The sequence below is a fragment of the Nonomuraea sp. NPDC047529 genome, assembly GCF_040642995.1.
In the GTDB taxonomy this organism is placed as follows: Bacteria; Actinomycetota; Actinomycetes; order Streptosporangiales; family Streptosporangiaceae; genus Nonomuraea.
Genome location: NZ_JBEYTJ010000002.1, coordinates 113695 through 169581, shown reverse-complemented (window position 1 = coordinate 169581; position 55887 = coordinate 113695). Strand labels below are relative to the sequence as shown.

The 55887-nt window shown below is 70.7% G+C and carries 56 protein-coding genes and 1 riboswitch (2 of these 57 cut by a window edge); of the genes, 28 read left to right on the top strand and 28 right to left on the bottom strand.

What is annotated here, in order from left to right; translation table 11 throughout:
• Positions 1-124, top strand: partial view of an acyl-CoA dehydrogenase family protein gene (locus ABZ815_RS04390; RefSeq protein WP_357693842.1) — the final stretch only. 1010 nt of this gene lie to the left of the window's left edge; the window shows 124 of its 1134 coding nt (coding positions 1011-1134); its start codon lies off the left edge, out of view; its stop codon occupies positions 122-124.
• Between the two features lie 433 nt (positions 125-557).
• Here the strand turns inward: ABZ815_RS04390 and ABZ815_RS04385 are convergent, their stop codons facing one another.
• The 5 genes from ABZ815_RS04385 to ABZ815_RS04365 form a co-directional block, all read right to left on the bottom strand.
• Positions 558-770, bottom strand: coding sequence for an SseB family protein (locus ABZ815_RS04385; RefSeq protein ID WP_357694641.1), 213 nt, complete (start codon positions 768-770; stop codon positions 558-560).
• A gap of 125 nt (positions 771-895) precedes the next feature.
• Positions 896-1165, bottom strand: coding sequence for a hypothetical protein (locus tag ABZ815_RS04380; protein ID WP_357693840.1), 270 nt, complete (start codon positions 1163-1165; stop codon positions 896-898).
• The gene (locus ABZ815_RS04375; RefSeq protein WP_357693838.1) at positions 1162-2562 is read right to left on the bottom strand and encodes a hypothetical protein; all 1401 of its coding nucleotides are present in this window, start codon (positions 2560-2562) and stop codon (positions 1162-1164) included. Before ABZ815_RS04375 ends, ABZ815_RS04380 begins: the two co-directional genes overlap by 4 nt.
• Positions 2563-2565: 3 nt before the next feature.
• Positions 2566-2805, bottom strand: a complete 240-nt coding sequence (locus ABZ815_RS04370) for a hypothetical protein (protein ID WP_357693836.1) — start codon at positions 2803-2805, stop codon at positions 2566-2568.
• Positions 2806-3600: 795 nt separating this feature from the next.
• Positions 3601-4464, bottom strand: a complete 864-nt coding sequence (locus ABZ815_RS04365) for a hypothetical protein (RefSeq protein WP_357693834.1) — start codon at positions 4462-4464, stop codon at positions 3601-3603.
• A 908-nt stretch (positions 4465-5372) separates the two neighbouring features.
• Here ABZ815_RS04365 and ABZ815_RS04360 point away from each other — a divergent pair.
• Entirely contained in the window at positions 5373-6803 is a 1431-nt protein-coding gene (locus ABZ815_RS04360; protein WP_357693832.1) for a M20/M25/M40 family metallo-hydrolase, read from the top strand.
• A 161-nt stretch (positions 6804-6964) separates the two neighbouring features.
• Here ABZ815_RS04360 and ABZ815_RS04355 read toward each other — a convergent pair whose 3' ends face one another.
• From ABZ815_RS04355 to ABZ815_RS04340, 4 genes are all read right to left on the bottom strand, one after another.
• A complete protein-coding gene (locus ABZ815_RS04355; RefSeq protein ID WP_357693830.1) occupies positions 6965-8014 on the bottom strand; it encodes a LysR family substrate-binding domain-containing protein in 1050 nt (349 codons plus the stop codon).
• Complete coding sequence (locus tag ABZ815_RS04350; protein WP_357693828.1) at positions 8011-8187, bottom strand: LysR family transcriptional regulator; 177 nt, start codon at positions 8185-8187, stop codon at positions 8011-8013. Before ABZ815_RS04350 ends, ABZ815_RS04355 begins: the two co-directional genes overlap by 4 nt.
• Before the next feature lie 80 nt (positions 8188-8267).
• Positions 8268-8411 carry a hypothetical protein gene (locus ABZ815_RS04345; protein ID WP_357693826.1) on the bottom strand — a complete coding sequence of 48 codons (144 nt, stop codon included), beginning with the start codon at positions 8409-8411 and terminating at the stop codon, positions 8268-8270.
• 811 nt (positions 8412-9222) lie between these two features.
• The gene (locus ABZ815_RS04340; RefSeq protein WP_357693824.1) at positions 9223-10131 is read right to left on the bottom strand and encodes a LysR substrate-binding domain-containing protein; all 909 of its coding nucleotides are present in this window, start codon (positions 10129-10131) and stop codon (positions 9223-9225) included.
• Between the two features lie 134 nt (positions 10132-10265).
• Between ABZ815_RS04340 and ABZ815_RS04335 the strand changes: the two genes are divergently transcribed.
• The 3 genes from ABZ815_RS04335 to ABZ815_RS04325 are packed head-to-tail and all read left to right on the top strand — an operon-like array spanning position 10266 to position 12145.
• Positions 10266-10706: a nuclear transport factor 2 family protein gene (locus ABZ815_RS04335; RefSeq protein ID WP_357693822.1), complete on the top strand. Its 441-nt coding sequence runs from the start codon at positions 10266-10268 to the stop codon at positions 10704-10706.
• 28 nt (positions 10707-10734) lie between these two features.
• Positions 10735-11277, top strand: coding sequence for a YceI family protein (locus ABZ815_RS04330; RefSeq protein ID WP_357693820.1), 543 nt, complete (start codon positions 10735-10737; stop codon positions 11275-11277).
• A gap of 34 nt (positions 11278-11311) precedes the next feature.
• Positions 11312-12145 carry an NAD(P)H-binding protein gene (locus ABZ815_RS04325; RefSeq protein WP_357693818.1) on the top strand — a complete coding sequence of 278 codons (834 nt, stop codon included), beginning with the start codon at positions 11312-11314 and terminating at the stop codon, positions 12143-12145.
• Between the two features lie 254 nt (positions 12146-12399).
• Here ABZ815_RS04325 and ABZ815_RS04320 read toward each other — a convergent pair whose 3' ends face one another.
• The 4 genes from ABZ815_RS04320 to ABZ815_RS04305 all read right to left on the bottom strand — a co-directional run bounded on the left by ABZ815_RS04320 (position 12400) and on the right by ABZ815_RS04305 (position 16752).
• Positions 12400-14145 carry a hypothetical protein gene (locus tag ABZ815_RS04320; RefSeq protein WP_357693816.1) on the bottom strand — a complete coding sequence of 582 codons (1746 nt, stop codon included), beginning with the start codon at positions 14143-14145 and terminating at the stop codon, positions 12400-12402.
• A gap of 155 nt (positions 14146-14300) precedes the next feature.
• Positions 14301-14621, bottom strand: coding sequence for a helix-turn-helix domain-containing protein (locus ABZ815_RS04315; protein WP_357693814.1), 321 nt, complete (start codon positions 14619-14621; stop codon positions 14301-14303).
• Positions 14622-14737: 116 nt separating this feature from the next.
• Complete coding sequence (locus ABZ815_RS04310) at positions 14738-15418, bottom strand: TetR/AcrR family transcriptional regulator (protein WP_357693812.1); 681 nt, start codon at positions 15416-15418, stop codon at positions 14738-14740.
• 44 nt (positions 15419-15462) lie between these two features.
• Positions 15463-16752, bottom strand: a complete 1290-nt coding sequence (locus ABZ815_RS04305; protein WP_357693810.1) for a cytochrome P450 — start codon at positions 16750-16752, stop codon at positions 15463-15465.
• A gap of 207 nt (positions 16753-16959) precedes the next feature.
• Here ABZ815_RS04305 and ABZ815_RS04300 point away from each other — a divergent pair, with 207 nt between their 5' ends.
• Positions 16960-17856, top strand: coding sequence for a cation diffusion facilitator family transporter (locus ABZ815_RS04300; protein WP_357693808.1), 897 nt, complete (start codon positions 16960-16962; stop codon positions 17854-17856).
• Here ABZ815_RS04300 and ABZ815_RS04295 read toward each other — a convergent pair.
• Together ABZ815_RS04295 and ABZ815_RS04290 are read right to left on the bottom strand one after the other, a co-directional pair.
• Positions 17841-19097, bottom strand: coding sequence for a DUF3500 domain-containing protein (locus ABZ815_RS04295; RefSeq protein ID WP_357693806.1), 1257 nt, complete (start codon positions 19095-19097; stop codon positions 17841-17843). The genes ABZ815_RS04300 and ABZ815_RS04295 overlap by 16 nt on opposite strands.
• Before the next feature lie 20 nt (positions 19098-19117).
• Positions 19118-19825 (bottom strand): FCD domain-containing protein, encoded by a 708-nt coding sequence (locus ABZ815_RS04290; RefSeq protein WP_357693804.1) that lies wholly within the window; start codon positions 19823-19825, stop codon positions 19118-19120.
• Between the two features lie 66 nt (positions 19826-19891).
• Between ABZ815_RS04290 and ABZ815_RS04285 the strand changes: the two genes are divergently transcribed.
• Together ABZ815_RS04285 and ABZ815_RS04280 are read left to right on the top strand one after the other, a co-directional pair.
• Positions 19892-20779: a fumarylacetoacetate hydrolase family protein gene (locus tag ABZ815_RS04285; protein ID WP_357693802.1), complete on the top strand. Its 888-nt coding sequence runs from the start codon at positions 19892-19894 to the stop codon at positions 20777-20779.
• 29 nt (positions 20780-20808) lie between these two features.
• The gene (locus ABZ815_RS04280) at positions 20809-21639 is read left to right on the top strand and encodes an AraC family transcriptional regulator (protein WP_357693800.1); all 831 of its coding nucleotides are present in this window, start codon (positions 20809-20811) and stop codon (positions 21637-21639) included.
• Here the strand turns inward: ABZ815_RS04280 and ABZ815_RS04275 are convergent.
• Together ABZ815_RS04275 and ABZ815_RS04270 are read right to left on the bottom strand one after the other, a co-directional pair.
• Entirely contained in the window at positions 21597-22514 is a 918-nt protein-coding gene (locus ABZ815_RS04275) for an NAD(P)-dependent oxidoreductase (RefSeq protein ID WP_357693798.1), read from the bottom strand. The two genes, ABZ815_RS04280 and ABZ815_RS04275, sit on opposite strands and share 43 nt — an antisense overlap.
• Positions 22515-22608: 94 nt before the next feature.
• Positions 22609-23334, bottom strand: coding sequence for an MgtC/SapB family protein (locus ABZ815_RS04270; RefSeq protein ID WP_357693796.1), 726 nt, complete (start codon positions 23332-23334; stop codon positions 22609-22611).
• Positions 23335-23448: 114 nt separating this feature from the next.
• On the opposite strand from ABZ815_RS04270, the gene ABZ815_RS04265 reads away from it, so the two are divergent.
• The gene (locus tag ABZ815_RS04265) at positions 23449-24282 is read left to right on the top strand and encodes an NAD(P)H-binding protein (protein WP_357693794.1); all 834 of its coding nucleotides are present in this window, start codon (positions 23449-23451) and stop codon (positions 24280-24282) included.
• 32 nt (positions 24283-24314) lie between these two features.
• Here the strand turns inward: ABZ815_RS04265 and ABZ815_RS04260 are convergent, their stop codons facing one another.
• On the bottom strand, positions 24315-25331 hold the full coding sequence (locus tag ABZ815_RS04260) for a hydroxyacid dehydrogenase (protein WP_357693792.1): 1017 nt from the start codon (positions 25329-25331) through the stop codon (positions 24315-24317).
• 26 nt (positions 25332-25357) lie between these two features.
• Positions 25358-25498, bottom strand: coding sequence for a helix-turn-helix transcriptional regulator (locus tag ABZ815_RS04255; RefSeq protein WP_357693790.1), 141 nt, complete (start codon positions 25496-25498; stop codon positions 25358-25360).
• A gap of 141 nt (positions 25499-25639) precedes the next feature.
• On the opposite strand from ABZ815_RS04255, the gene ABZ815_RS04250 reads away from it, so the two are divergent.
• Positions 25640-27082: a long-chain fatty acid--CoA ligase gene (locus ABZ815_RS04250; protein WP_357693788.1), complete on the top strand. Its 1443-nt coding sequence runs from the start codon at positions 25640-25642 to the stop codon at positions 27080-27082.
• 11 nt (positions 27083-27093) lie between these two features.
• Here ABZ815_RS04250 and ABZ815_RS04245 read toward each other — a convergent pair whose 3' ends face one another.
• The 3 genes from ABZ815_RS04245 to ABZ815_RS04235 all read right to left on the bottom strand — a co-directional run bounded on the left by ABZ815_RS04245 (position 27094) and on the right by ABZ815_RS04235 (position 29760).
• Complete coding sequence (locus ABZ815_RS04245; RefSeq protein ID WP_357693786.1) at positions 27094-28101, bottom strand: endonuclease/exonuclease/phosphatase family protein; 1008 nt, start codon at positions 28099-28101, stop codon at positions 27094-27096.
• A 41-nt stretch (positions 28102-28142) separates the two neighbouring features.
• The gene (locus tag ABZ815_RS04240) at positions 28143-28706 is read right to left on the bottom strand and encodes a hypothetical protein (RefSeq protein WP_357693784.1); all 564 of its coding nucleotides are present in this window, start codon (positions 28704-28706) and stop codon (positions 28143-28145) included.
• A 61-nt stretch (positions 28707-28767) separates the two neighbouring features.
• Complete coding sequence (locus tag ABZ815_RS04235; RefSeq protein ID WP_357693782.1) at positions 28768-29760, bottom strand: hypothetical protein; 993 nt, start codon at positions 29758-29760, stop codon at positions 28768-28770.
• 176 nt (positions 29761-29936) lie between these two features.
• Here ABZ815_RS04235 and ABZ815_RS04230 point away from each other — a divergent pair, with 176 nt between their 5' ends.
• Both ABZ815_RS04230 and ABZ815_RS04225 read left to right on the top strand, forming a co-directional pair.
• Complete coding sequence (locus ABZ815_RS04230; RefSeq protein ID WP_357693780.1) at positions 29937-31712, top strand: hypothetical protein; 1776 nt, start codon at positions 29937-29939, stop codon at positions 31710-31712.
• On the top strand, positions 31709-32071 hold the full coding sequence (locus ABZ815_RS04225) for a hypothetical protein (protein ID WP_357693778.1): 363 nt from the start codon (positions 31709-31711) through the stop codon (positions 32069-32071). Before ABZ815_RS04230 ends, ABZ815_RS04225 begins: the two co-directional genes overlap by 4 nt.
• Positions 32072-32143: 72 nt before the next feature.
• On the opposite strand, the gene ABZ815_RS04220 is transcribed toward ABZ815_RS04225, so the two are convergent.
• From ABZ815_RS04220 to ABZ815_RS04210, 3 genes are all read right to left on the bottom strand, one after another.
• Complete coding sequence (locus tag ABZ815_RS04220) at positions 32144-32782, bottom strand: GPP34 family phosphoprotein (protein WP_357693776.1); 639 nt, start codon at positions 32780-32782, stop codon at positions 32144-32146.
• A complete protein-coding gene (locus ABZ815_RS04215) occupies positions 32779-34182 on the bottom strand; it encodes an APC family permease (protein WP_357693774.1) in 1404 nt (467 codons plus the stop codon). Before ABZ815_RS04215 ends, ABZ815_RS04220 begins: the two co-directional genes overlap by 4 nt.
• A gap of 192 nt (positions 34183-34374) precedes the next feature.
• Positions 34375-36669, bottom strand: a complete 2295-nt coding sequence (locus ABZ815_RS04210; protein ID WP_357693772.1) for a glycosyl hydrolase family 18 protein — start codon at positions 36667-36669, stop codon at positions 34375-34377.
• Between the two features lie 293 nt (positions 36670-36962).
• On the opposite strand from ABZ815_RS04210, the gene ABZ815_RS04205 reads away from it, so the two are divergent.
• From ABZ815_RS04205 to ABZ815_RS04185, 5 genes are read left to right on the top strand one after another with little or no spacing between them, the layout of a single operon-like run.
• A complete protein-coding gene (locus ABZ815_RS04205) occupies positions 36963-37961 on the top strand; it encodes a LacI family DNA-binding transcriptional regulator (RefSeq protein WP_357693770.1) in 999 nt (332 codons plus the stop codon).
• Positions 37962-37975: 14 nt separating this feature from the next.
• Positions 37976-39241 carry a sugar ABC transporter substrate-binding protein gene (locus ABZ815_RS04200; protein WP_357693768.1) on the top strand — a complete coding sequence of 422 codons (1266 nt, stop codon included), beginning with the start codon at positions 37976-37978 and terminating at the stop codon, positions 39239-39241.
• The gene (locus ABZ815_RS04195; RefSeq protein WP_357693766.1) at positions 39238-40116 is read left to right on the top strand and encodes a sugar ABC transporter permease; all 879 of its coding nucleotides are present in this window, start codon (positions 39238-39240) and stop codon (positions 40114-40116) included. The genes ABZ815_RS04200 and ABZ815_RS04195 overlap by 4 nt, the downstream gene beginning before the upstream one ends.
• On the top strand, positions 40116-40922 hold the full coding sequence (locus tag ABZ815_RS04190; protein WP_357693764.1) for a carbohydrate ABC transporter permease: 807 nt from the start codon (positions 40116-40118) through the stop codon (positions 40920-40922). Before ABZ815_RS04195 ends, ABZ815_RS04190 begins: the two co-directional genes overlap by 1 nt.
• A 10-nt stretch (positions 40923-40932) precedes the next feature.
• The gene (locus ABZ815_RS04185) at positions 40933-42294 is read left to right on the top strand and encodes a sulfatase-like hydrolase/transferase (protein WP_357693762.1); all 1362 of its coding nucleotides are present in this window, start codon (positions 40933-40935) and stop codon (positions 42292-42294) included.
• Here ABZ815_RS04185 and ABZ815_RS04180 read toward each other — a convergent pair.
• Positions 42289-43332: a PP2C family protein-serine/threonine phosphatase gene (locus ABZ815_RS04180; protein WP_357693760.1), complete on the bottom strand. Its 1044-nt coding sequence runs from the start codon at positions 43330-43332 to the stop codon at positions 42289-42291. The two genes, ABZ815_RS04185 and ABZ815_RS04180, sit on opposite strands and share 6 nt — an antisense overlap.
• A 160-nt stretch (positions 43333-43492) precedes the next feature.
• Positions 43493-45442, bottom strand: coding sequence for a glycosyl hydrolase family 18 protein (locus tag ABZ815_RS04175; RefSeq protein ID WP_357693759.1), 1950 nt, complete (start codon positions 45440-45442; stop codon positions 43493-43495).
• Positions 45443-45684: 242 nt separating this feature from the next.
• Between ABZ815_RS04175 and ABZ815_RS04170 the strand changes: the two genes are divergently transcribed.
• On the top strand, positions 45685-46032 hold the full coding sequence (locus tag ABZ815_RS04170; protein ID WP_357693757.1) for a luciferase family protein: 348 nt from the start codon (positions 45685-45687) through the stop codon (positions 46030-46032).
• A 263-nt stretch (positions 46033-46295) separates the two neighbouring features.
• Positions 46296-46433: riboswitch (cyclic di-AMP (ydaO/yuaA leader) on the top strand.
• Positions 46434-46446: 13 nt separating this feature from the next.
• Positions 46447-47178, top strand: a complete 732-nt coding sequence (locus tag ABZ815_RS04165; protein WP_357693755.1) for a CHAP domain-containing protein — start codon at positions 46447-46449, stop codon at positions 47176-47178.
• Here the strand turns inward: ABZ815_RS04165 and ABZ815_RS04160 are convergent.
• A complete protein-coding gene (locus tag ABZ815_RS04160; protein WP_357693753.1) occupies positions 47157-47768 on the bottom strand; it encodes a TetR/AcrR family transcriptional regulator in 612 nt (203 codons plus the stop codon). The genes ABZ815_RS04165 and ABZ815_RS04160 overlap by 22 nt on opposite strands.
• A gap of 97 nt (positions 47769-47865) precedes the next feature.
• On the opposite strand from ABZ815_RS04160, the gene ABZ815_RS04155 reads away from it, so the two are divergent.
• The 9 genes from ABZ815_RS04155 to ABZ815_RS04115 form a co-directional block, all read left to right on the top strand.
• Positions 47866-48324 carry a nuclear transport factor 2 family protein gene (locus tag ABZ815_RS04155; protein WP_357693751.1) on the top strand — a complete coding sequence of 153 codons (459 nt, stop codon included), beginning with the start codon at positions 47866-47868 and terminating at the stop codon, positions 48322-48324.
• An 80-nt stretch (positions 48325-48404) separates the two neighbouring features.
• A complete protein-coding gene (locus ABZ815_RS04150) occupies positions 48405-49628 on the top strand; it encodes a Tm-1-like ATP-binding domain-containing protein (protein ID WP_357693750.1) in 1224 nt (407 codons plus the stop codon).
• Positions 49628-50443 (top strand): phosphoenolpyruvate hydrolase family protein, encoded by an 816-nt coding sequence (locus ABZ815_RS04145; RefSeq protein WP_357693748.1) that lies wholly within the window; start codon positions 49628-49630, stop codon positions 50441-50443. Before ABZ815_RS04150 ends, ABZ815_RS04145 begins: the two co-directional genes overlap by 1 nt.
• Positions 50444-50459: 16 nt before the next feature.
• The gene (locus ABZ815_RS04140) at positions 50460-50873 is read left to right on the top strand and encodes a cupin domain-containing protein (protein ID WP_357693746.1); all 414 of its coding nucleotides are present in this window, start codon (positions 50460-50462) and stop codon (positions 50871-50873) included.
• A 316-nt stretch (positions 50874-51189) separates the two neighbouring features.
• Positions 51190-51681, top strand: coding sequence for a hypothetical protein (locus ABZ815_RS04135; protein WP_357693744.1), 492 nt, complete (start codon positions 51190-51192; stop codon positions 51679-51681).
• On the top strand, positions 51681-53129 hold the full coding sequence (locus ABZ815_RS04130) for a hypothetical protein (RefSeq protein ID WP_357693742.1): 1449 nt from the start codon (positions 51681-51683) through the stop codon (positions 53127-53129). The genes ABZ815_RS04135 and ABZ815_RS04130 overlap by 1 nt, the downstream gene beginning before the upstream one ends.
• Complete coding sequence (locus ABZ815_RS04125; RefSeq protein ID WP_357693740.1) at positions 53126-54445, top strand: VWA domain-containing protein; 1320 nt, start codon at positions 53126-53128, stop codon at positions 54443-54445. Before ABZ815_RS04130 ends, ABZ815_RS04125 begins: the two co-directional genes overlap by 4 nt.
• A gap of 14 nt (positions 54446-54459) precedes the next feature.
• Positions 54460-55572 carry an AAA family ATPase gene (locus ABZ815_RS04120; RefSeq protein WP_357693738.1) on the top strand — a complete coding sequence of 371 codons (1113 nt, stop codon included), beginning with the start codon at positions 54460-54462 and terminating at the stop codon, positions 55570-55572.
• Positions 55569-55887 carry the beginning of a DUF5682 family protein gene (locus ABZ815_RS04115; protein ID WP_357693736.1) on the top strand. Its footprint extends 2435 nt past the window's final position, so only the first 319 of its 2754 coding nucleotides appear in the window; the start codon lies at positions 55569-55571; its stop codon lies off the right edge, out of view. Before ABZ815_RS04120 ends, ABZ815_RS04115 begins: the two co-directional genes overlap by 4 nt.

Sequence of the window (55887 nt, the reverse complement as noted above, 5' to 3'; positions counted from 1 at the left end):
CGGCTACGGCTACACCAGGGAATTCCGGGTGGAGCGCTACATGCGCGAAGCCAAAATCATGCAGATCTTCGAGGGCACGAACCAGATCCAGCGCCTGGTCATCAGCCGCTCGTTGGCCAAGTAGCCTCCGACCTGCGACAACCCCTGCCTTCCGGTCCTGGAAGGCAGGGTTCGCTGTCTTGTGTTCGAGGCTCAAATGGTCCCGCTGTAGGTCCGGGAGCTGATGTGGCGGTCATCCGTCCAGCGGAAGAGCAGGTTGTGGGTGCGGGGCTTGCCATCCAGCCTCTCCCAGGGCAGGGAACAGCCCAGCGGACGGTAGACCGAGACGTGCCGCTGGACGGCCTCTGCCGTCCGATCGGGCAGCGGTACGACGCGCTCCCGGTCGTGCGGCCACACCCTGGACGTGGTATGACGTCGAGTTAAGCGACTACTCTCAATTGAGAGGAGGATTTCGCTGCCATCTTCGCGTATAGGAATAAAGCGGGCACTGTCTCCCATGGACCGGATCAGGGCGGTACGGCCGGAGGCATTCCTCTCAGACTCCGTAATCCCAATCCTTATGGGCGTTGAGTCTGTATCGCGACCCGCTGGATGGCATCGGCACGCAGATGGAGGGCGTGGTCAGTGCCTGGGTCGAGTAGAAGGTGGCATCTGCCGGGGAGCTGGGTAAGTAGATCGTCCCCTTTCGTGCGGAACCAGGCCCGATGCTCGGTGAACCCGGCCAGAGCAGCGAGTGAGCTGAAGATCGGGATGATGCTGCGGCCGGTCACTTCTCTGGCAAAGAAGCCGGGTGCGGATGGAGCCTCGCAGAACACTGGTGAGAGGCGGAAGACCTCGTGGAGGGCCACGCTGTCCAGCCTTCCGTCGGCAAATCGCTTCGCTGCTTCCACCAGTGTCAGGGGGCTTTTGGGCCGAACTTCTGCTGGAACGATGCGATCACCTTCTCCGCCTGCGCCTGACTGATTTCCACAAGATCTCCGACCGCATTGCCCACTTCCCAGTGCTTGATCTCGCGTGTTGGATGCCATTGGAGGTCCCGGTGTAGGGCTTCGTCGACCTGGGTGCCGTTCTCCAGCACGCGTCGGCGTGCGAGCCCGCCAGGGCTTTCCGGGCTGTCGGGGCCGTCCAGAAGGACCATCGCGTAGTACTGCACATGTTCGTTCATCTAGGTGGGTTGACCTTCGTGAAGGAGGGGATGTCGCGTGCGCCTGGCGGCACCGGAACCGCGGAGAATACCTCCTCCTGATACCTTTCCCAGCGCGTAATCTCTTCAGGTGGAGTCGTCGGGTCCTCAATCTTCTCATAAGCGTCGTGTGTCGACTGCTTAGCCTGCCAGCTGCTGGGGGTGTGGAATTGCACCTCGAACAGTTGGCCGCTCTTCGGATCCCGCCACCTCGTATTGATACCCTTATAGCTTCCCGGGTTGCTCCAGGAAGGCTTCTGCAGGATCAGCTCGTAACCTTGGTGCTCCAGCAGTTGTCTCGCACGTGTCACCCCAGAGGTGTAGCGGTCATCAGAAAGGCTGAAGGTATACCTGATGCCGTCAGGGATGTTTCCTAACAGCTTGTCCAGCGGCAGATCAGGGCGCTCGGCGACCTGCTTGGCCAGCTTCTCTTTGAAACGATCCTCACTCTTCAGTACGAATTCCGGATAGCCTTCCATCTTCGCGCCCAACTCCCCTGCGTTCATCCGCATGTTGGCCGACACGTCCTGCTCGGCCTGCCGTAATCCGGAGAACACCTCAGTCACTCGACGGTTGACCTCAGGCTCGAGCCGCAGGCCCTTCCATTCCCAACCTCCGTCAGCGGTGATCTTTGCTGCTGCCTTGCCCGCTCCAGCCACTTTGTCCAAAGCGCGGGAGGCTTGGTCGACTGCACGGGCCCCCTTTACAGCACCCGAGGCCGCGCCACTCGAACCCGCCGACGCCGCCGCCATGAGCATGTCCGGCACCAGCCGACCGAAGGCCCTGTCGGGGTTGGTGGCCCACGTGTCCCAGTCCAGCAGCGCCTTACCCAACTCGATCGGGTGTTGGACTCCATGCGCCAGGCCGCTGCCCAGGTCTTCAAGGTCTTGTGCCCAGCCCGCTGGATCCACGACAAGCCGGACGGTGGAATATGTGGAGGCCATGTCCACCAGACCACCTACGGCCTCCACTGCACCCTTGGCCATCTCCGCTGCCGAGAAGCCCGAGTTCTGATTGAGGTCGAGAGCGCTTTGGAACATCTGTCCCAACCTGTCCCCAACATCACCCATGAGCGGCAGCGGCTTACCGGGGGCAAAGGTCTCGGCGTCGACCGTTATGGCCCTTCCCTCTTGGAAGAGGTCCGGCCGTACCTGCTCCATCCGCTCCAACAGCAGCACGCGCTGATTGATCCCGGGGACTTGCTGGCCTGCCCACCCGGCTGCTTGCCGTACAGCATGTGCGGGGGTAACCGACAACCCAGCTTCCAGCAGGAGCCCCCACAACTCCTCCGCTGCTGCCTCCAGCGACGACTCGGCCCGGCGCAGCCTCCCCATCAGAGCCCTGACCCCGTCAGGCACCATGCCCTCTAAGTCGCTCATGGCCTACTGTGGTGCATCGGCCGGAGTGCGGGCCAGGAGCATACGTAGCTCACTGATCGCCGCAGTGAACGCCCCCGTGACGGCCTGACGCTGCCCGGCCAGTTCCTGGCCGAACTGATCCGCAGCTGGTCCCGTCCAGACACTCTGCGACATGAGTGCCACAGCGCCATCGAGATCAGCCCTCGCCTGCTCCGCCAGCGCCTCGGCGCCTCGTAACGCCTGCTCCAGTTGCTCTCGTGTCATACACGACTCCCTCGCAAGCCGGACAACAATTGCACAATTACTCGAAGCATCAGGCAACCGAAGTGTCGGAATTGGTCTATCTAGAACACCCTGCTCAGTCCAGTGATATGGCAGGGCAGCGGACATGGCTCATCCACAGGGCTGGCCTTGCTTGCTGAGCCACGGCCAGCCGCACGGCGAAACCGGCGGGAATGTCTGGCTCCGCAAGAAGCGCGCAAGAAATGAGCCCCCGGTCAAGCCGGGGCCGAAAGCGGGTTGATCAGGACTACCCGTCCAACACGTCGTTGAGCTTGGTATTCATCTGCCCTGTTGACCATCCATGCACTTGGCATAGCCCCGACGCAGAACATCGACGCTGCGGCCGGCCCGCTTGGCGGGCCTTCTCTTGCTCGAACGGCGAGGCTTCTCCTCCGGGGCGTCGGCCATCACGCAGCGCTCCCACGCCGCGCGGTGACCGGCTCGACAAGTCCCGCCGAAATGAACGCCCCAAGGGCCGCCTCTGGGATGCGGACATTGCGCCCGAGGCGGACGCACGCGATGCGTCGCTCCTCGATCAAGCGGCGGCGCGCCGCGCCGCCGTACCCGGCCCTCTGCCGCCCGCCGGCCGGGCATGCGGCCTGGGGGCCGGTCCCGGACGGCGGCGGGACACCGGGCCGGCCGCCGCACACCTGCCGCGCCGTACCGACCGAACGCACCAACCATGGACGCGCCGCCGCCTGCTTCCTTCGGCTACGGCGCTCGGCATACGATCTCCCGCCATGACCGGTGACCTAGCGTATGGGGGCTGACTGACGATCATCTCTGCGGAGGCTCGAAGTCGACGAGGTACTCCGCGCTGATCGCACGCAGCTTGCTCCCTGCGGCAAGGGTCTCGTTGAGACTCAGAGTGGTTGAGTCGACCTCAACAAGCCGGCGCCCGACCCTGGCGAACAGCACCATTCTGCCGTTCGCCTCCTTCTTGGACAGCCATCGATCCGCCGCCAGCCGCTCGCAGGACTCAGAGCCCCTTTCCCACGCCGTACACGCCTTGCGTGGATCCCCGCTGCTGCTGATACGGACGAATACGTCGGGCTCGCTCTGTCGGTCCTTGGCGTAGTCGAGCGCCAGGACGTCGTCGGCGATGGTCCATACGTTGACCAGTGTGCGTCCCGGGACTACGTCAGGCACCGCCAGGGGAAGGGACTCGTTGTAAGAGGCGATCAAGTCTTTGCGCAGTTGCTGTTTCCGAGCCTCCGTTCGTTGTTGATGGATCGTCGTCGTCGTGATCACGCACGCGCACACGACCACGGCCGTGATGACCCGGGGTATCAGCGACGCCGTACTCGCCAATCCGGCGGCACTCGCATAACTCGCCATGGCCAGGACGGTGAATCCGAGCAAGGCCAGATGGGGACGGGGGCTCGGCACGGCCAGATCCGCCGCGTTCTTCAACACCAACAACAACAAGGGCGCTAGCAACGCGCTGCGGATCGGATGCGCAATCCTCAGCATCCTGGCAAGCAGCCATCCGACGGGAACGACCAGCAATACGCCCACAGCCACCAAGGGCATGACCGTGTACGTCTCTATGTCGTCCTCGTACAACCGCGACACCGGATACCCGAGCCCGAGGCCTACCACCAGCCCAACAGCAGCGCCCCGGACAAGATCCTTCCCCATGGGCCCACGATGCCATCAACCGATGTAGGGCACACGCCGAACCACTCAAATAGTGCTTATCGACGGCAGGCGGGATGATCAGGCGGGCGAAGGTGTGCGCGTCCGCGCGAGGTTCTCAAGCCGTGCCCGTCGTGTGCCCGATAGGGCGGGAAGCCAGGGGAACGGCGGGAGGTCACGGAGAACGCGATCAGTGCCGTGAGCTGCGTCTTCGCAGGTCGGGCATGATCGGTGTTCGTCTTTGCAGGCAAGATGTCGGGAGTTCGTATCTCCTTGGCTCCACTCGAGGTCAAACGCCACTACCAGTGATCAGGAAGTGGCCTTGGCGATCTTGTGCAGCTGCCAAGTACGGCTACGGCATCAGCTGTTCTCCAGGCGCTCGCTTTACTGCTGGGGGATGGGGAAGCCGTAGCGCTGCGAGATCTCATTGAGTGCCTCGATACATGCCGAGTGCGTGAACTCGCGGTCCGCCTCCTCGTGCCTGATCTTCACGCTTGCGTACGGCCTGTGCGGACACGGACCCCGCCTCAAAGTCATCTCATGCCAATCGCAGAGGCCCTTGCGCCCCTTCGTGTCTGGGTTGTGATTCTGCGGCTCGAAGGGCTTCGCCCAAATGACGATGTCTGCCATGACGCCGATCTTATGAGCTGTGAGTAACGACGAAGTTGCGATCCGTTGACATGGGCGCCATCCCCAGCCAGCCAAGGCCGTCCCAGAGGGGAACGGCCTTCGTGATTGAGCCTGTTGCCCCATGCGTTCCAACTGATCGAGTTGTTCTCCAAGGGAGAGGTCCTGTCCGGCCTGCCCCCGGTGAGCGGCGGCCGATCACGGAGTACGGGGCCGACAGCTTCTGGCTGGGCCGTCGCGCTCGCCGTGCGTGAGAGGCGCGGGGGTTGCGCCAGTATTACCGCATGGACCATCAGAAACTTCGCGAATCGATCAGTGAGGCCTGGGCGACGGACGTGCTGCCCAGCCTCTCCGGGTTGATCGAGATTCCGGCCGTGTCGTCCGCCTACGACGCCGCCTGGGAGGAGCACGGTCATCTGCTGGCCGCCGTCGAGCATGTGCGGAGCTGGGTGGCGTCGCGGGGCCTGCCCGACGCGCGGTGCGACGTCGTGCAGCTCGACGGCCGTGCCCCGCTCCTGTTCGTGGACGTGCCCGCGACGCCGGGCGCGGCGGCGACCGAGACCGTCCTGCTGTACGGGCACCTCGACAAGCAGCCGCCGCTGGGTGACTGGTCGGAGGGCCTGGGCCCGTGGCAGGCGGTGATCCGCGACGACCGGCTCTACGGCCGCGGTGCCGCCGACGACGGGTACTCGGGCTACGCCGCCACGACCGCGCTGGAGGCCGTACGCGGGGCAGGCGGCGAACACGCGCGGGCGGTCCTGCTTCTGGAGACTGGCGAGGAGTCCGGCAGCCCGGACCTGCCCGCGTACCTGGAGCATCTCGCCGACCGGCTCGGCGAGGTGTCGCTGGTGGTCTGCCTGGACGCGGGCGGCGGAGACTACGAGCGGCTGTGGCTGACGTCCAGCCTGCGCGGCGCGGTGCAGGCGACCGTCACGGTGCGCGTCCTTGAGACGGGCATCCACTCCGGGCTCGGGAGCGGCATCGTGCCGAGCTCGTTCCGTGTCATGCGTCGGCTGCTCGATCGGGTGGAGGACTCGGAGACCGGTGAGGTCAAGGTGGCCGAGATGGTGGTGCCCATCCCGGAGGAACGGCGGGCGGAGGCGGCGGCGCTCGTCGCGCTCCATCCGGAGGTCGCCGTGCCCCGGTTGCCGCTGCTGCCGGAGATGAGGCGAGTGTCCGACGATGACGTCGAGCTCGTCCTCAACAACACCTGGCGGCCGACCCTGTCCGTGACCGGCGCCGGCGGGCTCCCGGACCCCGCGGTGGCGGGCGCCGTGCTGCGGCCCTGGACCTCCTTCCGGCTGAGCTTCCGCCTGCCGCCCTCGGCCGATGTCGAGGCGGCGCGGGCCGCGCTGGAGAAGATCCTCACGACCGACGTGCCGTACGGGGCGCAGGTCGAGGTCGGCGACTTCATGGTCCTGAACGGCTGGCACGCGCCGGCGCCGGCCCCATGGCTGGCCTCGGCGTTGCGGCAGGTCGGTGATCGCGTGTTCGGGAAGCCGTGCCAGAACATGGGCATCGGCGGCGGGATCCCCTTCATGGAGATGCTCGGCAGGCGGTACCCGCAGGCGCAGTTCGTCGTCACGGGCGCGCTCGGTGCGGACTCGAACGTGCACGTGCCGGACGAATGGCTGCACATCCCGTTCGCCGTACAGGTGACCGAAGCGGTCGCGCACCTCCTCGACGCGCACGCACACGCCGGTGGGCATGCCTGACCCGATCCGTCATGACGCCTGAACGGCGGCATCCAGGCCGACACCCCGTCCGGCTCGGCGTGCGGAGCCGGGTCAGCTTCACCAGTCTCCGACGAGGACGATGCCAACGCCGACGGTGCCAAGGCGTCGAGCGAAGTCTTCGATGCCGTCACCTTGCGGAATCATGTCCCAAAGAAAGGGGAAGCTCGGATCGGATGCTGAGGCGGTTCGCCCAGGACTGTGGCCAGCTCGTCCTTTGTGACGGTGAGGGCGAATCCCGTGCCTGGTTGCCCCGAGTTCCATCCTTGTTCGACGGCTCGCCGGATGCATTCGACGACGAGAGCAGGACGGATCGCGATCGCTCGCTCTCCTAGCCAGTTGTCCGGACGGGCGTAGGGAGTGACACCATGAGAACGGCTCCCGGCTCCTCGGCTCGCTCGACTGCGAAGCTGAGGGGTGACCAGGCCATGCCCTCGTCGTAGGTCGGCTTGTGGCGCACGCGCCAGCGGAAGACGGTGCCGTCGACGGTGATGAGCCGTGAGCCCTTCGGGGGCGCCGTGTACGACGGCGTGTGCCACCCGGCTGAAGTCCGACAGGGCGGGGTGTCGGGAATTGGGGGCCCACGCGAGAAACACCGGCACCGAGGGCGCGTCGGTCAGGGGAATGTAGACGATCTCGGCGTGCGGACGCAGGCGGGTGCTCGATGCCGGGGTGATGCCCACACCGTTGTTCGCGGCGATGTTGCTCTGCCAGTCATCGACCGAGCCGACCTCCGCGGCGACGCTCGGCCGCGCCTCGGCGTTCCACAGTTCGGGTGTCGTCGTGCCTCCGTTGCGGTGCACGATCAGGCCTTCTCCGGCGAGTTCAACGAGCCGGAGTTCGTGACGGCGGGCCAGACGGTGCTCCACGGAGACCGCCGCCACCCGCTCCTCGCTGTAGAGCAGCTCGCTGCGATATCCGGGCCGCGGCTGCGGGCCGCGCAGCACGCTGATGTCTATCCAGCCGCCCGCCATCCCCGCGTAGGGATCGTCCAGCCGGCACAGCTCAAGCGGCTGTTCCGGCCGCAAGGTGCGCCAGCGGCGCAGTACGGCCGAGGTGTGATCGCCGAAGGCTGACCACGCGTGCCCGACGCGCAGCGGCCGCGCGCCGCCGAAGGGCCGCTCCACGGCTTCGGTGAACGAGGCCATCGCGGCAGCGGCCTTGATCCGGAAGGTTTCGCCTTCGGGGGTCATGGCGACACCGTGGGCGGAGCGCACGAGCAGCGCCGCGCCGACATGGCTTTCGAGCTGGCCAGGGTGCGCGAGACCGCGGGCTGCGCCAGTCGCAGACGACGGGCTGCGGCGGTGATGCTGCCCTCCTCGACGGCTGCCAGGAAGGTCTCCAGATGCCGGATGTCCAGCCCCATAACCACGGAGCATACCCCATCGCTAATCGGCATTTCCGGGATATCCACGTGCCTCGCTACCTTTGCCCGAGTACCTCTATTCATCGGTCTCTCTTGCCGAGGATTTTCTCGATGCCCCGAAAGAATTCATCATTCATTGTTCTCGCTCCGGCTGCTTTTGTGCTCATGTGGGCGAGCGGGCCCGTCGCCGTCGAAACGGGATTGTCGTACAGCTCGGTGCCCACCTTCCTGCTTCTGCGCGCACTTGGTTCCGCGGTGTTGGCGTGGACCATCTGGTTGTTCGTGCGCGACAGGTTGCCTCGTACCGGGCCGGAATGGACGCGGACCGTTCTCGTGGCAGTGCTTCTGCAAACGGCCTATCAAGGCTTCTTCTTCGTCGCCGTCGGCGCCGGAATACCCGCCGGCATCATCGCCGTCGTGCTGGGGACACAGCCGATCTTCACCACGCTGCTCACCCGTCCGGGTCATGACCGCCGATTCCGGATGGGGCTGCTGATCGGTCTCCTCGGTGTCATACTGACGGTTGGTCCGGCTTTCGGTTCGACGTCCCGGGCCAGTGAGACCGGCACGCTTTCGGGATTCCTTTTCGCCTTTCTCGCATTAGGGGCCATCACCGTCGCCACCATCGTCCAAGGCCGATCCGTGGGCGTGGGCACCTGGGCGGCACTGGCGATTCAATGCACCATCAGTTCGGCGGCGTTCGCCGTGATCACGGCGTGCACGGGTGGGCTGCACCTGACCAGCCATCCGGCCTTCTTCCTCGCGCTCGGCTGGATGATCGTGGTCGTTTCGGTCGGCGCAGCCGCATTGTTGTACTTGATGGTCGCGGCCGGTGAAGTCGCCCGGGTGACCAGCCTGTTCTACTGCGTGCCACCCGTCACCGCACTGCTGGATCTGCTGTTCTTCGGTACCGTGCTGACCGCCGTCGAGTTCGTCGGGATCGGCCTGGTCGTGGTCGCTGTCGCCCTTGTCCCGCCGACGGCGCGGCAGGGCCGTCGAAGCGACCTCGGCGACCGCGCCCGTGACCTTCCTGCGTCAAGCACCGTGAGGAGCGTCCAGCGCGATGGGACCGAGGTCGGCGGCGGTCCGGGCCAGGGCCCGGATGGCCGGGTTGTCGATGCCGGACGGCCAGATCAGGGCGAACTGAAGAGCGGGAGCGTCGGTGAGGGGCACGAAGACGATGCCGGGAGGGCGGTTGTAGCGGGCGGCGATCTCGCCCAACGGGTGGACGCAGTGCCCGGCGGCGACCAGAGCGAGGATCTCGTGGAAGGTACGCGCGATGGGCCCCCGGGGGACCCGACGGCCGAGCGGCGTACGAAACGGAACCATTGACGCGACCCAGTAGTCAGGTGCACGAGGCCCGAGGTCGATGACGTGGTTGTCGGCGAGATCCTCCAGGGAGGCGCTGCCGCGTTCGGCGAGCGGATGGCCCTCGGCCACTGCCAGCACCCGGCCGCTGGTGAGCACGGTGGGCCCGACGGAGAGGTCCGGTTCGGCCACGGGCAACCACAGCACGTGCCCGTCGGCCTCCCCGGCCCGCAGCGCGGCGAACGGGTCGCCGCCGGTGACCTCGCTGAACTGCACGTCGCCGCCGGGGTGACGGGCGCGGAAGGCGTCCACGAGAGGCTGTAGCTCGTGCCCGGCGTGGCCGAACACGCCCAATCGGAGGGTGCGGCCCGTGCCCTGACCTGCCGCCTGGGCGCGGGCCAGGCCCTCCCGCAGCAGGTCGTAGGCCTGCTGCAGATCCTCGCGGAGCCGTCGACCGATCGGGGTCAGCGCCACGCGCCGGCTGGTGCGGTCGAACAGCGCCGCGCCGATCTGTCGTTCTTGCTTGCTGATCGCCTGGCTGACACGCGCCTGGGACACGTGAAGCCGTTCGGCGGTGCGGCCGAAGTGCAGCTCTTCGGCGAGCGTCAGGAAGATCTCGATGTCCCGTAACTCCATGAATAACCCCCATGTTATGAATCGCCCCACGAACCTTACATTGATCGGCCTCTGACCTGCGCTGATGATGAACACGTCACCACCTGGAAGGTGGCGAAGCACCTCAGGAACACATCGACAAGGCAGGGATTCCGATGAGCGACATGCAGGCCGTCGCCGACCGCGTCGAGATCGAGGCGCTGCGCGGCGAGCTCACCGACGCGGTGATGATGCGCGACTACGACCGCCTCGCCTCGCTGTTCGTCCCCGACGCCGCCATGCGCTGGCCGCACATCGGCAAGGAGTTCCTCGGCAGGGAGCAGATCCGCGAAGGGGTCAGGTGGGGCCAGGAACTCTGGGAGTTCTTCGTGCAGAACGTCCACCCCGGCATCATCCGGATCGACGGCGACACCGCGACCGGCCGGGCCTACATCCAGGAGTTCGGACGCATGCGCGACGGCAGCTCGCACCTGAACTTCGCCCTCTACCACGACCGCTACCAGCGCACCCGCGAAGGGTGGAGGTTCGCTGAGCGCGTCTACGAGGTCAGGTACCTCGACTCCACGCCGCTGCCGGGCTCGCCGCTCAACGCCTGATCCCCCGACGCATCCAGGAGAGACCAGCATGACGACCACCTTCGTGCTCAGCGACCTGACCGGCGACTACACCCTCGACCTGGCCCGCACCCGGATCGGCTTCGTCGCCCGGCACACGATCGGCCCCGAGGTCCGCGGACGGTTCGACGACTTCGAGGGGCACGCACGTCTGGACGGCGGCGACCCGGCCAGGTCGGCCGTCCAGCTCACCGTCCAGAGCGCGAGCATCCAGAGCGGCAACCCGAAGCGCGACGAGTACCTGCGGGACAAGTACCTGAACCTCGCCGAGCACCCGGCCATCACCTTCACCTCAAGTGAGGTGCGGCAGATCGGCGCGACCGCCTTCGAACTCACCGGGGACCTGACCATCCGTGGCGTGCGCAACCCGATCATCGTGAACCTCGAACTGACGTCCGCCGAGCACGACCCGTCGGGCGACCTCCGGCTCCAGCTCAAGGGCGGCGCCACGATCAACCGCAAGGACTGGGGCGTGCACTGGTCCGCCGCCGCCGGCCTGGTGGCCGGGAAAGTGACGCTGGAGTTCGACGTGGCGGCACTCAGAAGGCCCTGACCGGCCCGGCCCCGAGAAGAGAAAGAGATCGATCATGATCCTGGTCACCGGCGCCTCAGGAAATGTCGGCGCCGACATCGTCCACCAGCTCCTGGAAGCGGGGGAACAGGTCCGCGTGCTCACCCGTGACCCCACCCGCCACCCGTTCCCCGACGAGGTCGAGGTGGTGGTCGGTGACCTGACCCGGCCGGACACGCTTCCCGCGGCGCTGACGGGAATCGACCGGGCCTTCCTGTTCCCCCTCCACGACGCCGTCGACGGCTTCCTGGAGGCGGCCAGGCAGGTCGAGCTGCGGCAGGTCGTCCTGTTGTCGTCGGCGGCCGTCACCTACGCCACACCCGGGCTGATCGGCGAGAAGCATCTGCGGCTCGAACGGGCCGTCGCCGCCTCCAGGGTGCCGTGGACCTTCATCCGTCCCGACTATTTCATGACCAACGACCTCGGCTGGGCTCGGCAGCTCGCCGAAGGGGAGGTCGTACGCGGCGTCCACGGCAACGCGGCGGTACCCGCGATCGATCCCCGTGACATCGCCGCGGTCGCCGTCCGAGCCCTGCTCGACGCACGGGTCGGTGAGGCGTACCTCCTGACCGGACCGCAGTCGCTGACCCAGATCGACCGCGTGCGGATCATCGCGGAGACGATGGGCCGGCCGGTGCGCTTCGAGGAGGTGCCGCGCGAGCAGGCCCGGCGGCAGCTGGTCGGCAGCGGCATGCCCCCGCAGGTGGCCGACGCCTACCTCGATGGGCTCGCCGCGCTGGACGGCAGGACCGCCGAGACGTCGCCGACCGTCGAGGACGTCACCGGACGGCCGCCGTTCACCTACGCCCAATGGGTCGCCCACCGCGCGGCGGCGTTCAGCCCGACCTGACACACCTGACGGAACGGGCCGCGGTCTCATCCGGATCTCGTCGGTCGGTGGTCTGACCGTGTTCCCGCTCGGCGGAGGGTACGTCGCCTCGAAGTGGGCCCGGGAGGGGCTGAGTGAAGCCCTCGCCCAGGAGGCGCCGCGGGCCGGGCCCTGCTCAAGGTCGCCGACGCCCCATCCGGCCGGCTGACCGGCGCCGGGAAGCGGCATGCGGCAGGCGGCGCAGCCGGTTGAGCTTGACGTCCGGCGGCCGCCGCTCACGGCTTCAGCGTGAGCCGCTTTCTCGACGTACCCGGGAACACGACGACCAGGTGTTCCTCTCCCGTCTCGCCGATCCGCACGTAGACACGGAGACGGTAGCCGCCCTTGCCCGCGATCGCCAGGTTCGGCATCGGGGCGCCCGCGCCCACCTCGCCCTCCCCCTTCTCGGGCACGGTGAGCCGGCCGCTGAGGCTGACGATCGGCACCTCGTCGACCTGATCCCAGCCGGCGGTGCGCCGTGGCGGCGCGGTACGGAGGGCCTTGACCGTGAGACACAGATCAGAGACGTCCTCGACATGCCCGATGAGCGCCGCGCTGCGAGACACCCCGATGCCGGCGCTGTCGTCGTAGCTCCTGTCCGTCGCCTGTTCCGCCGCCACTTCGGCGGCCTCGTCCGCGGGGTCGTGGACCAGGTAGCCGGGATCTCCGTCGACGAACAGGAAATAGTTGGCCGTGGCCTGGACGACCCCCTTCGTCCGGGGCCACGGATCGCGGCATTTCGCGTTCTCCTTGGCGATGTAGGCGTCGTGCGCCGCCTTGGTCTCCGCGGTCGACCGCAGCAGTTCGGGATTGGTCGCGCCGACGATCTCCGGGCAGACGTAGACGAGGTCCCACGGGTACGCGCCCGAGGCGGGCCGCGCGCTCCCGGCCCGCTTCAGGATCACCTCCTGCTCGTCACGGTCTTTGGCGCGGCACAGCGCCCGCCCGTACGCGAGGATCGCCTGGTCCGACAGGTTGTCCGGGAACATGGGCGGGATCCCGGCAGTTGTGCTGCGCGCCAGGCACAGGAACGCGGCGTCGCGTTCCGCGGGTTCGAGGTCGCCGAAGCTGGGCCGGTCGTAGCAGCCCGGCGACGTGCCGGTGTGGGTGCCGGTGTAGGTGCGGTACGCGTTCTGCTCCGGGTGGATCGCCGCGATGATCGGCAGCACGACCACGGCCGCCACCGCGACGCGGACCGCCCGCCGCCGCGCGGGCGGAAGATCCGCCAGGCGGTCGTCGGTGGGCAGTTCACGGGCGGTCGCGGCGAGCCAGACGAGGCTGACGAGCCCCACCGCGTCCATCACGACGGTCGTCGCCAGACTGCCGCCGAAGATCTCCGCGAAGAGCAGGTTGAGCGGGATCACCAACGCCCAGACGCCCACCGATGACCACCCGGCGATCAGCGTGCCGCGGCTCCACCGTCCGTCGCGCCACTGTCCGAGGACCGTGATGACGGTCGCCGCCGCTCCGCTCAGCATCAAGACCGGTCCGACGATGCCGCCCGAGCCGAGCTCCGGGAGGTCGAGCTCGTCGAGCAGTTCGTTGGCCATCCCGGTCAGATCGACCGCGAACACCGCCCCGGCCGCCGTGCGCAGCGCCCAGGACCGCCAGCGGATGACGAGCAGGTACAGGACGTCGATCGAGGTCCACAGCGCGAGCCGGAACGCCGCGCCGACCACGTCGGGGAGCAGCGCGATCGCGAACCACAGCACGAGCATGTACGCCACCGCCAGACACAGCAGCAGGCGCAGCGCCTTCGCCCGGCGATCCAGCGGGCCCGGTGCGGGGGCACGCAGGATCAGCCACAGGAGTGCGGCCTTCACCGGGGCCGCCGCGAGCAGCGTCACCGTCGTCAGGGTGTCGAACCCGTCGGGCGCGTAGAACCTCAGCTGAGCCGGTGGTGACCATTCGACGGCCACCCAGAGCCAGGAGTCGCCGATCATCAGTCCCGCGACCGCCGCCGCAAGGACCAGACCTACCAATCCGATCCTGATAATTCGCCATAAACCGTCCGGCTGCACGGGACGCGATCTTAGCGCGGCATCGCCGTCGCCCGGTCTTCCGTGATGTAGGCGGTGGCGTCAGCTGATGGTCAGGGGGGCGCCTTCGGGGAATTCGCCTGCTTGCCGCAGGACCTTCAAGGTCCGGGGTCGTGGCGGGTGGGGAGGTCGTGCTGGGCGAAGATGTCGATCAGGGCGCGGACCGGCATGCCGGCCTCCGTCGGGTAGCGGAAGCCGCGGTCGAGGTTGAGGCTGTAGTGGTTGCGGCGGCCCACGCGCTCGCGGTTGAGGTAGCCGCCCTCGTGCAGGTCGGAGACGATGCCCTGGACGGCCCGCTCGGTGATGCCGATGCGGGCGGCGATGTCGCGCAGCCGGGTCTCGGGATCTCTGGCGATCTCCATCAGGACGCGTGCGTGGTGGGTGAGGAAGGTCCAGGTGGAGGGGCGGTCGTCGGGCACGCTGGCTGCTCACTTCACGGTCGGCTGCCGGGCAGGCTCAGAGGAGTTCGATCACTCACCACCATATAACGAACTCTCTTTCCGGTAATCAGCTTCAGTTCTCGGCCGGGCGGGCGCTACGGGACGTCGTGGCCGGGGTGGTCGAGGCCGGACGCGAGCTGGCCGATGGCCGTGTCGATCTGCCGCGCGAGCAGAGCCGTGTCCGGCGGCCGGGCGGAGGCCGCGGTCTGCCGGAGCCACTGGTCCAGGACGACGCGGAGCGCCGTCAACGCGGCGGACGCGCACAGGAGGGGATAACCGGTGTCGCCGGGCCGTCCGGGGGCGGGGTGGCCGATGTGCTCGGCGATCGCCTCGGCCAGGGCCTGCTCCTGCGCGGCCAGTACGGCCAGCTGCTGGGGCACCAGCGTGGGCGCCGCCCGTACGAGCTGCAAGGCCCGGACGTGGTCGCGGCCGGCGGCGTCGCTCTCGTTCATGACGGCCAGCACGGCCTCGCGGAACGCCCGCAGGACCGGCTCGGTGCGCGGCCGGGCCCTGAACCGGGCGATGAGCTCCTGGGCGGCGGCGGCCAGCGAGGCCACGACCGCCTCCTCCTTGCTGGAGAAGTAGTTGAAGAAGGTGCGCAACGCGATGTCGGCCTCGTCGGCGATCTGCTCGACGGTCACGTTCGCGACGCCGTGGCGCAGGGAGAGCCGGAGCGCCGCCTCGCGGAGGGCGGCGCGGGTGGCCTGCTTCTTGCGTTCGCGGCGGCCGACGGCCGGCGAGGCGGGCTCCCCGCCGCCCGATGCGAGCTGAACCACCCCGGCCTCCTTCACCACGGTCCCCATTATGGGGTCCGGCCCGGTCAGGACCAGGTGACGGGCAGGGAGTGCACGCCGAAGATCAGCATCTCGTTGCGCACCGGCACCTGCTCGGCCGGTACGGCCAGCCGCAGACCGGGCAGCCGCGTGATCAGCTCCTTGAGCCCGATGCGCATCTCGACCCGGGCGAGCTGCTGGCCCAGGCACTGGTGCACGCCGTGCCCGAAGGCCAGGTGCGGGACGCGGGCGCGGTCGACGTCGAACCGGTCGGCGTCGGGCCAGTGGCGGGGGTCGCGGTTGACCTCCGGCGTGGCGATCACGACCGTCGAACCGGCCGGGAGGTCGGCGCCGCCCAGCGTGACGGGCTCGGTCGTGACCCGGCTGACGCCGAGCTGGATGATGCTCAGGAAGCGCAGCAGCTCCTCGACCGCGTTGTCGACGAGGGAGGGGTCCTCCCGCAGGGCGGCGAGCTGGTCGGGGTGCTCCAGCAGGGCGAACGCGCCCAGGCCCAGCATGTTGGCGGTGGTCTCGTGGCCGGCGCCGAGCAGGACGAGGGCGACGTCCACGAGCTGGGCGTCGGTCAGCGGCGGGTCGGCCTCGTGGACGAGCCCCGACAGCAGGTCGTCGGCCGGTTCGGCACGCTTGGCGGCCACCAGGCGCTGCATGAACGCGTAGAGCTCGGCGCCCGCGACGGCCCGCTCCTCGGCGGTGGAGTTGGCGTTCAGCCCTACGGAGGTGCGTTCCTGGAACTCGGCGCGGTCGGCGTAGTCGACGCCGAGCAGCTCGCAGATGACCAGGGAGGGCAGCGGCAGCGCGAACGCCGGCACGAGGTCGGCCCGCGGGCCGGCCGCCCGCATCGCCTCGATGTGCTCGACCGCGATCTCGGTGACCCGCGACTCCAGCTCCCGCATGCGACGGACGGTGAACTGGCCGGTCAGCAGCCGGCGGATGCGCGTGTGCTCGGGCGGGTCCATGAACACGAAGAAGCCGTCCTCGCGGCTCTCGACCGGCGGGCCCGGCTGGAGGGTGCCGGCCGCCTGCTCGGCCACCTCGTGCGGCTGCAACGACGTGGCCTCGCGGTGGCGGACCCGGTCGGCGCTGAAGCGGGCGTCCGACAGGACGGTGCGGGCCTCGTCGAAGCCGGTGACCAGCCACGCCTGGGCGCCGTTGAGCAGCCGCACCGGCTGGACCGGGTCCTGGCCGCGCCGCTCCCGCAGGCCCGGCGGCGGGTCGAACGGGCAGCGGCCGCGCTCGACCAGGTCGGCGGGCAGGATGCGACGCATCGCCGTGGGGCCGGCGCCCGGGGAGTCGTCGGTCAGGCTGGTGTCGCTCATCGGCACGTCCTGTTCTCTCGGATGCGGCCGTTCCACCCTACAAAGATGCACGACGCGCATCAATGCACGCCGTGCACGGCGACCTGGACGCGGGATCAAGGTGTGGACGCGGGCACACGGGGCAAAGGCACGCATCCAACAGAGACGACGGCCCGGGAGGACAGCGATGACCCGACAGCCCGCACGAGCACCGGTTGCGGGGACGGCGTGAGCGGTAAGGGTTCGCAGGAGGCCACCTACGCGGCGCTGGCCGCCAACCTGGGGATCGCCGTCACCAAGTTCGTGGCGTTCTTCTTCACCGGGTCGTCCTCGATGCTCGCCGAGGGCATCCATTCCTTCGCCGACTCCGGCAACCAGGGGTTGCTGCTGCTCGGCCAGTCCCGCGCCAAACGCGGGCCCACCCCGGACCACCCCTTCGGCTACGGGCGCGAGCGGTACTTCTACGCCTTCCTGGTCTCGGTGGTGCTGTTCTTCGGCGGCGGCATGTTCGCCCTGTACGAGGGCTACGAGAAGATCAGCGACCCGAAGCCCCTGGAGAGCTGGCCATGGGCGATCGGCGTGCTGGTGGGCGCGATCGTCATGGAAGGGCTGTCCCTGCGCACGGCGGTGCGCAACGCCGACCAGGCCCGCCGCGGCCGGTCGTGGACGCGTTACATCCGCGAGGCCAAGGCCCCCGAGCTGCCCGTGGTCCTGCTGGAGGACACCGCCGCGCTGACCGGGCTGGCCTTCGCCCTCATCGGGGTCACGCTCGCGCTGGTCACCGGCAACCCGGTCTACGACGGCATCGGCTCGATCGCCATCGGCGTGCTCCTGATCATCGTGGCCATCACGCTGGCCACCGAGACCAAGAGCATGATCATCGGTGAGTCGGCGTCCCCGGAGGTCCAGCGGGCCATCGAGGAGGCCCTGCGCGAGGACGACGCCGTCGCCTCCTTCACCCGCCTGCGCACCCTGCACCTGGGCCCGGAGGAGCTGCTGGTGGCCGCCCGCGTCACCGTCGCCGAGCAGGGGGACGCGGTGGCCGAGGCGCTGGCCGAGACCGAGCGGCGCATCCGCGAACGGGTCCCGATGTCCACGGTCGTCTACCTTCAGCCCGAGTCCTGACCCGCGGCCGTCCACCGCCGGACCCACGCGCGGCCGTAGTCGTTGCCGTGCGGCGTGCGCAGCACGGTGTGGACGTGGAACGGCTTCGGCGTGTCGTAGTCGAGGAAGACGCCGCAGTGGTGGTCGAGCTCGGCGACGATCACCGGTGACTGCAGCCGGTAGTAGAAGACGTCGCCGGGCGCGTGGCCGCCGATCCAGCAGAACCAGGTCTCCTCCAGGTGCGCGGCGATCTCCCGCAGCCGGGCGGCGCGCGGGCCGGGCGGGAGCAGGCCGGCGAACGACTCGGCGACGGCCAGCGCGTCCTCCCTCGCCGCCGCGGGCATGGCGGCGACCCGAATCCCTTCGTACGGGATCACGCGGTTGTCCTGGAACGCCCCGGCCAGGTGACGTTCGTCCCCGGGGTGCACGCGTCCCTCGGGCATCGCCGGATCGACCATGCGCTCGTACACGACGGCCTGCCGGCGCTGCTCCTCGGGCAGGGCGGCCATCAGCCGCAGGCCGAGGGCGACCCGGTCGGCGAACAGGTCGCGCAGGCCGGCGTGCGGACCGGCGTCGATCTCGTCCGGCTCGGCGCCGAGGAACACCGGCGACAGCGCCATGCGGCCCTCGACGACCAGGCAGTTCAGGGCGCAGTGGTGGCCGTAGAGCTGCCAGCCCCAAGGGGCCCGCAGGTCGGGGGTGCCGTAGAGGGCGAGGTTGTAGCTGAACTCGTTGAGCACGGTCTCCAGGCCGACGACCTCGCCGAGGAAGCCGTTGACCCGCATCACCGCGCGGACGAGCCGGTGGCCCTCGGGCGAGAGCGAGGCGCCCACCAGGGCCAGCGCCTTCTCCCTGACGACCGGCGGCCGCAGGTCCAGCCGCAGGCCGGTGTCGAACTGCATGAACTCGGGGTTGGCCCAGGTCTGCCACTCCACGGCGTCGACCTCGTACGAGAGGCGTTCGCGGCCCTCGTCGTCGAGGCAGGCCAGCAGGTCGCGGGCGGCCGACACCATGGCGGCGACCGGGGCCTCCTCGCCGGGCGCGGCCGGTGTCAACGGGTGCAGGCCGTCCCTCAAGGCGCCGTCCTCGGTGACGCCGCGGAAGTCGTTCCCGTACAGCGGGGTCCAGCCCTCGATCAGGCCGCCGGTGAACGTGCCCGGCGTCCTGGCCAGCTCGCGGTAGGCGTAGGGGTCGAGGCCGCGGACGCCGGCCAGCCGCGGGTGGTCGTGCGGGAACAGGTACTGGCGGTACTCGCCGGGCATGCGGGCCCCTTCGGTCTGTCTCAGGTGGTGGTGTTGTGCCGGGCGACGGCGGCCCGTACCGCGTTCTCGTCGCCCGCGGCGATCGCCTCGACCAGGTCGGCGTGGACCTGGTAGCGCTGCTCGCGGTAGCCGGCGCCGGCCGCGTCGTCGGGGCTCGGGAAGGTGGCGCCCAGATGGCCGAGGGTGCCGGTGTAGACGGCGCGGGCCATGGCGTTCGGGCTGATCGCGGCGATGCGTTCGTGCAGGGCCCAGTTGGCGCGGACGAAGGCGTCCCAGCCGGGCGCGGCGCGCAGCCGTCGCAGCAGGCGGCGCAGGTCGGCGACGTCCCGGCGGGTGCGATGGCGGGCGGCGCCGACGTCGATCAGCTCCTCCAGGTGGTCGCGCAGCTCGATGGCGTCGGCGACCGTGCCCGGCTCCTCCGCGACGCCCAGCAGGGTGTGCCGCAGCCGCACCACCGGACCGGGGTCGGCGACGAACAGCCCGCCGCCGCGCCCCGGCCGGATCTCCAGCACGCCCCGGTCGCGCAGCAGCCGGACGGCCTCGCTGACCGTGGCGTAGCCGAGGCCCGTCTCCGCGCGCAGCGACTCCAGCGTGCCGACCGGCTCACCGGGCGTCAGCCCGCGCGACCTGATCCGGTCGTCGAGCGCGGCGGCCAAGCGCTCGGCCCGCGTGAGCGCGCCCTGTCCGGGGGCGGACGCCGGTTGTCCGGGAGAGGAGAGGTAGGGCATAGTCCGGATCCAACCACAAAACCTGCGAACCTTTGGAAGGTTTTCGCGGCCTTGAGGAGATGAACGATGAGGATCGTCGGGATCCGCCGGAACGCCACAGAAGGGGCCGTTCAAAGGGGCGACGGGGTCGAGGTGGGCGCGTTGTCGGACGACGGCGCCGAGGTCGCCGTGCTGGCCCCGCTGGAGCGGTTCTGGGCCGGCGCGGCCGGGTTCCTGTCCGGCGAGCCGGCCGGTGAGCGGGTCCCGGCCTCGTCGGTCACCTTCGTGCCGCCGGTGCTGCCGCAGGCCCGGGTGATCTGCGTCGGTCTGAACTACCTCAGGCACGTCGCCGAGGGCTCGTACGCCGGGGAGGGCGTGCCGCCGCACCCCACGCTGTTCGCCCGCTGGACGCGGTCGCTGACCGTGGACGGCGTCCCGGTCCCGGTGCCCTCCGGCGAGGACGGCCTGGACTGGGAGGGCGAGGTGGCCGCCTACGTCGCCGCGCCGCTGGTGGACGCGGACCCGGAGGAGGCGCTGGCCGCGGTCGCCGGCTACTCGGTCTTCAACGACCTGACCGCGCGCAGGGCGCAGAAGCTCACCAGCCAGTGGATCCTCGGCAAGAACGCCGACCGCTCCGGCCCGCTCGGTCCGCTGGTGCCCGCGTCCGAGGTCGGCGACCTGCGTGACGGGCTGCGGGTGCGGACCCGGGTGAACGGCGAGGTGGTCCAGGACGGGCGTACCGACGAGATGGTCTACGGCGTCGGCGACACCCTGGCCCTGATCTCGCGCACGTTCACGCTGCGGCCCGGCGACCTGCTGGCCACCGGCACGCCCGCAGGGGTCGGCTACGCGCGTACCCCGCCGTGGCTGCTGCGGCCCGGCGACGTCGTCGAGGTCGAGGCCGAACGCCTCGGCCGGGTGCGCAACCCGATCGTCGGGAACGACGCGCGGGCGCTGCCCGAGACGGAGGGGTGAACCCGGCCGCGATGGCCGACACTGGGGTGGTGGAGACACGACCTGTCCGGGGCGGGGCGGCACGGCCGGGGCACCGGCTGCGCTTCGGCCCGGCCGCCGAGGGCATCGAGCGGCTGGCGGCCTCGCTCGTCGGCGAGGCGTTCGCGCCCCACCGCCACGACACGTACGCGATCGGTGTCACGCTCGCCGGCGTGCAGACCTTCCGCTACCGCGGCGAGCTGCGGCGATGCCTGCCGGGGGAGTGGCACGTGCTGCACCCCGACGAGCCGCACGACGGCGCCGCGGGCACCGACGCGGGCTTCGGCTACCGGATCTTCTACGTCGACCCGTACCTGGTCCAGGAGGCGCTGGGCGGCCGGCCGCTGCCGTTCGTCGCCGACCCGGTCGTGCGGCCGGAGGGGATGTCGCCGGCCCTGCTGGCGTGGCTGCGGCACCTGGACGAGCCCCTGGAGGAACTGGCCCGGCTGGAGGTCGCGCTGCTGGTCGCGGCGGCGCTGGAGCGTCACGCCGACGTCCCCGCCCGGCGGCGGCGCGGCACCCTCGCGCTGGAGGCCCTGACGCGGGTGCGCGAGCTGATCGCCGCCGACCCCGCGACCCGGCACCCGGTGGCCGTGCTGGAACGCGTCTCGGGGCTCGACCGCTGGACGATCGCCCGCCAGTTCCGCGCCGCCTTCGGCACCAGCCCGACCCGGTTCAGGACGATGCGCCAGCTGGACCTGGCCCGGCGGGCGATGCGCGGCGGCCTGCCGCTGCCGGAGGCCGCGCTGCGGGCGGGCTTCGCCGACCAGAGCCACCTGACCCGCATGTTCAAGCGCGCCTACGGGCTCACACCCGGCGAGTGGACCGCCGCCCTCACCTGAGGCCCGTCGGTCCTGGCCTCGATCGCGCGCACGACGGCCGCCATGTCGAGCGTGCCGTGCCCGAGCGCCAGGGTCTCGGCGAACAGCTCGTGGCAGACGTCCAGCAGCGGCGAGGCCACGCCCGACGCCCGCGCCGCCTCGGCGATGAGCCGGTTGTTCTTCAGCACGTCGGCGACGGCGGCCTGGGCGGCGAAGTCGCCGTCCAGCAGCTTGCGGGCCTTCGACCGGGACACCTCGCTGGCCATCGGGCCCGAGTGCAGCACGTGGGCGAACGTCTCCAGGTCCAGGCCGTGCCGGGCGGCGAAGTGCGTGGCCTCGGCCAGGCCGCTGACCATGGTGATCAGGAAGATGTTCACCGCCAGCTTCATCAGCAGCCCGCCGGGGACCTGGCCGCACGCGATCACCTCGGAGCACATCGGGGCGAGCAGGGGGCGTACCTCCTCGACCGCCGCGGGCTCGCCGGCCGGCATCGCCACCAGCCGTCCGGCCTCGGCCGGGCCGCGCGAGCCCGACACGGGCGCCTCGACGTAGTCGCCGCCCGCCGCCCGCACCGCCGCGCCCAGGTCCGCCGAGTACGCCGGGGACGTCGTGCCCATGTGCACCACGACCCGCCCCGCGACCATGGACGCGAACCGCGGCGTGCCGCGTCCGAGCACCGCGTCCACGGCGGCCTCGTCGGCCAGCATGAGCAGCACGACCCGGGCCGCCTCGAACACCTCGGCCGGGCTCGCCGCGACCCGCGCGCCGGCCGCCCGCAACGGCTCGCACCCGGCCGCCGTACGGTTCCAGACCACGACCGGCGTGCCCGCCCGCACCAGGTTGAGCGCCATGGGCCGTCCCATGATGCCCAGTCCGATGAATCCCGCTCCGGCCATGCGCCCGACCTCCCGCTCCACGCGTGCCGCCGCCAACCGTTGTAGCCGGGCGGACGGGCCCCGGTCTTGAACGGTTGTGCGGCCCCGGCCGCCGTCAGGGCGTGGTGACGTCGAGGTCCTCGCTGGAGACGCCGAGCACGCCGTCGATGTCCAGCAGCTCGGCGACCAGCTCCCTGACCACCCCGGAGCCCTGGACGACGAGCCAGATCGAGACCGACCGCGGGTCCTTGCCCTCGTGCTCGCGTTCCATGGTGAGCTCGGCGATGACGAAGCCCATGTCGCTGCACAGGGAGAGCACCCGCCGGAGCGCGCCGTGGCGGTCGAGGTAGGTCAGGTGCAGGCGCGACTGGGCGTACTTCGAGCGCGGCAGCCGGGCGCTGAGCGGGGTGAAGGCGAACAGGACCAGGAAGTGGCCGGCGGTGACGGCGATCGCCAGCAGCCACAGGCCGGCTCCGGCGGCCATGCCGACCGCGCAGGTCAGCCAGACCACCGCGGCGGTGGTCAGGCCGCGCACCGCGTCCCGCCGGACGAAGATCAGGCCGCCGCCGATGAACCCGATGCCCGACACGATCTGCGCGGCCACCCGGGAGGGGTCGAGCGTGACGTGCTCGCCCAGGACGTCGGCGAAGCCGTACTTGGACACCAGCATGATCAGGGCCGAGGCGAAGCCGACCAGCGTGTGGGTGCGCAGGCCGGCGCTCTTCTGGCGGATCTCGCGTTCGAGCCCGATGGCGGCCGACAGCAGCAGGGCCAGGCCCAGTTCGCCCAGCTGGGTCCATCCTTGCCCGGCCAGCGCCGTGGCAGCGAGAACCGTCCCCATTTGCCCAGATGTCCCCGGGGCCCGCGGGATTCACACGTAGTTAGTTGTCTGACTCAGTTTCTGTGTTACGGTTCTTGTTAGTCAGGCAACTGACTAATGACTGAGGAGAGAATCGTGATCGTTGTCACCGGTGCCACCGGGAACGTCGGCCGTCCGCTGGTCCGCCTGCTCGCCGAGCGGGGCCACGAGGTGACCGCCGTGTCCCGCCGCATCACCCCGTCCGACGTGCCGGCCGGCGTGCGCGCGGTCGCCGCCGACCTGTCCGGCCCGTCCGCCGGCCTGCCTGCCGCGGCGGACGCGGTCTTCCTGCTCATCGGCGGCGACCTGATGATGACCGGGGACCCCGTCCGGGTGGTCGCGCCCTTCGCCGGGGCCGGCAGGATCGTCCTGCTCTCCTCCCAGGGAGTGGCCACCCGGCCCGACTCGCCGTCGCACGGCCTGGCCTTCGCCGCCTTCGAACGCGCCGTCATGGAGTCCGGCGCCGACTGGACGATCCTGCGCCCCGGCGGCCTGGCCTCCAACGCCTACGCCTGGGTCCCGTCCGTCCGGTCGGGCCGTGCGGTGGCCGCGCCCTTCGGAGAGGTCGGCCTGCCGATCGTCGACCCGGAGGACATCTCGGCCGTGGCCGCCGCCGTCCTCACCGAGCCGGGCCACGCCGGCGCGACGTACGAACTGACCGGGCCGGCCCTCACCACCCCGCGCGAGCGGGCCGCCGCCATCGCCGAGGCCGTCGGCGAGCCGATCGCCTTCGCCGAGCAGACCCGCGAGGAGGCCCGCGCCCAGATGGTCACGTTCATGCCCGCTCCCGTCGCCGACACCACGCTCGACATCCTCGGCACCCCGACCGTCCGGGAGCGGACCGTCAGCCCCGACGTCGAGAAGATCCTCGGCCGGGCCCCCGGCGACTTCGCGGGCTGGGCCAGGCGCAACGCCGCCGCCTTCCGGTGACAGCCGCGGGGGCGGGCGGCCCGCGCGTCGGCTCAGGCGCTCACGCCGAGATCCCCGGCCGTCACGGGAGCGCGCGGCGGACGGCCCGACACGTGCCGTTCGAGCTCGTCGAGTGCGCTGTCGCTGAGCCGCCGGGTCTCCGCGCCGAGCGAGCCCGCGACGTGCGGGGTGAGCATGACGTTGGGCAGGTCGTACAGCGGTGAGCCGGCCGGCAGCGGCTCGGGGTCGGTGACATCGAGGATGGCGTCGATCCGGCCGGCCGCGCACTCGCGTTCCAGCGCGGCGGTGTCCAGGACCGAGCCGCGCGCGGTGTTGATCACGGTCGCGCCGTCGCGCAGCAGGGCCAGCTCGGCGGCCCCGACGAGGTGACGGGTGGCGGGCAGCGCCGGGACGTGCAGCGTGAGCACGTCGCAGCGGGCCAGCAGTTCGGGCAACGCGACCAGGCGGGCGCCGGCCGCGCGCACCTCGTCCGCGTCCGCGTACGGGTCGGCGACCAGCACCTCCGCCGCCTCCAGGACGCGCAGCAGGTCCACGACCCGGCGGCCCACCCGGGAGAAGCCGACGACGCCGATCGTCCTGCCGCGGTTGGACAGCTCGCCGCGCCGGGCCAGGTAGGACCGGTCCTCGCGGTACCGGCGCGCGTCCTGGGCGAGGAACGGCGCCTTCTTCCCGGCGAAGACGATCGCGGCCAGGGTGAACTCGGCCACCGGGATCGCGTTCTCGTCCGCCGCCGTGGTGACGAGCAGACCGCGGCGCCAGACCGCGTCCGTGGCGAACCCGCGTACCGAGCCGGCGCAGTGGAAGATCGCGCGCAGCCGGGACGCGTCCGCCAGGCGCTCGGCGGTCAGCGGCGGGCAGCCCCACGACGTCACCAGCACCTCGGCCGCGTTCAGCGCCCGCCGCGCCGCGGGCGCGTCCAGGTCGGCGGTCCAGACGGGGTCGCCGACCTCGGCCAGTTCGCGCAGCCGCCGCAACTGCGGCTCGTGGAACTGCTCGGCGAAGGTGGCGGGGTCCATGACGAGCAGGGCACGCGGCCGTCGTACGTTCACCTGGGTCCTTCCGGCGGCGGCATCGCTCAGGACGTGAACCTGACCAGCTCCACCCGTGAGCGGATGCCGAGCTTGCTGAAGATGTCCCTGAGATGGTGCTCGACCGTGCGCCCGCCGAGGAAGAGCTGCTCGGCGACCGCCTTGCCGGCAGCGCCCTCGGCCACCATGCGGGCTCGCCCGGGCGGGGCGGGAGAAAGTGTGGCATTCCGGTGACAGCAAGCGCTTGGTGACCTACCTTGAGTCCTGACCGTCAAGGAGTGCCGATGCGCAATCAGGGGCTTGGGTCTTGGCCGGCACGCAGGGCGCGGATGACGCCCGCCCGGCCCGCGATCGGTTTCCAGGGAATCGACCGCACTTATGGCGAGCTGTACGACCGGGTCACCCGGCTGGCTCACGGGCTCGCGGCCCTCGACGTGGGCCGCGGCGACCGGATCGCCTACCTCGGGCCCAATCACCCGTCCCTGGTGGAGACGTTCTTCGCCGCGGGCCTGCTCGGCGCGGTGTTCGTCCCGCTCAACGCCCGGCTCGCCCCGCCCGAGCTGCGGTTCGTCCTGGACGACTCCGGCGCCCGGGTCGTCGTCCTCGGCGAGGGCCGCGACGGCGGCGGGCTGCCAGGACGGCACCTGAGCCAGGACGCCGTCGAGGAGCTGATCGCCGGCGCGCCCGCCGACCCCCTCGACGAGCCGGTGAGCCAGGACGACATCTGCCTGATCATGTACACCTCGGGCACCACGGGCCGCCCCAAGGGCGCGATGCTCACCCACGGCAACCTCATCTGGAACGCCGTGAACCTGCTGGTCGACGTGCCGCTCGCGCACGACGAGGTGACGCTGGTCAGCGCGCCGCTGTTCCACATCGCGGCCCTGGCGCAGACGCTCGTGCCGACCGTGCTCAAGGGCGGCAGGGCGCTGCTGGAGCCGTCGTTCGAGGTGGACAGGACGTTCGACCTGATCGAGTCCGAGCGGGTGACGGTGATGTTCGGGGTGCCGTCGATGTTCACGGCCCTCGCGCGGTCGCCGCGCTGGGCGGGCGCCGACCTGTCCGGAGTGCGGCACCTGCTGTGCGGGGGAGCGCCGGTGCCCGAGCCGCTGATCAGGACGTACCGGGCGCGCGGGCTGACGTTCCTCCAGGGGTACGGCATGACGGAGACCTCGCCCGGCGCGCTCTTCCTCGGGGAGGGGCACCCGGACGACAAGCTCGGCTCGGCCGGGGTGCCGTGCTTCTTCTCCGACGTGCGCCTGGTGGCCCCCGACGGCTCGCCCGCCGCCCCCGGCGAGCCCGGCGAGGTGTACGTGCAGGGCCCCAACGTCATGCCCGGCTACTGGCGGCGTCCGAAGGAGACCGCGAAGGTGCTGTCCGCCGACGGCTGGTTCAGGTCGGGCGACATCGGAGTGGCCGACGAGGACGGATACGTCCGCATCTCCGACCGGATCAGCGACATGTACGTCTCCGGCGGCGAGAACGTCTACCCGGCCGAGATCGAGAACCTGCTGTACGCCCATCCGGCGGTGGCCGAGTGCGCGGTGATCGGCGTACCGGACGAGAAGTGGGGCGAGACCGGCAAAGCGCTGGTCGTGCTGCGACCGGGAGCGAGCGCGGAGCCCGACGACCTGCTCGCCCACCTGGACGGCCGCCTGGCCCGCTTCAAGATCCCGAAATATCTGGAGTTCGTCCCCGAGCTGCCGAGGAACGGCGCCGGCAAGGTGCTCAAGGCGTCCCTCAGCAGGCTGTACGGGGAGCAGGGCGGCTGACCCGGGCGGGATCAGCCGATCGCGGGCAGGCGCAGGTCGGCGAAGACGCCGCGGTGGTCGGTGCCGGGCACGTCGAGGAGCTCCGTACGGGCCACGCCCACCCGCCGGTCGGCCAGCACGTGGTCGATCGCGATGATCGGCGGTATCGCCCGGCCGCTGGGCCAGGTCGGGACGAGCCCCTTGCCCACCTGGTCGGCCGCGTCGACGTAACCGCGGGCCAGCAGGTCGCGGAAGGCGCGGTGGTCGAGGGTGGCGTTGAAGTCGCCGGCCAGGACCCTGATCACCGACGGCGACGGGGACGGCAGCGCCCTGAGCGAGGCGTTCCACCGCTCCACCATCGGGCCGAGCGGCGCGTCGGGATGCACCGCCACGACCTCGACCTTGACGCCCCCGGGCAGGGACAGCGTGGCGGCCGGCATGTTGTGGCCGATCGGGGTGAACAGGCCCCGCAACGACCTGAGCGGGCGCTTGGCGAACAGGCCGCTGCCGATCGCGCCGTCCGCGGCCTGGAGCACCCGGTAGGGGAGCAGCTTGCGCAGCCCGGCCTGGTCGAGCCGCCGGACCGCGTCCGGCGTCAGCTCCAGCGCGCTGAACACCTCGATCTCGTACGTGCTCACCAGGCGCACCACGGCCTCGGCGTCGGCCCGGCCGAACAGGTTGACCGACAACACCCGCAGCGGGACGCCGTCGGTCACCTTGCCCGCCTCCACCCCGGACGCCCTCGGGATCAGGCACGCGACCAGCACCACGCCCACGAGCGCCGCGCACAGCCCCGCCGGACGGTTGCGCCTGAGCACCGACAGCAGCGCGGTCAGGGCGGCCAGCCCCGCGCCGATCGGCGTCACCGTCATGAGCTGGGTCAGGAAGGAGCCGGTCTCCAGGCCGCCGACCCGCAGCGCCGCCCAGGCCGCCAGCAGCGCGACCACCGTCCAGGCGAACCAGCGCCTGCGTCGCCGGGGGGCCGGACGCTCGTCGGCGGATGCGCGTTCGGCCGTCGCGCTCGCTCCCCGTTGATCCACAGCATGAACCCTAAGGCAGCGGCGGAGGAGGCGAACCGGGGTCAGCCCGCCGACTCGGCCCCGGCCTTGACGGCGAGGAGCTGCCTGCGCATCGTGACGAAGTCCCCGACGTCCGTCATCGCGACGTGGGCGGCGCCGCGTACGGTGGGCTCGCCGCGCGTCCGGAGCCGGTAGATCAGCCGGGTGCCGCCGCCGGTGTCGCGGAGCGCGACGGAGCAGGTCGTGGTGGCGTCCGCGCCGCGGTCGGCCAGCACCAGGCTGTGGGGCACCTCGGCCCGTTCGACGACGAAGCCGCCGCCGATGACGTCGCCCGGCTTGAGGTCCCGGAGGGGCCGGTCGGGTTCGGCGGCCGCTCCGGGACGCGTGCCGGGACGCGGGTAGCCGCCGAGCCGGACCACCCAGGCCCAGACTGCGGCGGGCGGGGCGTCCACGGTGACGGCGCGGGTGGCCTGGAGCTGGGGGAGCGGCACGATGTCGTCACCCGGCAGGTCCTCGTGCACCTCGCTGTCGGTGGCGCCCCAGCGCAGATGCCAGGGGCGTACGGCGAGCAGGTACCCGGCCGCCGCACCTGCGGCCAGCCGTACCAGACGTCGTGGCAGGAACATCGCAACACTCCTTCGTACGCTCGGAATTTCGGCTATATGTGTGAATTATGGGCCAATATGGCTAGATCTGATCGGCTTTCCAAAATGTCAGATCGTAGGTCCCCGCTATCGGTCGCCATGCCTGGACGAATTGCTCCTTCGCCGTCTGCGCGTCCGCCGATCTGCTGAGACCCCGCCGGTAATTCCGGTCGCCGGAGACCGGGCCGGTGCAGCCCCCCGCCAGATGGCGCCGGGCCCAGGACAGGAAGGCGGTGTCGGCGTCGTAGGAGGCGTCGAGCGCGGTGATGAGCGCCTGCTTCAGCGCCGCGCCCTCGGGCAGGGCCGTCACCTCCAGCGTCCGGGCGGCGGCGAGCTGGTCGCGGCGGCTCGCGGTGATCTCCTCGATCGTGGTCACGGCGGCCCGGTGGCAGCCGGTCGCGTCGGCGATCGCCGCCGACAGGCTGGAACGGGTCGAGCTGCTGCTGGACAGGAGCTCGTCCACCTGCCCGGCCTGGCCGGCCGCCGTCCCGGCCCCGTCCGTGGTCGGGTCGCCGCTCGGCGTCGGGTCCCCGGTCGCGGCCGGGTCTCCGGTGGCGGTGGCGTCCCCGGTCGCGGGGTCCTCGCTCGCCGGGTCCCCTGCCGTCGCGGCCGACGTCTGCGGCTGCCCGGCCGGCGGCCCGCCGTCCGGGCTCCGGCCCGCCTCGGCCGGTGCGGACGGCCCGCTCCCGGCCACCCACCACACCAGGGCCGTCGTCGCACAGGCCGCCGCCACGCTGACCAGCACCACCGGTCGCCGCCACCCCGGCGGACGCAGCCGTGAGGGCGGCGGCGGATGGTCGTCCCCGGGCGCCCTCGGCGAAGCCCCGCCGAGCGGCCCGCCCTGGATCGGACGCCCGCCCGACCCGACGCCCCTGACGTCCGCGGGGCCGACGGGCGGCGAGCCGGTGCCGGTGTCAGGGGTGGTGGTCGGGGTGGGGGAGGGGGTGGGAGGGGGGACGGGGAGGAGGGCGCCGCAGCGGGGGCATTGGGCCAGGGCGCCGGTGTCGCTGCCGCATCGCCCGCACCGCCCTCCCACGCCTGAATGGTGGACCAATATACCCTCCCGTAATGTTCCGTAAAGGGATGAATTTCGATTTATCGGGCTTTTGTTCTGAGCTTCACTTCTGGTGAACGAGACTATTTGATAACAACGAGCCCCCCAAAGCACTCGCCCCTCATAAGCTCGGCCAGGTCCACCGACGAAGGAGGGTCATGGCCGTCGGCAGCTCCGGTGCCACCGGCTCGACGCGGGACACGGCGGCCCACCCGGGCGTGCCCCGCATGAGCAACGTCACCCGCTACCTCAGCGCCGCCGCCTACCTGGACAGCGGGTTCCGCGACCGGGTGCTGGCGGAGCTGATGTTCGATCCCTACCGCGCGGTCCCCCCGTCCTACGGCGGCTTCGACCTCATCCCGGTGATCCACCACTGCCGCCGCTCGCGCTCGATGCTCGTCGTCCGCGACGCCCTCATCACGGTGTTCTTCCTCATCGGGTTCATGATCTCCCCGATGAACACGATCGCGTGGGTGGCGGTGCTCGTCCCGCTGGTGCTGCTCACCTCGGCGCGGGTCCGGCGCGGCTCGGCGGTGCTGCGGGCCATGCTCTGGTTCTGGGCCGCGAGCATGGCCCTGGTCACGCTGTTCGCGGTGTTCTTCACCGGCCTGTACACGATCCTGCTGGGGTTCTCCGGGTCCTCGTTCTACGACGACCGCCCCTCCTACGACCTCGCCGACGTCCTGGGCCAGAACGCGGGGCCGCTGGCGCTGGCGATGTCCGTGCCCCTCACCACGCTCGGGGTGGCGCTGGTCTACCGGATCGCGACGTACATGACCCTGGCCGGCACGCTGCGGCCGGGCGCGCCCGAGCCGGTCACCGGCGCGGCCGGCCCCCGCGCCGCCCATCGCATCGACTACGTGCGCAGCGCCCAGTGGGGCAACGTCACCATGTACGCCAACGAAGACGCCTTCATGGGCGCCGGGTCCATCGCCCGGAGCTGGTCGATCGCCGTCGAGCTCGACCGCGTACGCGGCCGCGAGGGCCCGCCGCGCCGCCAGGACGACCCGGTCGACCTCGACCCCGTCGAGCTGCACGCCTTCGTCCGCGAGCGGCTCAAGGACATGCGCGACCGCGTGCTGCGTCCCAACGAGGGCATCCAGCGCCTCGACATCGGCGACCACGTCGTCACCCGGGGGATCTTCACCGTGGCCGACTGGCACCAGGGCGGCGCCCCGGTTTCCCATCCGCTGATCGGCAAGAACGGCCTGCCCAGGTCCCACGCCACGCCCGAGGAGATCGAGGCCGTCGTCCGCCATCCGCAGGGCGGCGTGCGCTACTACCAGCGCGTCACGATCAACAACGCCGGGCAGGAGATCCGCGACCGCAACGGCCGGCTCGTCGCGCCCGCCGAGGACCAGGAGGCGCTGACCTCGGCGTTCATCTACCTGGCCGTCGAGGGCCGGATGCTCTACACCCAGTTCGTGGTCACCGTGCTGCCGCCCGCCTACGGCCCGTACCACGTGGTCGACCGGCTGCCCACGATGACCGGCGGCCGCATCGCCTGGGAGGCGGTCCGGTCGCTGAAGCTGCGGCTGCTGCGCGACGTGCTCGCCGCCCCCGCGCGCCTGGTCCGTACGGGCACGCAGGCCGTCCGGCAGAACATGATGGCGCCCGACCCGCGCAAGCACATCGTCTACCCCTACGGCGCCCGCTTCAGCGTCCGCGAGCTGGGCGCGAGCGACGACCTGCAGACCCACATCCAGGTGCTCGACGTATCCAAGTACGTGCGGATGATCGAGCAGCGGCTCACCGAGGCGGTCCTCGACTTCCTGGAGGACCGGGGCGTGGAGACCGGCGCCTACCGTCTGCAGGCGGCGAGCGTGACCATGAACACGCTGTCGGTCAGCGGCGGCGCCACGGTCAGCGGCCCGGTCGCCTTCGGGCACCAGGCCGCCGCGACGGTCAACAACCTGGGAGGGCAGAGCGCGTGACGAACGAGGAGACCCCCATGCCCGGCTCGTACGGCGTGCACATCAGCGGCGGCGAGGTCAGCGGCCCGATCGCGGTGGGCCCGCACTCCCGCGCCACGGTCAACAACCTGGGCGGCACGTCCCCCGGCGAGGCTGCCCGGCTCCTCGACCTGCTGGAGCGGCTGCTCACCGAGCACGAGGCGGCCGTGACCGAGCCCGCGCGGGCCCGCCGGGACGTCGCCGACGTGCGGCAGGAGATCGAGCAGGCCGACCCCGACCGCTCCCGCGTCATGGACGCGCTCAAGCGGCTGTCGGCCCGCGCGGCCGAGGTGTCGGTGATCGTGGAGGTCGTCGGCCAGATCCGCGAGCTGTTCACCTGACCCGGGCGGGGGGCCGTGGTCGGGGGGAGGCCGTGCCCCCGGCAGAGGCCGTGTTCCCGGCGGAGGCCGTGGTCAGCGGAAGACCGCGACCGCGGCCTCGCCGAGCATGTCGTCGATCAGCTCCACGACCGCCGCGACGACGGGGGAGTGCTCGCGCGCGATCTCCCGCAGCCGTTCGATGAGCCGGGCAGAAGGCTGGTCGAGGTAGAGCTCGGCCTCCAGCCGCAGCGCCCCCACCAGCCCGCACAGCGCCGCGCCGCGCCCGTCGGGCTGCTTCCAGCCCTCCACGGCCGAACGCACCCCGGCCGAGGCGCGCACCACCGAGGCGATGTCGGCCAGCTGGTGACGCGTGTACGGCAACATGCCCATGCGGCGCCTGGTCACGATGACGAGCACGCCCGAGGCGACCAGGCTCTGCCGGGTGCGGTCGTAGGCGTCCTCGGCCAGCTTCTTGATCCAGAACTTGGCCTCCCGCTCGGCCCGGTCGCGGGCCAGCATCGGGACGAGTGAGTCCACCGCGGCGTCGCCGACCGGGGTGGGGTCGGTGACGGCGATCCGGCCCTGCTCGACCGTGACGCGCTCGCTCAGCGCCAGGTCGAGCAGCATCGCCCCGGCCAGCCCGAGCGCCATCGAGTGCTGGTGCACCAGGGGCTTGCCGGACTGGTCGTGGCCGATGAGGAACAGCTCCTGGTGGAGCGGTGGCCGCGTCATGGCGATCGGATGCCGGTCAGGCCGGCCTTCTCGCCGTCGTCCAGCGTCGGACGGCGGCCCCGGGCGTACAGGACGCCGAGGACGACGAAGCCGACGGCGAGCCAGATCAGCCCGACCCGCTGGGCCAGGATGTTGGCGTTGATGATCACGAAGATCAGGATCGCCATGCCGACCAGCGGCATCACCAGGTGCGACCAGAAGTCGGACGAACGCCCGCGGATCCGGTAGTGGACGATCACCGACAGGTGCAGCACCACGAACGCGATCAGGCCGCCCATGTTCACCAGGCTGCTCAGCAGCGTGACGCCGGCGCCGCCCTCCAGCTGCGCCGCCCACACGCCGATGCCGACGGACAGGACCGAGACGAACAGGATGGCGTTGGCCGGCACCGAGTGCTTGATCGACACCTTGGCGAGGAAGGCCGGCAGTTGCCGGTCGCGGGCCATGGCGTACAGCAGGCGGGAGACGGCGACCTGGGCCACCAGCGTGTCGGCCAGGCCCCAGGAGATCGCGGTGGCGGTCGAGGTGACGTGCCGCAGCCACTCGCCGCCCGCCGAGGCGGCGGCGTCGTAGAAGGCGCTCTCCGAGCCGGACGCCAGCAGGCCCGCCGGGTCGGGCACCAGCAGGGCCGCCACCCAGACCTGGACGACGAACAGCAGGCCGGCCAGGATCAGCGCGAGCCGCATGGCCCGGCTCACCTGGGCGGAACCGCCGGCGGACTCCTCGACGAGCATGCTGATGCCGTCGAAGCCGAGGAAGGACAGCACCGCGACGGAGACCGCGGCGAAGATCACCGGCCAGGAGAAGGTGTCCGGGTTGAACAGCGGAGAGAGGCTGAACCCGTGGCCCTCGCCCTGGAGCAGGGCCCAGATCCCGATGAGCACGAACAGGCCGAGCACGACCAGCTCGCAGGTGATCAGCACCTTGGTGAGGGTGATCGTCATCCGGATGCCGCGCAGGTTGATCAGCGTGTTGACGGCCACGAAGACGAGCAGCCAGCCCCAGACCGGCACCTCCGGCACGCTGTTGTTCATGGCGACCGAGGCGACGAGGTAGAGCAGGCTCGGCACCAGGAGGTAGTCGAGCAGGATCGCCCAGCCGGTCATGAACCCGACCGGCGGGGCGATGCCGCGGCCCGCGTAGTTGTAGACCGACCCCGACAGCGGGAAGGCCCGGACCATCTGCGTGTACGAGGCCGCGGTGAACAACATCGCGACCATGCCCACCAGGTACGCCAGCACGGGCATGCCGCCCGAGATCTTGTACACCGGGCCGAAGATCGCGAACGGCGCGATCGGCACCATGAAGATCAGGCCGTAGAACACGAGGTCGGTAAGCCCGACCCCGCGACGTAATTCCTGACGGTAGCCGAACTGCTCGACGTTCTCCTGAGGTTGCACGACAGCCTCTCCATGTCGTCATGCGCGCACGCGGGGGGTGACGGGCCTCGGTATACGCATGGGGTTACGGATACCGGTGGGGCTCGATCTGGCGATCCTTCCGTAGCTCACGGTCACGTCGCAAGGGTCTGCTCCAGGTGCTTGCGTACCTGACCTCGCCGAGGGCCCGTCCGCGCGGTCGCCGGCGCCGCCTCAGCAGGCGCCGACGTCCTTCCAGACCCCCCATTCGCCGGTGGTGCCGGGCTCCTGGCCCTGCGTCCACCACTTGGCCTCCCACGTGTGCGCCTTGTGCGAGACGCGCTGGCCGCCGTTGTAGACGGCCGTCGCGCTCCAGGCGGGCGCGGTGCAGGAGCCGCCGGTCGGGGTGACGGTCGGCGTCGGGCTCGGGCTGGGCGCGACGCCGCCGCGCGCCAGGTCCTGGAGCAGCCCGTACGTCCTGCCGCCGAAGGTCAGCGTGTAGTTCGCCTGGCCGGGGACGGGCAGGTAGTACACGTAGTCGAGGGTCACCGACGCCCCGGGGGCGAGCGTCTGCCACGTGGGCAGCTTCACCGACACCCGGTTGAAGTCGCCCTTGAGGCCGCCGACGTTGTTGCCGGTGTGCTCGCTGCTGATCACCCTCAGGCCGAAGCCGGACTGGTCCTTGGCGTTGTTCGGGGCCGAGGACGCGTAGTCCCACTGGAACTCCGCGCCGCCCGGGATGGTGGTCTGCGTCTTGTTGGTGATGACGAGCTTGGGGTTGATCGGGTAGTTGCTGTCGCCGGCGGGGAAGCCGGTGGCCTCGATCGTGACGTCCACCTTCTCGGCGGGGACGGCCACCTTGGCCTTGGCCGCGCCGTACGGGCTCGCCGTCCTGAGCTTGTCGTAGAGCAGGCCGGTCAGGGTCTGGCCCATGAAGTACTCGCCCTTGGCCGCGTCCCAGGCGTAGTCGCCGGCCAGCTCCCAGATCATCACGCCGCCGATGCCCTGGTTCTTGACGTAGTCGGCCTTGGCGCCGAGCGACTGGTCGTCCTCGGTGGACAGGAACACCTTCTTGGTGGCGTTCCACAGCCAGGGGGCGGTCAGGGTGGCGTTGTAGTTGCGGGTGTAGGTGCCGGTCAGCCTGTCCTCGGGGTCGCCGGCCGGGTCGAGGCCGTAGGCGGGGCCGTAGGAGCCGGCGATGCCCTTGGCCAGGTTCATGGCGTGCCACATGGGGTTGGAGCCGGCGCCGACCTCCTTGCCGTTCTCCTCGTCGTGCCACAGGTTGTCGATGCCGCGGGCGCCGTCGCCGCACGTCGTCAGGCCCTGCGGGCAGCTTCCGCTCTGGCCGTTGGAGGTGCCCCACAGGCCGTTCGTGCCGCCGTTGACGTTCTTCCAGCCGCGCGTGTAGTACGGCACGCCGATGTTGATCCGGCCGGCCGGCATCGCGCCGCGGAAGTAGTGGTAGGCCCAGTCGGTGTTGAGGTAGCCGAGGCCGCCGTACTGGGCGGTGGTGTAGACGCCCCACTTGGCCAGCTCGGCGTCCTTGCCGTCGTCGTACAGGGCGGCGTTGGGGCCGACGAACTCGTTCCAGGCGCCGTGCAGGTCGTACGACATGATGTTCACGTAGTCCAGGTACTGGGTGACCTGGAAGGTCTCCATGCCGCGCAGCAGGTAGCCGGAGGCGGGGGCGGCGACGGTCAGCATGTAGTACTTGCCGTCGGCGGCCGCCGCGGTGTCCAGCTTCTGGCGCAGCGTCCGCATCAGCGCCGCGTAGCCCTTCATCAGGTTCGGCCTGCGGGCGTTGGCGATGGTCCAGTCGAGCGGGTTCCCGGCGTCCTTCATCGAGGTCGGGTACTCGTAGTCGATGTCGACGCCGTTGAACCCGTACGCGCGGATGAAGGCGACGACCGAGTCGGCGAACGTGCCGATGCCGGCCTGGTTGACCGAGCCGTCGGCGTTGGTGGTCATGGAGTAGAAGCCGCCGGAGGGCACGCGGGCGCCGTTCGCGTCGAAGTAGCCGCCGGTCTCGGCCCAGCCGCCGACCGACACCAGCGTCTTGGTGTCGGGGAACTGCTTCTTGTACTTGTTGAGCAGGTTGAAATGCCCCTTGTAGGAGTAGGCGGGGTCCATCTCGGCGCCCGCGACGCCGGGCCACTCCGTCGCGGTGGCGTTGGCGTCCACAGCGATCTTGTTGGCGCCGTCGACGTGGGCGAAGGCGTAGTTGAGGTGGGTGACCTTGCCCCACGGGATGTTGTTGGCCAGGTAGGCGGGCTGGCCGTTCTTGCCGGTGCGCCAGCTGGTGAAGTAGCCGATGATGCGGCGGGGGTGGTCGGCCCCCATCTTCTCGCGGCCGTCCTCGTCGTAGGCCAGGCAGTAGGGGACGTCCACGCCGGGGGTCTGGTAGAGGCCGTCCGGGCGGCAGGCGGCGTTGTCGGCCGCGGCGGTGGCCGTACCGGCCAAGGCTCCGGCGATGAGCAGCAGTGAGGTGCCGCACGCGGCGAGCGCCGCGCGGGTGCGTAAGGGCTTCAAGGCCACCTCCGATGGGGCATGGCTGGGGGGTTGATCGGAACGTAAGCCGAGTGACCAGGACCGTCAATGCTCTCTGTTAGGAAACTTTCTTAATAGTTCACCTGAGGGCCGCCTGAGGTGCCGCTTGCCCGTATGCGACCAGGGGGAGTACGGTTCCTCCACCTCTCTGTTAAACGATTAACAGAACGGACGGCCGACGCATGTCCACTCCCCACTCCAGCCACAGCAGCCCTAGTTCACCATCGCCCAATTACCCGTCTTTCCTATAGGGAATGCTAGGTTATTCGACTAACATGAGATCGACAGCGCGACAGGTGGCCGAACTGGCGAACGTGTCCGTGGCGACCGTCTCCTACGTGCTCAGCGGCCGGGACCGTCCCGTCGCCGCCGCCACCAGGAAACGGGTGCTCGACGCGGCCAGGCAGCTCGGCTACACCCCCGACCAGGCGGCCAGGAGCCTGCGCAGACGGCGGACCCAGCGGGTCTGCCTGGTGCAGAGCTCGCCCGGCGGCGTGCCGTCGGAGGAGCGGCTGGCCAGGGACCTGCACGAGATGGCCGACGTGCACGGCTACTCCGTGATCACCCTGGCCGTCTACTCCCGGGCCCGCGCGAGGGCGGCCGCGGACGTGCTGCGCAGCGGCATCGCCGACGGCGCCCTGGTCAACGTCGCCGTCGACGAGCTCGTCCACGACCTGCTGGCCGAGCCGGCCGGACGGCCGCCGATGGTGGTGGTGCACGACGTGGACGTGCCCGAGGGCTGCGACGTCGTCCGCACCCCGGAGGCCGAGGCGTGCGCCGAAGCCGTCGAGCACCTCCTGGACCAGGGCAGACGCCGCATCGCGTTCATGGCCCAGCGCCACGAGCTCTACCGCGACCGTCCGGTCGGCCGGCTCCTGGGCTACACCACGGCCCTCGACCGGCACGGCGTCACCGACCGGATCATCGTCTCCGGTGCGGACGACCGCGTCTCGGCCTACCAGACCGCCGCCGAGCTGCTGGCCTCGCCCGGCCGTCCGGACGCGGTCTTCGCCGCCTCCGACCGGGCCGCGATCAGCGTCATCCGGGCCGCCAGGGACGCGGGCTTGCGCGTCCCCGGCGACCTGGCGGTGATCGGGGTCGGCAACGTCGGCGAAGGTCTCATCAGCAACCCGCAGCTCAGCACCGTCGGCCCGCTCAGGCACGACTACACCGACGTCGTGCGCCTGCTCTTCGACCGCCTCCAGGCCGAGGAGCCCCTGCCCGCCCGCGAGATCGTCCGGCCGTGGACGTTCCTGCGGCGGGGCTCTTCCTAGAAGGGAAATGCGAGATGTCCCCCACCCTCTCCCGCCGCGACCTGCTCCGCCTGGCCGGGGCGGCGGCCGCCGTGCCCGTCCTGTCCGCCTGCGCGGGAGCCCCGCCCGCGCAGAGCGCGGCGCCCGGCACGTTCACCGTCTACTGGAACGCCGGCCACGACTACCAGGCCTACCGCAAGGTGATCGCCGAGTTCGAGCAGGCCCACAAGGTCAAGGTCAACCTGCAGAAGTACCAGTGGCCCGACCTGCGCACCCGCCTGCTGGCCGACTTCGCCTCCGGGACCGGCCCCGACGTGGTGGAGGAGCCCGGCGGCTGGGTGCAGGAGTTCGCCATCTCCGGCAACGCCCGCTCGCTCCAGGACCACGTCGACCGCGACGGCGCCGCCATGGGCTTCCCCGCCGACTGGCGTCCGGCCACCGTCGAGCGCAACTCCTACCAGGGCAAGGTGTACGGCGTTCAGCTCCACCTGACCTGCAATACGCTCCTCTACAACAAGGCCATGCTCGACGACGCCGGCCTGGAGCCCCCGTCCACCTGGGACGAGTTCCTCGCCGCCGCCGTCAAGCTCACCAAGGACGGCGTCCACGGCGTCGCGCTCAACCAGGACTACGGCTACATCTGGCCCTGGCTGCTCCAGGCCGGCGTCACCCCCTACGACGCGAAGACCGGCCAGATCATGACCCCCTTCGCGGACGCGGTCGCCGCCATGCAGTTCCAGGCCGACCTGATCCACAAGCACAAGGTGGCCCCCGTCCCGGTCTCCAGCACCGACTACTCCGGCCCGCAGAAGCTGTTCTCGGCCAAGCGCGCCGCGATGATCCTCACCGGTCCCTGGGACCTGGACCCGATCAGGAAGACCAGCCCCGACATCGACCTCGGCGTCGCCCCGCCGCTGCGGAAGGCCCGGCAGGCCACCAACGCGGCGGGCGTCAGCCTGTTCGTGCCCGCCAAGGCGGCCAGGCCCGACCTGTCGTGGGACTTCATCAGGCGCGTCACCACCCTCCAGGCCGAGCAGGCGGCGACCGCGGAGGTCGGCATGCTCATGCCCCGCACCTCCTGGGCCGCCCTGCCCGAGGTCCAGTCGGACGCGGCCACCAAGGTCTTCGCCGACGCTCTGGCCTACGCCGAGGACCCCGGCAGGCAGGTCCGGCTCACCGGGCAGCTCGGCAAGTGGGAGGAGCAGCTCAAGATCATGTATCAGGAGGTGCTCATCCGGAATACGCCCGCCGAGGCGGCCCTGAAGAAGTTCACCCAGGCCGCGGAGGGCTTCCTCAAGTGATCCCGCGCCCCAGGACCCTGGCCGGCCGCTACGCCAGGACGGCCTACCTGTTCCTGACCCCCGCCATCCTGTTCTTCGCGGCCTTCTTCTACCTGCCGATCGGCAACGTCGTCGCCACCAGCCTGCGCACCGGACCGCAGGCCGACCGGTTCGCCGGCCTGGCCAACTACGGCCAGGCCCTGGCCGACCCGGCGGTGCGGCACTCGTTCCTGGTCACGGTGGCCTTCGCGGTGGCCGTGGTGGCCGGCTCGATCGTGATCGGGCTGGGCCTGGCGCTCGCCATCGACCAGCCGCTCAAGGGGCGGGTGGCCTTCCGCGTGCTGCTGCTGGTGCCGTACCTGACGTCCGTGGCCATCGTCGGGCTGCTGTGGCGCAACATCCTCGACCCCGAGCTGGGCGTGCTGAACCGGCTGCTCGGCGCGCTCGGCCTGCCCGGACAGCAGTGGCTCAACACCGCGCCGCTGCTCACCATCGCCGCGGTCACGCTGTGGCAGAGCGTCGGCTACACGATGGTGCTGTTCCTGGCGGGCTTGCAGGGCATCCCGGAGACCTACCACGAGGCCGCCAAGATGGACGGCGCCGACGCCTGGCGCCGGTTCTGGTCGATCACACTGCCGCTGCTCGCGCCGACCACGCTGTTCGTGTCGGTGATGGCGGTCATCTCGGGGCTGCAGGCGTTCGGCCAGGCGTACATCATCACCAACGGAGGGCCCGGCGACGCCACGGACCTGTCGGTGTTCCACATCTTCAACGTGGCCTTCCGCACCAGGGACTTCGGCTACTCCTCGGCCCAGTCGGTGTTGCTGCTGGCGGTCATCGTGGCGTTCACGCTGATCCAGCTCAGGGCCGGCCGGCGCGGGGAGGTCGTGTACTGATGCGCAGGCCGCTGCTCTACACCCTGCTCGGGCTGGCCTCGCTGGTCACCGTGCTGCCGCTGCTGTACATGGTGTCGCTGTCGCTGCAGACCGAGGCGGAGACCATGTCGGCCGAGGCGGTCCTGTGGCCCGCCGCGCCGCAGTGGGGCAACTACGCCGAGCTGTTCACCCGCGCGCCCTTCGGCGACTTCATCGTCAACAGCCTCGTCGTGGCGGGCGCCATCACGCTGGCGCACCTGGTGTTCGACCCGCTGGTCGGGTACGTGTTCGCCAAGTTCCGCTTCCCGCTGCGCAACACGCTGTTCGTGGCGTTGCTGGCCACGCTGATGGTGCCGTTCTTCGTGCGGATGATCCCGTTGTACGTGCTCATGGCCCAGCTCGGCTGGCTCGACACGTACCAGGGGCTGATCACGCCGTTCCTCATGGACGCGTTCGGCATCTTCCTCATGCGGCAGTTCATCCAGCCCATCCCCGACGACCTGATCAGCGCGGCCCGCATCGACGGCGCCTCGGAACTGGCCATCTACCGGCGGATCATCCTGCCGCAGGCCAGGCCGGCGATGGCCGTGCTCGGGCTGTTCACCTTCGTCTTCCAGTGGAACGAGTTCCTGTGGCCGCTGGTGGCCACGTCCACGCCGGAGATGCGGACCATCCCGGTCGGGCTCACCCTGTTCAACCAGGAGTACTTCACGCTGTGGCACCTGACGGCGGCCGGTTCGGTGATCCTCTTCGTGCCCACCGCCGTCCTGTTCGTCCTCACCCAGCGGTACTTCGTGCGCGGCATCGCGCTCACCGGCCTTCGATAGGAGCCCCTTCTTGCGTCCGAACGTGATCGTCGTCCTCACCGACCAGCAGCGGTGGGACACCGTCGGCCCCTTCACCCCGAACCTCGACAGGATGGCCAGGCACGGCACGCAGGCCACGGTGGCGCTCACCCCGCAGCCGGTGTGCGCCCCGGCCCGCGCCGCCCTGCAGACCGGCCGCTACCCGACGTCCGTGGGCGTGCACCGCAACGGGCTGACCCTGCCCGGCGGGCAGCGCACCCTGGCCCACCACTTCGGCGAGGCCGGGTACGCCACCGGCTACATCGGCAAGTGGCACCTGGCCGACGGCGACCCCGTACCGGCCGGGCAGCGCGGCGGCTACGGCACCTGGCTGGCGGCCAACACGCTGGAGTTCACCTCCGACGCCTACCGCACGATCGTCTACGACGACGCCGACGAGCCGGTCTTCCTGCCCGGCTACCGCTCCGACGCGCTGGTGGACGCCGCGATCAGGTTCGTCGCCGACCACCACGCCGAGCCCTTCTACCTCTTCGTCTCGTTCCTGGAGCCCCACCACCAGAACGAGGTCGACAACCACCCCGCCCCCGACGGCTACGAGGAGCGCCACCAGGGCCGCTGGCTGCCCGCCGACCTGGCCGCGCTCGGCGGCACCTCGGCCCGCCACCTGGGCGGCTACCTGGGCCAGGTCAGACGCCTGGACGAGGGCCTCGGCCGGCTGCTCGACGCGCTGCGCAGCATGGACCTGCTCGACGACACGATCGTCGCCTACACCTCCGACCACGGCAGCCACTTCAAGACCCGCAACGACGAGTACAAACGTTCCTGCCACGACGCGTCCCTGCGGGTGCCGCTGGCGCTGCGCGGCCCCGGCTTCGACGGCGGCGGCGCCATCTCCCGCCCGGTCAGCACCCTGGACCTGCCGCCCACGCTGCTGGCGGCGGCCGGGCTGCCCGTCCCGGAGGAGATGCAGGGCCGCTCGTTCCTGCCGCTGCTCGCCGACTCCCGCGCGCCGTGGCCGGAGGAGGTGTTCTTCCAGGTGAGCGAGTCGGAGGTGGGACGCGGCCTCCGTACGCGGCGGTGGAAGTACTACGCCGTCGCCGAGGACGCCGACCCCTGGAACGCCCCGGCCGCCCCCCGCTACCGCGAGCAGGCCCTGTACGACCTCGACAGCGACCCGCACGAGCTGGTCAACCTGGCCGGGCTGCGCTCGCACGCGCAGGTGGCCGCCGAGCTGCGCGAACGCCTGCTGCGCCGGATCGTCGAGGCGGGCGAGGCCGAGCCGGTCGTCGACCCGGCCGCCGAGCTGGACTCCGACGAACGCGTCCTGCCCGACCCGGCGGTACGCGTGCTCGGCCCCGAGCCGGTCAGGTTCGGCCACCAGCGGCGGTCATGAGCCGGTCCTGCGCAGGATGAGCACGGCGATGTCGTCGCGCGGGGCGCCGTGGGTGAAGGTGTTCAGGTCGGCGGCCAGGGCCTCGACGGTCCTGGCCGGCGGGTCGCGGGCCCAGGAGCGCAGCCGCTGCTCCAGCGGGTAGAAGGAGCCGTCCCGGTCGCGGGCCTCGGTGACGCCGTCGGTGCACAGCAGCAGCGAGGCCCCCCGCGGGAAGGCGAAACGCGCGCCGTGGCGGGGCTCGCCCGTCAGCGACGCCAGGCCGAGCGGCACCTCGGGCTCGCCGAGCCAGAGCTGCCCGGCGTTCCCGTTGTGGATCAGGTACGGCGCGATGTGCCCGCAGTTGACGGCGTCCACCTCCAGCTCCGGGCCGACGTCCAGCAGGAGCGCGGTGACGAAGCGCTCGGGCTCGCCGGTGTGCGCGGCGAACCTGTTGTGCCTGGTCACCGCGTCCTCCAGGGCGTCGGCCACGCCCATGAGGCTGATCTCGCGGTAGGCCGCCTCCCGGAAGGCGCCCAGCACGGCCAGCGCGGCGCCGATCGCGGGCAGCCCCTTGCCCTGCACGTCGGCGATCATGACCCGGGTCCCGTACGGCGACGGCGCCACCTCGTACATGTCGCCGCCCACCATCGTGTCCTCCTCGATGGGCTGGTAGAGGCCGTCCACGACCACGTCGAGCGAGCGCAGCGGCAGCGGCCTGACGAGCTGCCGCTGCAACGCCGCGGCGGCCGAGCGCAACCGGCGCACCTCGTCCTCGCGCTGGATCCGGTAGCTCGCCCCGACCACGCTCATCAGCCCGAACGCCGCGGTGAAGCCGGAGACCTCCAGGTTCGTCCGCAGGTTGCCGCCCAAATAGGCGACCGAGGCCGACACCACCGCCAGCACCCACACCGACGCGATCGCCGTCTGCCACACCGTGCCGAGCCCCGAGACGATCGCCGGCAGGAAGATCAGCACGGGCACGAGCTCCGCGCCCCCGCCGGTGAACCGGTCCAGCCCGACCACCAGCGCCGTGATCCCGACCAGGCCGACCAGGAACACGGGCGTCGTGAAGAAGGGCTGCCTGAGCCCGCCACCCCAGAGAATCGTCGTTCACCCCCGGTGACCAGCTTCTCCCAAGGCGTCCACGTTCCGTCATGCGGCGCGCCGGACACGGCGAAGGGCCGGCCCCGAAACCCGGGACCGGCCCTGACGTGCGAACTTATCCGAGGCCGTTCTTCATGGCCGTGAGAAGTTCGGCGTTGGTGGTGTCACCGCTGAGCTCCCAGAAGAACGCGCCGCCGAGGCCCTGGCTCTTCGAGTAGCCCATCTTGCCGCCGATCGTGCTCGGCGTGTCGTAGCTCCACCACTGGTTGCCGCAGTAGGCGTACGCCGTGCCCGCGACCGTGCCGGTGGACGGGCAGCGGGTCTTGATGACCTTGTAGTCCTCGATGCCCTGCTCGTACGTGCCGGGCGCCGGGCCCGTCGCCGTGCCGCCGGGCGCGGCCTGGGTCACGCCGGTCCAGCCGCGGCCGTAGAAGCCGATGCCGAGCAGCAGCTTCGCGGCCGGGACGCCCTTGCTCTTGAGCTTCTGGATGGCGTTGTCGGTGTAGAAGCCGGGGACCGGGATCTTGTCCCACGTGGTGAGCGGCGAGTGCGGGGCGGTCGGGCCCTGCGCGTCCCAGCCGCCGAAGAAGTCGTACGTCATGACGTTGTACCAGTCGACGTACTGGGAGGCGCCGCCATAGTCGGCCGCGTCGATCTTGCCGCCGTCGTTGCCGTCGGCGGTGATGGCCGCGGTGACCAGGTTGTTCGCGCCGAAGCGCGAGCGCAGCGCCGACATGACGTTCTTGAACGCCGCCGCGCCGCTGGTGTCACAGGTCAGGCCGCAGGCGTTCGGGTACTCCCAGTCGATGTCGATGCCGTCGAAGACGTCGGCCCAGCGGGGGTCCTCCACCAGCTTGTAGCAGGAGTCGGCGAAGGCCGTCGGGTTCTGCGCCGCCTGGCCGAAGCCGCCGGACCAGGTCCAGCCGCCGAAGGAGAAGAGCACCTTCAGGTTGGGGTACTTCTTCTTCAGCTTGCGCAGCTGGTTGAAGTTGCCGCGCAGCGCGCCGTTGTCCCAGGTGTCGGCGACGCCGTCCACGCTCTCGCCCGCCTGGTAGAAGCGGTCGTAGTCGGCGTAGCTGTCGCCGATCGTGCACTGCCCGTTCTGCACGTTGCCGAACGCGTAGTTGATGTGGGTCAGCTTGGCCGCCGAGCCGCTGGTGTCGATGTTCTTGACGTGGTAGCCGCGCTGGTAGATGCCCCACTGGACGAAGTAGCCCAGCACCTTGTTGCCGCCACCGCCGCCGCCCGTGGTGGTCGCGGTGATCTGGTTGCTGTCGGCCGAGCGGTTGCCGGCCGCGTCACGCGCGCGCACCGTGTAGGTGTAGGACGTGTTGGCGCTGAGGCCGCTGTCGGTGTGCGAGGTGCCCGTGACGGTGGTGACGAGAGTGCCGCCGCGGTAGATCTCGTAACCGGTGACGGCCACGTTGTCGGTCGAGGCGTTCCAGGCCAGCGAGACGCTGCTGTTGCTGACGCCGGTCGAGCGCAGGTTGCCCGGCACCGACGGCGGGGTCGTGTCGTCGCCGCCGCCGCCCGTGGTGGTGGCGGTGATCTGGTTGCTGTTGGCCGAGCGGTTGCCGGCCGCGTCGCGCGCGCGCACGGTGTAGGTGTAGGCGGTGCTCGCGGTGAGGCCCGTGTCGTTGTACGTGGTGCCCGTGACGGTGGTGACGAGAGTGCCGCCGCGGTAGATCTCGTAACCGGTGACGGCCACGTTGTCGGTGGAGGCGTTCCAGGCCAGGGCCACGCTGTTGTTCGTGACGCCGGTCGAGCGCAGGTTGCCCGGCACCGACGGCGCGGTCGTGTCGCTGCCGCCGCCGGAGACCTTCCACAGCGCCGCCACGTTCGGCGGCTCCCAGCCGGGCTGGGAGGTGTGCGCCTGGAGGCAGACGTAGTCCACGCCGTTGTAGGTGACGACCGTGCCCGCGGTGTACGCGGTCCACGGGGCCCAGGCCGCCGCGAAGGCCACCGTGCTGGCGGAGGCGATCGGTGGGACGGCGACGGCCGCGGTCAGGGGCAGGGCCAATGCCGCCATTCCTGCCAGGACCTTGCTCAGAATGGTGTGTTTCATGTCGCTCCGACATCCGTTGGGGGGTGTGTGGGGAGTGGGATGGGAGACTTCTGGGGAAACTATTAGGAAAGTTTCCTTTAAGTTGTGAATCGACGGTAGCCTCTGCCTGCGGGAGCGTCAATACGTATCGGTCAGGCGTCCGTAATCGTGCCGGTCAGACCCCGAATGTGCCCGTTCACGAGGGGATAACGGTTCAGGAACGGGGGCTGACGGCGGGGTGAGCCGTGGCCCAGCATGGGAGCGTGGCAGGAATCTCCGCCTGGCGGCGGACGCCCACGCGCCGCGGACCTTACGTGGTCCGCGCGGTCGCGGAGTTACGGTCCTGGCCGTCGCTGAACGTCAGCGGCACCGGGCGACAGGTCGCCTTCGCCGTACACGGAACCGAGATCCTGCGCCTGGCCGGGCGGGACGAGGTCCACGTACGGCTCACCGCCCCCGCCATCGGACGCCTGGAGCCCCATTTGCAGGCGTGCGATCAGGTCCATGCCTGCCGCGACCGCGCCTGGGTCGCCGTGCAGGTCGACGCCGAGCCCGATCTGGAATTGTTGCTGGCCCTCACGAGCGTGGCGATAAAGGCGCACGTGGCCTGAAACGATTCTTCGCGGTGCGTAGCGTTTCTCCTACGCACCGTCCGAACAATGCCCTCCATTTGCCCTGGAATTACTCGCCGGGTAGCTTGGTTGTACACAGCCGAACGGGGAGACGTCCCAGGTAGGGATGTCATTGCCGGGGAATTACCCCAGCGGGACCCGTGTTGTACAGAGTCGGCGCGGATACACCGCGTCCGGGCGTCGCAGATATACCTTCAGGCCCTTTCCTGGGCCCGGGAAGACGATGCGTCAGCCCTTTGCCTGACCAGAGACCGCTGAATCCGCCTGTGCGCGGAACCGGGGACCCATGTGTCCATCGGGGTGAATCGGCACCACGGTGCCGTAGGGCAGCTTCCCGCCCGAACCCGTCAGCTAACCCGGCAAGCGGCACGGAAGCACAAGGAGTAATCCCTCATGGCCAAGCACCGTCTTCACCGTGCCTACAAGCTCGACCTCGCCAAGATCGCCCTCGGCGCGACCGCCGTCGCCGGCGTGCTCGGCACGCACGCGGCAGTGAACGCCGACACCGTCCATGCCACCGCCGGCACCGCCGCCCAGACCGCCAAGGTCGCCGGCGTGGCCGCCGCCCAGCCGCGTGTCGCCACCGTGGCCGACAAGCGCGCCACCGACGAGAGCGCCAAGGGCAAGGTGAACGTCACCGCCGCCCAGGTCCTGGCCACCGCCCGCGCCCAGGTCGGCGTCTCCGAGGACGCCAACGGCGGCGGCACCAAGTTCCAGAAGTGGTACGCCGGCTCGCCCCGCGCCGCCGAGACCGTCGCCCGCGACGGCGGCAGCCGCCAGGACTACGTGAACGCCGCCTGGTGCTCGATGTTCGTCTCCTGGGTCGGTGACCAGACCGGCGCCCGCCCGCAGGTCGGCTGGGACGCCTACACCGTCTCGCACGCCAAGTGGTTCGCCTCCAACGGTCGCTGGGGCACCGAGGCCAAGCCCGGCGCCGTCGTCTTCTTCTCCTGGAGCGGCAGCAAGAGCCTGAGCGACATCCAGCACGTCGGCTTCGTCGTCAAGGACAACGGCGACGGCACGATCTCCACGATCGAGGGCAACACCGGCAACGGCAAGGTCGAGGAGCGCGTCCGCCCGGCCTCCCAGGTCGTCGGCTACGGCTACCCGTCGTACGCCGCCTGATCTCCCTCTTGTGAAGAGCGCACTCCCTGCGGGGGGTGCGCTCTTTCGCGTGTGTGCTGGTCGACCAGGGTGGCGGCGGCCTGGGCGGCCGAGCGGGCGGCGCCGGGGTCCTCGGAGACCATCGCGGTCACGGTGGCGCCGTCGATCAGGGTGAGCAACTGCTCGGCGAGCAGGCCGGGATCGCCGGCGCCCGCCTTCTCGGCGAGCGAGCGCAGGTAGGCGCGCAGGCGCTCCTTGTGCGCGCGCACCGCCGTGCGGACGGCGGCCGAGCCGGCGCCCAGCTCGGCGAAGGCGTTGACGAAGCCGCAGCCGCGGAAGTCGTCCTCGGTGAACCACCGTTCCAGCCACTCGAAGACCGCCGGGATGCGGTCGCCGGCGTCCGTCACGTACGCGGTGAGCGAGGCCGTCCAGCGTTCGTCGCGCCGCCGCAGGTACGCCACGACCAACGCCTCCTTCGACGGGAAGCACTGGTAGAGCCGCTTCAGCGAGAGGCCGGAGGCGGCCCGGATCTCGTCCATGCCGACCGCCTGCACGCCGCGGCGGTAGAACAGGTCGCCCGCGGCGTCCAGCAGCAGCTGCTCGTGATCCATGACACTCCTCCAGGTGCTTGCGGCGGAGAACGCTCGTTCTCTACGCTATCGCACACCCCGGGAGAACGCCCGTTCTCTCGATATGAGAGGACATCACATGACACGCCCGCCCGTTCCGCCGTTCACCGAGGAGACCGCCCGGATCAAGGTCCAGGCCGCCGAGGACGCCTGGAACACCCGCGACCCCGAACGTGTCGCGCTCGCCTACACCGAGGACTCCGTGTGGCGCAACCGCGGCGAGTTCGTCACGGGCCGCGCCGAGATCGCCGCGTTCCTGCGCCGCAAGTGGGATCGGGAGCTGGACTACGCCCTGCGCAAGGAGCTGTGGGCGTTCACCGGCGACCGCATCGCCGTCCGCTTCCAGTACGAGTCCCGCGACGCCACCGGCCAGTGGTGGCGCAGCTACGGCAACGAGCAGTGGGAGTTCGACGAGTCCGGGCTGATGCGCCGCCGGGAGGCCAGCATCAACGACGTCCCCATCACGGAGGACGAACGCCGCATCTTCGGCTCCCGCCCCCTGTCCGAGCACGGAGTGGACGTCCTCGGCGTCCGGTGACCCCGCGACCGCTCCGGCATGTGACAGCCCGCCCGGAGATCAACGGGTAAGGTCGAGGAGCCGATCGTAGGAGGTCTGACATGGCGGTTCTGCTGCTGGGCACCCTCGACACCAAGGGGGAGGAGTACGCCCTCGTCCGCGATCTGATCGTCCGGGCCGGGCAGGACGTCGTCCTCATGGACACCGGCGTGATGGGCGCCTCCGCGCTGGCCGCCAACGTCCCGGCCGAGGCCGTCGCGCTGGCCGCCGGCACCGACCTCGACCGGCTCAGGAGCGCGGGCGACCGCGGCGCCGCGCTCGCGGCGATGGCGGCCGGGGCCACGGCCGTCGCCAAGGATCTGCACGCCCGCGGCGGGCTGGGCGGCGTGCTCGCGCTGGGCGGCAGCGGCGGCTCGTCCATCGCCGCCGCGGTCATGCGGGCGCTGCCTGTCGGCCTGCCCAAGCTGCTGGTGTCGACCATGGTCAGCGGCGACGTGTCCGCCTACGTCGGCGAGACCGACGTGACGCTCATGTACAGCGTCGTCGACGTCGCGGGCGTCAACTCCATCTCCCGCCGCATCCTGGCCAACGCCGCCGCCGCGATCAGCGCGATGGCCGCCTCGTACGACGCCGGCGCCGAGCCGTCCGGCGCGGACAAGCCGCTGGTCGCGGCCACGATGTTCGGCGTCACCACGCCCGCCGTGGACGCCGCGCGGGCCCGGCTGGAGTCCCTGGGCTACGAGGTGCTGGTCTTCCACGCCACCGGCTCGGGCGGACGCGCCATGGAGGCGCTGGCGGCGGGCGGCCACTTCGCCGGAGTGCTCGACCTGACCACCACCGAGCTGGCCGACGAGCTCGTCGGCGGCGTCCTGTCGGCCGGCCCCGACCGCCTGACCGCCGCGGGGAACGCCGGCGTCCCGCAGGTCGTCAGCCTGGGGGCGGTCGACATGGTCAACTTCGGGCCGATGGAGACCGTGCCGGACCGCTTCCGGTCACGGCAGCTCCTGGTCCACAACCCCACCGTGACGCTCATGCGCACCACCCCCGCCGAGAACGCCGAGATCGGGCGGGCGATCGGCGAGCGGCTGGCCCGCGCCTCCGGGCCCGTCACGCTGTTCGTGCCGCGCGGCGGCGTCTCGGCCGTCGACGTCGAGGGCGGGCCGTTCCACGACCCCCGGGCCGACGCGGCCTGCTTCGACGCCGTGCTCGCGGCCGTCGCCGGGAGCCCCGTCGAGGTCGTCCAGAGCGACCAGGACATCAACAGCGCGGAGTTCGCCGTGGCGGCCGCCGACCGGCTGCACCAACTGATCCAGAAGGGGGCCTGATGCATCGCGACGAGGCACTACGGAGGCTGCGCGCCCAGCGGGAGGCAGGCAAGCTGATCATCGGCGGCGGCGCCGGCACCGGGCTGTCCGCCAAATCCGCCGAGGCGGGCGGGGTCGATCTGCTCATCATCTACAACTCCGGGCGGTTCCGGATGGCCGGCCGCGGCTCGCTCGCCGGCCTGATGCCGTACGGCGACGCCAACGCGATCGTCGTGGAGATGGCGGGCGAGGTCCTGCCGGTCGTCAAGGACACGCCGGTGCTGGCCGGGGTGTGCGGGACCGACCCGTTCCGGCTGATGCCGCACTTCCTCGACGAGCTGAAGCGCATGGGCTTCACCGGCGTCCAGAACTTCCCGACGGTCGGCCTGATCGACGGCGTCTTCCGGGCGAACCTGGAGGAGACCGGCATGGGCTTCGACCTGGAGGTCGAGATGATCAAGCTGGCGGCCGAGCGCGACCTGCTCACCGCCCCCTACGTGTTCAGCCCCGAGCAGGCCACGGCCATGGCGCGGGCGGGCGCCGACATCCTCGTCCCGCACATGGGCCTGACCACCAAGGGCAGCATCGGCGCCGTCACCGCGATCAGCCTCGACGAGGCCGCCGTACGGATCCAGGAGATGCGCGACGCCGCCGTCGCCGTGAACCCCGACATCATCGTCCTGTGCCACGGCGGCCCCATCGCCGAGCCCGACGACGTACGCCACATCCAGGACAGGACGGTCGGCATCGCCGGCTTCTTCGGCGCGTCCTCGATGGAACGCCTGCCCGCCGAGCGGGCCATCGCCGAGCAGGTCCGCGCCTTCAAGCAGCTCTGACCGGGAGGAACCCGCCATGCACCGACGACCGGACGCCCTTCCCACGATGCTCTTCGACTGGGGGGCCATCAAATGGCACGTGACGCCCGACGCCGTGCCGGGCGCGTCCTCCACGTTCGGCGAGGTCATCATCAACCCGAACAAGGGGCACGAACGCCACCTCCACCCGGACTCCGACGAAGTCCTCTACGTCATCGAGGGCGAGGGCCGGCAGACCGTCGGCGACGACCCGGAGTTCCCGGTCAGGGCCGGTGAGGCGATCTACATCCCGAAGGGCACGCTGCACTCCACGTTCAACACGGGGTGGCGGCCGCTGCGGATCATCGCGACGTACACGCCGGGCGGAGCCGAAGCGGCACTCCGCGACCTCCCCGGCTTCACGGAACTCACCCCCGGCGACCACCCGACCTGGACGGCCGTCACGCCGTGACCGGCAGCGACCGTGTGCGGAGCGCCCAGGCTGCTTGACCTCGGCTCCGGCGATGAAGACGCCGCGGTCGAGGCACAGGTCGGCGGTCCGCCACTGGGCCGAGATCCGGCCGCTGTCCGGCATGATCTGCTCGGTGACGCGGGCGCCGAGCGTGTCCCTGACGAACGCGCCGCCGGCCGCCGCGGGAGGCGTACTGTCCAGATGATCGTTCGGCCCCGGTATGTCGGTGGCCTCCGGTAGATTTCCGGATCTGTTGATCAAGCCCATCGAAGTTGGCTGTCGGCGTGAGCATGCCGTCGGACTGGAGGTCGAGATCTTGGACGCGGACGAAACCGCGTGGGAGCAGCGCAGCGTCGTGCGGGTGGTGCCGCCGGTCCAGCCGCGCAAGCTGGCGAAGGTGCCCTTCGTCGAGCTGGCTGACGGCAGGTTGCAGGGGGTCGTGTCGAGCGGGTCCGACATCGAGCGGGTCTACGTCTCGTCGATCGCCGCCGGCACCCATGACCTGAGTTGCAGCACCAACAACAACCGCCCGTGCGGCGCGCTGCACGGCTACGCGTGCAAGCACATCCGCATGCTGGCCGACGAGGCCGTGCTGCAGTACGGCCTCGACCGGGTGGCCTGCTACCTGCGTGTCGAGGTGCCCGAAGGCGCCGGCCTGATGAGCGCGCTGAACGGGACCCCGCAGCGGACGCCGGCGGCCGTGGTGTTCAGCCGGTTCCTGCGCCACCTGGCCTACCTGGAGGTGCCGGACAGCACCGAGCCGCTGGCCGAGCTGCACTGGTTCCCGGCGATGGGGGAGGTGCGGTGATGCTCGACGTACAGCTTGGGGAGCTGGTCGGCGACGGGCCGGCCGGGGTGGCGGAGGCGCTCGCGCTCGTCGCGGGGTTCGACGGAGCGCTCGGGCACGGGTTCGCCCGGGTCGCGGAGGAGGACGCGGCGGCGCTGGCCGCGCTGGCGGGGGCGCTCGCGGGCTCCCCGCTCGGCGACCGGCTGGCCGAGGCGGCGGAGAAGGTGACCGCGGGGTCGGTCGCCGACGAGCATCTGGCGGCGCTGGCCGGGGGGCGTGCCGCGCTGTTCGGCGCGGTGCACGACGCCCTGCTCGCCCGCCTCGACCAGGCACTGGGCCGCAGCCGCACCTCCTGGCCTTCGGCCGCCACTACTGACGCCAACACAGGGGCGGCGTCTGTCGGCGGTGCGACGGAGGTCGATGCAGGGGCGGCGTCCGGTGGTGGGGTGCCGGAGAACGTGCTGGCCGGGTGCCGGGTGTGGTTGCGGGAGCTGGCGATCACCGGTTGGCGGGGCGTCGACGACGACCTCGTCTCCGGCGGCGACCAGGTGATCGAGGCGCTGCTCGCGGTGCCCGGGTCACGCGGGCTCGCCGTCCTGCTCGACGGGCTGGCGGCCGAGCTGCGGGCGTCGTCCCCGGTGGCGACCATGGACAGGGTGCCGGTCAGGCGGTGGGCCGATCTGTGGACGCGCGGGCTGCTGCTCGCCCAGTCCGGCCCGTGGCACGGCGTGCCCGAGCCGGTGTCGGGGCGGCTGCTGATCCTCGGCGCCGACGTGCACGAGCATGCCACGGTCGTCCGCGTGCAGGTGCACGGCGTCCTGGAGGAGGCCGGGGGGCAGACAAGGCTGGTGCGGACGAGCGTCGCGGCGGCCAAGGTCGACACCATCGTCGGGCCGTCGGTGTGGCGGCTGTTCGGCGGCCGGCCCGTGCTCATGGGCGCGTTGGCCGAGCACCGGTCCGTGGAGATCGACGGCATGCCGCTGCTGCCCGGCGGCGACCTGCTGTGGCACGACGACCGCGCCCGTACGGGGGCCGAGGCCGATCCGTTCACCACCGCGCGGGTTCAGCTCGCGGGCGCGTCGGCCCCGGCCACGCCGCCGCTCGACCGCCATCCCGTACGCATCGCCGAGCCGGTGCTGGTCGAGGGGTACACGGTCGACGGGCACGTCCTCGACCTGGGCGGCAACAAGCTCACCCTCGACCTCGACCGGCTCCCGACGAGCTGCCCGCTCACGCCGGAGCTGGTGGCCGCGTCCTCGGCGTGCATCGGGCTGGTGCGCCGCGACGGCGGCAGGTGGTTGCTGCAGCCGCTCGCCGTCCAGGCCACGGTCAAGAAGAAGCCGGTCACCGTGCACAACGGCGACTGGGCGACGGGCCCGACCGACCCCAAGGTCGTCAAGGCCGAGGCCAAGGCCGGTGACGTGGTCGCCGTGCTGCGCGAACGGGCAGGACGGCTGCTGCGGAAATGACCGAACCCACCACGAGCGCCGACCTGACCCCGAGCGCCGACGAGACCAGGCGTCAAGTGCTGTACTGGCGGCTCATGTCGCGGCTGTTCTCGGCCGACGAGCAGCCCGCGCTGGAGACGGCCAGCATGGGCATCGTCGGCGACCTGGAGCTGCCGCCCGCGCTGCTCGACCCCGGCGTGTCGGTGGACACGCTCGTCCAGCGTTTTCCCGAGCTGGGCGACGAGCTCCAGGACCTGATGGCGGACAAGGAGCACGAGGAGGGCGGCGAGGTGCGCCGCGCCGCGCTGGTCTCCAAGCTGCTGCTCAACGTGTTCTCCACCGGCACGGGCGACGTCTCGGCGGGTCAGCTGGCCCGCTGGAAGCAGGACGCCGGCTGGTTCGAGAAGGGCATGGGCTGCGAGCCCGGCGGCCTCAGGAGCGGGCCGGGCAACGAAGAGCTGGCCGCCGTGCTCGCCATGATCGAGGGCGACCTCGTCAAGCGCATGCGCCTGCGCGAGGTGCTGGCGGACCCGGCCCTGGCCAGGCAGCTCACGCCCAGCATGTCGCTCATCGAGCAGTTGCTGCGTGACAAGTCCAACCTGTCGGGCGTCGCGCTGGCCAACGCCAAGGCCCTCATCCGCAGGTTCGTGGACGAGGTCGCCGAGGTGCTGCGTACGCAGGTGGAGAAGACCAGCGTGGGCGTCATCGACCGGTCGGTGCCGCCGAAGCGGGTCTTCCGCAACCTCGACATCGAGCGCACGATCTGGAAGAACCTCACCAACTGGAGCCCCGAGGACCAGCGGCTCTACGTCGACCGGCTCTTCTACCGGCAGACGGCCCGCCGCACCACCCCGGCCCGGCTGATCGTGGTCGTCGACCAGTCGGGCTCGATGGTCGACGCGATGGTCAACTGCACCATCCTGGCCTCGATCTTCGCCGGCCTGCCCAAGGTCGACGTGCACCTCGTCGCGTACGACACCCGCGCGCTCGACCTGACGCCGTGGGTGAACGACCCGTTCGAGGTGCTGCTGCGCACGACGCTCGGCGGCGGCACCGACGGCACGGCCGCGATGGCCCTGGCCAGACCGAAGATCGCCGATCCGCGCAACACGGTGATGGTGTGGATCTCCGACTTCTACGACAACCGCTCGCTGATCAACGACTTCGGGTCGATCCACCGGTCGGGGGTCAAGTTCATCCCCGTCGGCTCGGTCAACAGCTCCGGCCACCAGAGCGTCGATCCGTGGTACCGCCAGAAACTCAAGGACCTGGGCACCCCCGTGCTCTCCGGCCATGTCCGCAAGCTCGTCTTCGAGCTCAAGAACTTCCTCACCTAGGAGAACCCCCGACCATGAGTGACATGCTGCGCGCCCCCGCAGAGGTGAAGTACGCCGACGAGCTCGACTGGCTGGAGTCGGTCGACGACGGCCCCAAGCCGTTCTCGTGGCGGCTCAGCCCGCGCATGATCCGCATCTTCATCCTCGGCTCCGAGCGCTCCGACGGGCTCGACCGCGAGATCCCGCAGAAGTGGTTCGGTGACCGCAGCTTCGTCGAGCGCAGCATCGTGACGCTGGCCTCCGACCGCGGCCTGCTGCTGATCGGCGACCCGGGCACGGGCAAGAGCTGGCTGGCCGAGCTGCTGTCCGCGGCGATCAGCCGCAACTCCACGCTGGTCGTGCAGGGCACCGCGGGCACCACCGAGGACCACATCAAGTACTCGTGGAACGTCTCGATGGTCATCGCCAAGGGCCAGTCGCGCGAGTCGATGATCCCCTCGCCGATCATGAACGCCATGGAGCAGGGCGTGATCGGCCGCTTCGAGGAGCTGACCCGCTCGACCAGCGACGTCCAGGACGCGCTGATCTCGATCCTGTCGGAGAAGTACGTCTCCATCCCCGAGCTCGACGACGACAACATCGTCTTCGCCCAGCCCGGCTTCTCGATCATCGCCACCGCCAACAGCCGCGACCGGGGCGTCAACGACCTGTCCTCCGCGCTCAAGCGCCGCTTCAACTTCGTCCGCATCCCGGTGGTGACGAACAAGAAGAGCGAGGCGGAGATCGTCCGCTTCCGTACCGAGGAGCTGCTGCGCAGGCACCAGATCGAGCTGGACCTGCCGCCCACGCTGCTGGACATCCTGCTGCAGAGCTTCGCCGACCTGCGGGCCGCGGCCGCCTCGGCGACCAGCGACGACGAGAAGCTGGAGTCCGCGCTGTCCACGGCCGAGCAGATCGGCGTGCTGGAGGACGCGATCCTGCACAGCCACTTCTTCGGCGACCGCACGCTGCGCCCCGACACGCTCGCCGGTTCGCTGGTCGGCTCGCTGGCCCGGCGCAGCCCGGAAGACCTGGCCATCCTCAACAAGTACTGGCACGGTGTCGTCGAGCCGCGCAGCAAGAAGGACGGCGGCCCATGGCAGGACTTCCTCGAGGGCGGCCGCCAGGCCATCTCCACCCTGTCATGAGCCTCTTCCAACCGCTGAAGGAGCAGCTCAGCGAGGCCGCGTCGGCCTTCGCGGGCGACGGCGCGGTGTCGTCCATCCTCACCGGCATGCTGGAGGACGTCGACCGGGCGCTGCGCGAGGAGCTGGAGATCTTCCCGGTCTGTCACCATTCGCCGGCCTCGGCGCTGGCCATGGTGCGCCGCCTGCGGGAGAAGCAGCCGAAGGTCATCTACCTGGAGCTCTGCGAAGACCTGACGCCGCTGCTGACCGAGCTGCGCAACTGCCGGCTGCCGGTGGCGCTCCAGGCGTTCGCGACCGAGCTGGACGGCTTCCCCA

Bases quoted from the DNA above. Each gene is read 5' to 3' on its own strand.
- ABZ815_RS04200 (WP_357693768.1), top strand. From the start codon at position 37,976: ATGTCCCCCACCCTCTCCCGCCGCGACCTGCTCCGCCTGGCCGGGGCG.
- ABZ815_RS04380 (WP_357693840.1), bottom strand. From the start codon at position 1,165: ATGAACGAACATGTGCAGTACTACGCGATGGTCCTTCTGGACGGCCCC.
- ABZ815_RS04160 (WP_357693753.1), bottom strand. From the start codon at position 47,768: ATGGATCACGAGCAGCTGCTGCTGGACGCCGCGGGCGACCTGTTCTAC.
- ABZ815_RS04230 (WP_357693780.1), top strand. From the start codon at position 29,937: ATGGCCGTCGGCAGCTCCGGTGCCACCGGCTCGACGCGGGACACGGCG.
- ABZ815_RS04130 (WP_357693742.1), top strand. From the start codon at position 51,681: ATGCTCGACGTACAGCTTGGGGAGCTGGTCGGCGACGGGCCGGCCGGG.
- ABZ815_RS04175 (WP_357693759.1), bottom strand. From the start codon at position 45,442: ATGAAACACACCATTCTGAGCAAGGTCCTGGCAGGAATGGCGGCATTG.
- ABZ815_RS04220 (WP_357693776.1), bottom strand. From the start codon at position 32,782: ATGACGCGGCCACCGCTCCACCAGGAGCTGTTCCTCATCGGCCACGAC.
- ABZ815_RS04155 (WP_357693751.1), top strand. From the start codon at position 47,866: ATGACACGCCCGCCCGTTCCGCCGTTCACCGAGGAGACCGCCCGGATC.
- ABZ815_RS04140 (WP_357693746.1), top strand. From the start codon at position 50,460: ATGCACCGACGACCGGACGCCCTTCCCACGATGCTCTTCGACTGGGGG.
- ABZ815_RS04295 (WP_357693806.1), bottom strand. From the start codon at position 19,097: ATGCCCGGCGAGTACCGCCAGTACCTGTTCCCGCACGACCACCCGCGG.
- ABZ815_RS04375 (WP_357693838.1), bottom strand. From the start codon at position 2,562: ATGAGCGACTTAGAGGGCATGGTGCCTGACGGGGTCAGGGCTCTGATG.
- ABZ815_RS04330 (WP_357693820.1), top strand. From the start codon at position 10,735: ATGACGACCACCTTCGTGCTCAGCGACCTGACCGGCGACTACACCCTC.
- ABZ815_RS04145 (WP_357693748.1), top strand. From the start codon at position 49,628: ATGCATCGCGACGAGGCACTACGGAGGCTGCGCGCCCAGCGGGAGGCA.
- ABZ815_RS04125 (WP_357693740.1), top strand. From the start codon at position 53,126: ATGACCGAACCCACCACGAGCGCCGACCTGACCCCGAGCGCCGACGAG.
- ABZ815_RS04350 (WP_357693828.1), bottom strand. From the start codon at position 8,187: ATGGGGCTGGACATCCGGCATCTGGAGACCTTCCTGGCAGCCGTCGAG.
- ABZ815_RS04250 (WP_357693788.1), top strand. From the start codon at position 25,640: ATGACGCCCGCCCGGCCCGCGATCGGTTTCCAGGGAATCGACCGCACT.
- ABZ815_RS04165 (WP_357693755.1), top strand. From the start codon at position 46,447: ATGGCCAAGCACCGTCTTCACCGTGCCTACAAGCTCGACCTCGCCAAG.
- ABZ815_RS04120 (WP_357693738.1), top strand. From the start codon at position 54,460: ATGAGTGACATGCTGCGCGCCCCCGCAGAGGTGAAGTACGCCGACGAG.
- ABZ815_RS04290 (WP_357693804.1), bottom strand. From the start codon at position 19,825: ATGCCCTACCTCTCCTCTCCCGGACAACCGGCGTCCGCCCCCGGACAG.
- ABZ815_RS04305 (WP_357693810.1), bottom strand. From the start codon at position 16,752: ATGAGCGACACCAGCCTGACCGACGACTCCCCGGGCGCCGGCCCCACG.
- ABZ815_RS04325 (WP_357693818.1), top strand. From the start codon at position 11,312: ATGATCCTGGTCACCGGCGCCTCAGGAAATGTCGGCGCCGACATCGTC.
- ABZ815_RS04355 (WP_357693830.1), bottom strand. From the start codon at position 8,014: ATGACCCCCGAAGGCGAAACCTTCCGGATCAAGGCCGCTGCCGCGATG.
- ABZ815_RS04270 (WP_357693796.1), bottom strand. From the start codon at position 23,334: ATGGGGACGGTTCTCGCTGCCACGGCGCTGGCCGGGCAAGGATGGACC.
- ABZ815_RS04340 (WP_357693824.1), bottom strand. From the start codon at position 10,131: ATGGAGTTACGGGACATCGAGATCTTCCTGACGCTCGCCGAAGAGCTG.
- ABZ815_RS04370 (WP_357693836.1), bottom strand. From the start codon at position 2,805: ATGACACGAGAGCAACTGGAGCAGGCGTTACGAGGCGCCGAGGCGCTG.
- ABZ815_RS04285 (WP_357693802.1), top strand. From the start codon at position 19,892: ATGAGGATCGTCGGGATCCGCCGGAACGCCACAGAAGGGGCCGTTCAA.
- ABZ815_RS04335 (WP_357693822.1), top strand. From the start codon at position 10,266: ATGAGCGACATGCAGGCCGTCGCCGACCGCGTCGAGATCGAGGCGCTG.
- ABZ815_RS04190 (WP_357693764.1), top strand. From the start codon at position 40,116: ATGCGCAGGCCGCTGCTCTACACCCTGCTCGGGCTGGCCTCGCTGGTC.
- ABZ815_RS04240 (WP_357693784.1), bottom strand. From the start codon at position 28,706: ATGTTCCTGCCACGACGTCTGGTACGGCTGGCCGCAGGTGCGGCGGCC.
- ABZ815_RS04360 (WP_357693832.1), top strand. From the start codon at position 5,373: ATGGACCATCAGAAACTTCGCGAATCGATCAGTGAGGCCTGGGCGACG.
- ABZ815_RS04205 (WP_357693770.1), top strand. From the start codon at position 36,963: ATGAGATCGACAGCGCGACAGGTGGCCGAACTGGCGAACGTGTCCGTG.
- ABZ815_RS04365 (WP_357693834.1), bottom strand. From the start codon at position 4,464: ATGGGGAAGGATCTTGTCCGGGGCGCTGCTGTTGGGCTGGTGGTAGGC.
- ABZ815_RS04275 (WP_357693798.1), bottom strand. From the start codon at position 22,514: ATGGCCGGAGCGGGATTCATCGGACTGGGCATCATGGGACGGCCCATG.
- ABZ815_RS04255 (WP_357693790.1), bottom strand. From the start codon at position 25,498: ATGGTGGCCGAGGGCGCTGCCGGCAAGGCGGTCGCCGAGCAGCTCTTC.
- ABZ815_RS04150 (WP_357693750.1), top strand. From the start codon at position 48,405: ATGGCGGTTCTGCTGCTGGGCACCCTCGACACCAAGGGGGAGGAGTAC.